The following is a 57,671-nucleotide window of genomic DNA, read 5'->3' on the forward strand; positions in this document are numbered from 1 at the left end:
GTGCGGAGTGCCGCCGCACCACCTCATCGGCCTCGACCTCGACACCAAGAACGGCGCCGACGGCCTCACCGCCCTCCAGTTCCTGGCTCAGCAGCACCACTTCCCGGTGCCGCCCACGATCAGCGTCCTCACCCCCAGCGGCGGCCGCCACCTCTGGCTGACCGGCCCACCGGCGCCGCCCGTCCCCAACTCCGTCGGCCGCCTCGCCCCGGGCATCGACGTCCGTGGCGCCGGCGGCTATCTGGTCGGCCCCGGCTCGCTGACCACACGTGGCCGCTACGTCCTCGCCCCCGGCGCCCCGAGCCGGCCCGCCCCCGTGCCCCGCGCGCTGCTCGCCCTCCTCACACCCCCACCCCCCTCCGCACTTCGCGGTGTGCGGCCCGACGCACCATCCCACCCCGCCGCCGCCCTCATACGCTTCGTCCGCACCTCACCCACGGGGCAGCGGAACGCCCGCCTCTTCTGGGCGGCCTGCCGCGCCCACGAGGACGGCCTGGTCCACGAACTCGCCGCCCGGCTCATCGAGGCCGCCCGCCACACCGGCCTCTCCGAACGGGAGGCCCGCGCCACGATCGCCTCGGCGGCCAGACGCTGATCCGGACGCGCCCCACAGCGAAATGCCCGAGCAACGGCACATGGAGGGGCTGGCGGTGCTGCCGCCACCCCGAGAATCACTCACCGAACAACTCCCACCGCGCACGAGGAACGCGGTGCCAGTTTCCTTCGGTCGCGTAGCGCACATCACATTCCGCTCCGGGCCAGCCCAATCCCCTGCTGACGATCTTTCCTATAACGCGGGGCGAAATGATCGATCAATTGAATTCCCCGACAGCGAGGAGCGAAATAACCATTAAAATGACGGGTCGTGAGGACGCGCGGGAAGTCACCGGGAGCTCGGTCTCCCGAACACGCCCTAGAGGAATTGGATTTACCGCACCGCCCCCGGACACAACATCAGTAGCACCGGCCCCAATCACCCGCCGAAACCGTCCACCAGAAATCCTGCCCGCCACGCCCCGTTCGCTCTATGCCACGGCAAATCCGCCACACAGCCTCGGCGTTCCCGGACCTGGCCGGTCACTCAGTCGAGAGGGCGAGCTCCGGCCGGTCCCACATCACCCGCGGCGGGTTCGCCGGCACGGTCCCGGTACGCCGGGCGCCCACACTGCGGTAGAAGCCCTCGGCCGGCGGATGCGCGACGATCCGTACGGTGGACAGCCCGGCATCCCGCGCCTCACCCCGCAGATGTCCGAACAGCCGACGCCCGATGCCCAGGCCCTGCGCATCGTCCGCCACGAACATCAGGTCCAGCTCGGGCGGATCGACGATCAGCGAGTAGAACCCGAGCAGCCGGTCGTCGTCGGCCGCGTCGACAGCCACGAAGACCCGGTGCGCCGCAATGTAGTCGGCGCCCACCCGATACCCCGCGACCATCGCGGCATACCGGCCTCCGTAGGCAGCCGACTTCCGCACGAGCCGGGTGAGCCGCCCGGCATCCCGCGCGACCGCCCGCCGGATCAACACCACCGGCGGGTCCGCCGCACCCCCAGCGCAGCCGCGCCTTATGCCCGCCCTCCGCGACGCCATGCCCACCGTCTCCCATCCGGAACGCCGAAAGGAGCATCCGGCCGAAACACCGGGTGCCCCTCTCATGCGCTTTATGACTTGTGCCGAGGCTGTGGAATGTGGACCCACGGTGGCATTGCTGCCACGACAGTCTTCAAGACTGGGGAGCCTCCCGACTGGAGAACCGAGTCTACCTGGGGCAGAGCGACGGGAGGGGGTTCCGGGGGGCCGGTCCTGGGCGGCGGTTGGCCACGCTGCACGACACGGAGTGGCGGCACACGAGGGGCCGCACGTCGGCGTGCGGGCCCCTCGTGCAACAACGCTCTGCGCTATGCCGTTGAACGGGATCTGCTGACCGGAAATCCGCTCTCGCGAATAACGACCGCGGGGACCGGCACTCCGGTGTGATGTCGCCTGGCCCGCGCATCCTGGCCGCAACTTGGCCACACATGCCGGCCGGTGGTGAGACCCAGGGGCGCGAGGTGAGGCAGCAACCGCGGCCGGAGCGGGCCCGGATGATTCCGGAACCCACTCCGACCTGCAGCTACCTGTGCGGAGGCTGTGGGATTTGAACCCACGGTGGCGTCGCCGCCACGACAGTTTTCAAGAGCGTCGCCACTGCCACCGATTCACCCGGTCTGACCTGCGAGGGTATCGGACAGGGGCGCTCGGCGTTCAGCTCTGGCCCGTGTATGGCCCATGGCCCATGGATCACGGGGCTTGCGGCAGGCTCGATCAACCGGTGCGTTCGATCTCTCGGCCATGCTCCAGGTAGACCATTCGCCCCTCGATCCGAGCCTTGGAGGTTCAGTGGTGGCCAGAGACGGCAGGGAGCCCGCTGGCGGGCGGCCATGCACCTGGGAGCGATCATCCAGGATGGCACCCCAGGCCGCTCTTCGAGGCGGCTCCACTGGCTCTCACTCGGGGTCAGCGGCGCGTTCCTGCTCGGCTTCCCGCACAGCATCCGGACTGAGACAAATTGCCCGGTGTGCGGGGCGCACGGGATCGCTGGGGAGCGGTTCAATGCCGCGGATTCGCACGGCCACGATGTCGACGGGGACACGGGAATGCCGGCCCCGTATGGTCTCCAGCCGCCACCGATGACAAGGGGCCACATCCTTCGCCGGGAGGTCTTCGACGGCCAGGTAGACCCACCGGTCGTAGTTGGTGGCGCAGTGCCTGACCGCGGCCCCGCAATCACGACAGGTCGGCGGCTCATAGGAGGAGACGTCGTCCGGATCACGTTCGACTCTGGGAGGGGCGGTGGCGCCCTCCTCATGGGCAAGTTGGTTGGCGTAAGCGTTCCAACAGGGATCGCAGAGCACGGCCATGAGACTGACGCGGCCGCGTTCCCTCACGGTAGGGCCGCCCGTGTGGCAGCTCTGGCATATCTGGCTGGTGCCCTCAATCGCCCCCATGTGGTGGAGAGTGAGCGCAGACGTTCAAGGACGATAGGGCGCAATTGAGTCGCATCGGAGCGCGCACAGCAACCAGGCGCGGACCCATGGGCCGGGCCGAGGTCATATTCGAGTACGCCCCACCCTGCCCATGCGATCACCACCGGACACCCGAGCTTCACTCCCCAGAGTGGAGCGCGCGCTTGCTCCAATAGGGTCGGTAACTGTGCAGCCTCTGGCGTTCTTCGACCTAGACAACACCCTCATCGCCCGGCAGACCGCCGTGTCGGAATGGCTGGACGATTTCAGCGCTGAGCTCGGGTTGGATGCAGCAGCGCGTCATCGGATGGCCGAGACGCTGAGCGCCCGAGCCTTTCCCGAAGACTTCGCCCGATTGCGCTGTGAGCTAGGGCTCGCAGTATCCACGGGCGACCTGTGGCGCGCGTACGTCGACGGCATCACGCGTCGGGCAGTCTGTCGCCCTGAGGTGCTCGAAGGGCTTATACAGATGCGTGCCAGCGGCTGGGCGCTGGCCAACGTCTCGTCCGGCGTCTGAGCCGGGGCGCCAGCGCGGGCCGCAGGGCCGCCGCCATGCGAACGGTGTAACGGCTGATCCGCACCGGCCTGCCGTCGGCGTCGATGCGCTCCTGCTGGGCCAACTTGCGTACCCTCGCACCTCGCTGACGCTGGGTCAGGCCCAGTTCTGCGGCCTCGCGGATGAGCATGTAGCGGCTGTCAGGAACAACCCGCCGAAGAGCAGAGGCCGTTGGTGTCGACCGACGATCAAGGCCAGGTCGGCGACAGTAACCGCCCAGGGCTCACCGCGGCGGCCGGTTGCCACGGCGACACCTCGCCGACATCCGGCCAGCGCGAAGCCGTGGCCTTCCAGGCCCCGACCACGGCCGCCACCGCGTCCGCGAACCGGCTCGCTGATGCGGCGGGCGGGACCGGACCCGGGCCGGTTCCGACCAGCAACACCGTGAAGTACACGCGAACGTGCTCGGTCCGTACATGCGATGCCCCACAGCCCGAACAACGGGCCCACCGCGGCCGGCACCCTCATGACACCGTCAGCACCCCGCAGCACGCGATGCCCCGCCCAGCCCCACGGCGCGAGCACACCCCCGCTCTCCGGACACTCGACCCGCCCGCCAACAACCTGGCCTCGGCCCGGGCCGCGTCCGCCTTCCCGCCCCTGACCTGCGGATTCACGGCAGCGCGGTCAGAGGCGTTTTCGACTTTCGACCGCGGGCAACACATCGCTGCGCACCACTCGGCGTTGTTGCGGGCGGCGGCCGACTATGACCTGCTTCGGTGTCGTCACGAGTGCGGATCATGGCCTGTCCCGGGCCGGTGGTCGAACGCTTTTCCCGTTGCTTGCATGATGGCCGCCCCGCCCGAGGGCCCGCCGGCCGGTTCCGGGCAGACATGTGGGTGTCCCTGCGTCCCCGCTGTGCCGTCAGATTCCCACCGGCGCCCCTCCCGCCCCGGCCGCGAGCAATTCACCCATCGTGTCGGCGAAGGACTGGACGACCTGCTCGGCGTGCGGCGTGGCGGGATGGCGCGAGCGCAGAAAGACTCCCTCGTGCGTGCGCGAGACCCAAAACTGCGCGTCGTCGGCCGTGGTCACGCTGCTGACATGGTGCGCGTTGCACGCGAGGTGGCTCTCCGAGCCGGGGAACCGGCGGTAGTCGATGTACGAGACCATGAATACGTCGTCCCTGGTCCGCCGGACATCGCCGCCCAGCGCGGTGAGGACCTGTGCGACCGGCCGCTCGGCCAGCCTCAGCGCCTCCCGGAAGGCCGCCCGCGTCCGGGGTGAGCCCTCGGCGACCCCAGCTGCCCCGCCGATGTCCACGGTGAGTGGTGCCACCGTGGTGAACCAGCCGACTGCGTTCTCCCACCGCTCCTCGTACCGGGTGTGGAGCGGTGTGCACAGCCTGACCACCTCCCCGCCGCCGAGTCGGCGCGCGGCAAGTCCCACGGCGGTCAGCGCCCCGGAGAAGACGTTACCGCCGGCCGCACGGCAGCGGCGCTCGAACTCCGCGGCGCCCTCGGCGTCCAGCAGCCGGCGGCAGTCGGTGCCCTGGGGCGCCCGCTCCCCGGCCGGCACTCCCAGGTCGAGTGGGAAGGACGGGGTCGTGCCGCCGCACGCGGCGAAGAACTCCCCCCACCGCGCGATCACCGGATCGGACCGGTCCGGCGCCGGCCCGGCGGCCCGCTCCTGCTCGACCGCGCAGTACTCGACGAAGCTGCCTGTCTCGGGCAGGAGGTCCGGTGCCGGGATTTCCCCGGCGGCGTGGACGGCGTAGCTCTCGCGGATCTCGTGCACGGCGATGGCCAGCGAGTAGCCGTCCATGTTGCAGTGGTCGAACCCGCAGAACACGGTGGCCCCGCCAGGCCGCAGGATCGCGGAGAAGAAGTAGGTCGGCCAGCCCAGCGGCCGGCAGGTCTCGTCCAGCCGCCGGGCGAGCCGCCCGCGTACCTCCTTTGGTCCGACGTACTCCTCGGCGTCCCCGACCACCAGTTCGACCTTCTCGGCGGGAAGCACGAAGCGTTCGGCACCCGGCGGTCCCTCGGGGGCCGCCCGGAAGCCGCTGCGCAGCGTCTCGTGCCGGCGGACCCATTCCTCGAAGGTCGCCCGCAGGGCGCCGGTGTCGATCGGTCCGCCGGTGATGTCGAAGGCGCACGCCAGCCAGTGCCGCGGGCTCCCCGGGGCGCGGTCGGCGGTCCGCAGGTGGAACCGCTGGTTGAACGAGGGCGGGATGGTCGAGGCGACCGCGGTGTCCGCCACGGCCAGGGTGGCGGGGGACGGCACGAACTCCACCACCCGGCCGGGTTGCGGCAGGTAGCGGTCCATCGTGGTGACGCGCACGACTCACGCCGTCTCGGGCGTCGGCAGCGGCGCACCGATCCGGTACTCGCCGGTCCGCGCGACCTCGCGCAGCACGTGCCCCAGATGATCGAAGAAGCGGGGCACATTGGCCTGGGCCACCTCGGTGTCCGGGTACCGGGTCTTGAGGTAGGTCCTGTCCCACAGGCGGTTGACCCAGATCGGTACTTCACCACTGCTGCCAGGACCGACCAGGGCGTTGCAGTTCGCGGCCGCCCAGTCCCGGGAGCCGGGCGCGTGCCGGAGGTCCATGTAGGACACCATGGGCAGCACCGCCGTGGCATCGGACTGCACCGGCAGTCCCGGGAGCAGCTCCGCCACCCGCAGCGGGGAGACCCCCGCCAGGCCGTGGGCCGCCACGAAGGCCTGCTGTGCGCGACCGACGACCTCGCCGAACCTGCCGAAGCCGGCCTGGCCGTCCGCCACCGGGAACTCGATCGGCACCAGATTGACGAACCAGCCCTGCGTCTGCTGCCAGCGTGGTTCATCCCTGGTGTGCACGACACTCAGCCCGCGGTACGACGGGTGGCCGCCCAGCTCGTACCCGCTGATGGCGACGGCCGCGAGCAGGCCGGCAGAGAACCCGGCGCCATGCCCCTTGCAGGCTGCTGAGAAGGCGTCGGCCTCCCGTGCTGAGAGCAGGTCCATGCCGATCGACCGGCTGTCGTACGTGCCGCCCGGCTCCGTACCGAGGTCCAGCGGGAAGCTCGGTGGCGGCCCGTCGAGAAAGAACTGCAGCCAACGGCCGACCTCGGGCGCTTGGGCGTCGATCCGCGCAGCCTGCTCGCGGTCGAGGGCGCAGAAGTCGACATAGCTTCCCACCTCGGGCAGTTCGGCCTCGGTCCCGGCCAGCTCCGCCTCGTACAGCGCACGCAGTTCGCTGAAGACCAGCAGGGTGGAGAAGCCGTCCGTGTGGGCGTGGTCGACGGCGAAGTAGACGCTCGACTGTCTGCTCTCGCCGTTCCGGACCACGGCGCCGGCCACGAACGGAGGCCAGCGCAGCGGATCCGTACCGGTGTCGAAACGCTGCATCAGACGCTCGCGTATCGCGAGGGAAGACGCCTGTCCGGCCAGGGCCACCGGTTCCAGCGACAGTTCGTCGGCGGGCAGCGCGTGCCGCCGCAGCATCCCGGCCCCCTCGTCCACCGTGAACCAGGTGAGGAAGGTGGGGTGGCGCCGGATCCACTTCTCCAGTGCCGCTGCCATGGCGGCGGTGTCCAGCCTCCCGGGCACGTCGAAGACGACACCCAGCCACGGCGACTGACTTCTGCCCGCCGCCTGGTTCGCCAGCCGCCGCCGGATGTGGTTCTCCTGCACGTAGGAGGGCGGCGCCGGATGGACCGGAGCTGCCGCCGCGGCCGCCAGCGCACTGGCGGAGACCTGGAATTCAACCAGCTCGCCGGATTCCGGGGCGTACTGGGTAATCGGCGTCATGAGCATGATGTGATTCCTTTCCGCACTGCCATCCGGGCGGCCTGGTTCACCGGCCGGACAGCATGTGCCGCGGGGCAGGGCACAGCAATCCCGCGCGTTCGGGTTTTGGGCCCAGAGACGTCAGATGAAAGCCGTCAAGGAAGCGGCAAGGTGTGGATCACTGGTCGGGATTCATGTGGGCGTCCCGTGAAGCGGCGGCGCTACGTGCGCTTCGTCGGGGCGCGTCCGGCGTCCGGCACCACGTCAGTGTGGCTGCCCGCGGCCCGTACATCGGCGCCGGGCAGCCGGTACTGCCTGACTGGATCCAGGCCGGGCGGTTCCCGTCGTTCCTGAAAGGGCGTCGAAGTCGTGCATGGTGAGGTTCACGAGCAAATCGGACGTTACTGAGAGGTTGGCCGGGATTGCAAGGTGCTTGATATGTGAGGTGTGCGCCGATCGCCGCCCATTAAATGGGCATAATTCCGGGCAAAGAGGGTGCTACCGTCGGTCGCATGAGACGAGAAACACCGTGAGGAAGCGATGGCCCGCGAACTGGTGACTTCTCCATCACCACCCGCGTCCGCCGCGCCAGGGCGTGGGCGCAGTGGCCGAGTCAGAGCCAGGAGGCCGTCCGCGTGCCGTGTGCGCACCATGTGGCGCCCGCTGGAGGTGGGGCTGCGGGTGGCCGTCCGGCGCCGGACGTCCTCGAAGTCCCTTCGGTTGACCAGGGGGGCGTGAACGGGCTGGTCGGGCGACGTCCTCAATCCCGGCGACGTGGACGGTCATCCCCGGGACACTGGCCGCCATGGATGAGGTCAAGGTCGTCGTCGCCCATTCCGAGCGCGCGACCCTGCGCGTCGGCGACGTGTTCCTGAAGGTGGACGCCGATCAGGCGCGCATCGACGTCGAGGTCGAGGCGATGGCCCTGGCGCCGGTCCCGACTCCGGAGGTCCTGTGGCGCAAGCCGCCCGTGCTTGCGATCGCCGCCGTCCCGGCGACGGCACTCGGCCGTCTCGGTGAGCCGTCGACCGCGTCGTCGGCGGCGTGGGCCGCGGCGGGTGCCGCCATCCGGCAGTTGCACGAGGCGCCGTTGCCGCCCTGGCCCGGCCGGCGCCGCCGGGGTCCCGACGAGTTGGCGGCGGAACTCAACGGCGAGTGCGAGTTGCTCGTGACGAACGGCGTCCTGCCCGTCGGACCTGGTCACCCGCAACCGCCAGGTCGCCGAGGCCGCGCTCCGGCCGTGGACTCCGGTGTTCACGCACGGCGACCTGCAGATCGATCACGTCTTTGTCGACGGCGACGAGGTCACCGGCATCATCGACTGGTCCGAGGCGGGCCGGGGTGATGCCCTGTTCGACCTCGCCACCTTGACACTCGGACACGAGGAGCACCTGGGCGACGTCGTCGCCGGTTATGGCACCGACGTCGACCTCGACGTGATCCGCGCGTGGTGGTCGTTGCGAAGCCTGCTGGGGGTTCGCTGGCTGGTCGAGCACGGCTTCGACCCGTCCGCGCCGGGCTGTGAGGTCGACTGAGATCCCGGATGTGAGGCTGCGCGGGCCCGCTGATATGAGTGCGTCTGACGCATCGAGCAGGCCATCTCCCAACGTCGCCAGCGCGGGCCCGCGCCGCCTGCGTGGAACTCGTCAACGCCGGCCAGGACAACGACGAAGCCTCCCTCGGGATCCGACTCCTGACCGACCTACGCGACGTTGTGTTCCGCGGCGCCGACCGCATGCCCACGGCCGCCATCCTCGAATGCCTGCTGGGCATGGACGACGCGCCCTGGGGCGATCTGGACGACAAGCCGATCAACTCCCGCACCCTTGCGAAGTTGCTGGGGCAATACGTCACTCCGGCGAACAAGCCGATCAAGCCACGCGGCATCCGCACTGGCTCCGGCACTCCCAAGGGCTACTACGCAGACGATCTCCAGGACGCATGGACGCGGTACTGCCCTCCTCCCCCGGAAAGTCCGCAACAGCCGCAACATCCGCCACACCGCAGGTCAGCGGGAGTGAAAGTGTGGCGGATCCCCTTCCCGGCAGCCGCAACACGGTCCCGGAAGCCGCCACGCACCTGCTCAAGGCCGTCGGCTGACCAGCCCGAACTCACCGGTGCTGCCGCACGCTCGCGCGGCGGCACCTATCCGCAACACAACCGCCATCCGCCACAAACCCAAGCCGCTGACCAGCAATGTTGCGGCGTGGCGGATGTTGCGGATCCCCAGAGAGCCCAGCCCAAGGAGTCGCAACATGGCACGCCACCAGATGCTCAAACTGCCTAAAGTCCTCGAAGAGATCGACATAAGCCGCGCTGCCTTCTACCGCATGCGCGCCCGCGGCAAGGCACCCAAACTCATCAAGCTCCCGAACGGCCAAATTCGCATCCGGCGAGCCGATCTCGATGCCTGGTGGGCCGACTGCGAACAGTCTGCCGCCTGATCAGTCCAACACCGATGGGGCCTGCCGCACCGGCAGGCCCCATCTCCATGCCCCGGGGAGAACCGTGCTCACCTACGACGTGGAGTTCTGATCCATCCGCTCGCGGAAGAACCGCCCAAAACCCTTCGAGCTGCGCTGGCGCGTCGGCTCGCGCCCGCACTCGAAGAGCTACAAGACGTTCACCCAAGCCGACGGCCGCCGAGCCCAGTTGCTCACGGCGCTCCAGAATCGCGAGCAGTTCGACGTCGAAACCGGGCTGCCAGCGAGCGAACTTGACGCCCTCAACTGCCCTACGTGGTACGAACACGCCTGCACATATGCGCTAATGAAGTGGCCCAACATCGCCGCTCACCACCGGCAGAACATTGCCGAGTGGCGTTCCAGGCCGCCAGGAACACCCGAGGGGAGCTGATCCGCGACGAGAAGGGGGACCCGGTTGCCCGGAAGGATGCAGAAGAACCACCGGAAGAGATCGCGAGGGCACTGGCCTGGATCGCCAAGCACTCGATCAAGGTGACCGATCTGAACGACTCGGACACCCTGCGGCGAGCGCTCACGGCCTTGTCAATGAAGTTGTACGGCAAGAAGGCGGCTGAGAACACGGTCAGGCGCAAGCGAAGCTCCTTCAGCAACGCTCTGCGATACGCCGTTGAACGAGAACTCTTGGCCAGCAACCCGCTCTCCCGCGTCGACTGGGATCCGCCGGCGACCGACGACGAAGTGGACTTCCGCTACGTGCCGAATCCGGCGCCAGCGCGGGCACTGCTGGAGGCAGTGCGGGTCCAAGGCCAGCGCGGTGGGCACCTCCACGGGTTCTTCGGTTGCATGTACTACGCCGCTATGCGTCCGTCGGAGGTTGCGCAGCTCAACAAACGGGACTGCAAGCTGCCTGCGTCAGGCTGGGGCGAACTCGTTCTGAGCCAGAGTCGTCCGGAAGTGGGCGCAGGGTGGACGGACGACGGCAAGTCGTACGAGATCCGCGGGCTCAAGCGGAGGGCCCGCAAGACCACCCGGCCGGTCCCGATCCCGCCCGTCCTCGTGGCGCTGCTCCGCCAGCACATGGAGACGTACAGCCCCGCATCCGACGGCCGCCTGTTCACCGCGGCTCGGGGAGGTCGTGTGAGGTCCACCGAATACGCCGACATCTGGCAGCAGGCCCGCAAGAAGGCGCTTTCCGCCGAGGAGGTAGCAACTCCGCTTGCAGACGTGCCGTACTCCCTGCGGCACGCTGGCGTATCGCTCTGGATCAAAGCCGGAGTTGACCCGGCGGAAGTCGCGAGGCGGGCAGGCCACAGCATCGCAGTTCTGTGGAAGTTTTACGCGAAGATCCTTCGCGGTCAGGAGCAACGCTCGAACGAGCTCATCGACTCGGCCCTGGAAGCCGATTCTCAGGACCAGGAGTAGCGAATCCTGGCCCGCAGCTGGCCCGTACGCCCTGGTCAACAGCGGTACATAGGCGAATCGAGGTGAGACAACCCGAACGCAGAAGGGGCGCCCGATCCCCCCGGGCACCCCTTCTGACCAGCTACTTCGCTGACCTGTGCGGAGGCTGTGGGATTTGAACCCACGGTGGCATTGCTGCCACGACAGTTTTCAAGACTGTTCCCTTAGGCCGCTCGGGCAAGCCTCCCCGCGACACCGCCGGGCGGTGTCGCGGGAACAGCCTAGCGTCACTTGTCGCCCGTGCGCTGCCCCAGGGTGACCTCGGCGGTGTGCTCCTGGCCGCCGCGCTCGTAGGTGAGGGTGACGCGGTCGCCGGGCTTGTGCTGCCAGATCACGCTGATCAGGGTCGGACCGCTGTCGATCACCGTGTCGTCGAGCTTGGTGATGGTGTCGCCGGGCCGGAGGCCGGCCTTGTCGGCGGGGCCGCCCGGGGTCACCGAGTCCGTGCCGTTGTTTCCGGTCCGGGCGATGGTCGCGCCCTCGCCGGTGTCCCGCATGCCGACCTGGACGCCTATCTGCGGATAGATCGGCCGGCCGGTCCTGATCAGGTCCTGCGCCACCCGCTTCGCCTGGTCGATGGGGATCGCGAAGCCCAGCCCGATGCTGCCGGACTGCTGGGGCTCGCCGCCCAGGCCGTTGCTGCCGGCCGACTGGATGGCGGAGTTGATGCCGATCACATTGCCGCCGGCGTCCATCAGCGGGCCGCCGGAGTTCCCGGGGTTTATCGACGCGTCCGTCTGCAGGGCGCTCATGTAGGAGGCGCTGGTGCCGCCGCCGTCGCTGGAGGCCACCGGGCGGTCCTTGGCGCTGATGATGCCGGTGGTGACGGTGCCGGAGAGACCGAAGGGGGCGCCGATCGCGATGGTGGCGTCGCCGACCTGGACGTCGGCGGACCGGCCGAGCGGCAGCGGCTTGAGCACGGCGTCCGAGGCGTTCTTCAGCTTGATGACCGCGACGTCGTAGCCCTCGGCGCGGCCGACGGCCTCGGCGTCGTACTTCTTGCCGTTGGAGAACGTCACGGTGAGCTTGCCGCCGCCGTCGGCCGCGCCGGCGACGACGTGGTTGTTGGTGAGGATGTGGCCCTGCTTGTCGTAGACGAAGCCGGTGCCGGTGCCGCCCTCGCCGGTGATCCCCTGTGCCTCGATCGTCACCACACTGGGCAGCGCCTTCTGCGCTATCCCGGAGACGGAGGTGGGCTTGCGGTTCAGGGCCTCCGGGTTGCCGGGCGCGGTGACCGTCGTCGAGGCAGTGCCGTCGCGGCCCGCGGCCCAGTAGCCGATGCCGCCGCCGACCCCGCCCGCGACCAGCGCGGCCGCCAGGACGGCCGCGATCAGGCCGCCGTTGCGCTTCTTGGGGGCGGGACCGCCGGGCACGCCCCAGGGGTCACCGCCGCCCCCGTAGGGCGGCTGGCCCCAGCCGCCACCCGGGTGCGGCCCGCCCGGCTGCTGCGGGTGCGCGGCCATGGTCGCCGTACGGTCCTGATCGCCCGGGATGCCGCCACCCGGGGCAGCGGGACCGTGCGGGCCCGCTGCGGCGGTCGGTGTGAAGTCGGGCGGCGGGGGCGCCGCGGGGGGAGTGGTCGGCATGTGCACGGTGTCCGGAGTCTGCGCGCCGGAGGCGGACGCGGGGGCGCTGTCCGACGCCAGCGGCTCCGTCGGCGGCTTGGCCTCCGACGGGCCGACGGCTCCCTCGTTCTCGGTGCTCACAGCTCTCTCCTCAGCTTCACGACCGTGTCGGCCCGCGGTTCGGGCCTTGCTCTTTCCGGTGCTGCCGGTCTTTCCGGTGCTGCCAGTCTCTCCGGGGCGACCCGTCCGTTCCGGCCCGTCCCGGTCTCCCGGGTCCGCCGGCCCTTCAGGGTCTGCGTCTGCGTTCTTCAGGGTCTGGGGCCTGTTTCAGGGTCTGGAGTTTCCCGGATCCGCCGCTCCTTATCCGCCGCTCCTTCTGTCCACGGGAAGGACGAACCCGTAACTCCAAGATCCGGAACTCCAGGATCCGGTACTCCGGCAATTCCGGAACTCCAGGATTCAGGATCCGGGCGATACGGGCCAGTCTCAGCCTCTTAGCCTTGCCCACCGCGCGTCAGAGCGCCGTAAGCCGAGGCTGTGACCGTTCCCCTCATCCTTTATCTCGGACATATCAGGCGCATCCCCTGTGCATCCCCTGAGCTGCGCACGAGGCCCCGCGCGGGCCGCCCGGCGACGGCGGATGGCACGATAACGCGGTGACCTATGCACGCCCCGCCCAGGACACCCGTTCGGGTCCGCGCCCCATTTCCGTGGTAGCCCATCGAGGCGCCTCCGAGGACGCCCCGGAGCACACTCTGGCCGCCTACAAGAAGGCCATCGAGGACGGCGCGGACGCCCTGGAGTGCGATGTCCGGCTGACCGCCGACGGCCATCTGGTCTGCGTGCACGACTGGCGGGTGAACCGCACCTCCAACGGGCGCGGCGCCGTCTCCGCCCTGGAGCTGGCCGACCTCGCCACCCTCGACTTCGGCTCCTGGAAGGTAGGCGTGGACGACCGGGAGGCCCCGGACCTGCAGTACGACGACCCCGAGCGGACGTCCGTGCTCACCCTGGAGCGGCTGCTGGAGCTGGTCGCCGACGCGGACCGCCGGGTAGAGCTGGCCGTCGAGACCAAACACCCGACCCGATGGGCCGGACAGGTGGAGGAGCGACTGGTCGAGCTGCTCGGACGGTTCGGGCACACAAAATCGGCCATGGGCGCCGACCGGACGCCGCCGGTCCGGGTCATGAGCTTCTCGGCCCGTTCGCTGCACCGTGTACGGGCGGCCGCACCGCACATCCCCGGGGTCTTCCTGATGCAGTTCCTCACCCCACGGCACCGCGACGGCCGGCTGCCACCCGGCGTCGGCATCGCGGGCCCCGGCATCCGGATCCTGCGTGCGCACCCGGAATACGTCGCCAAGGCGCACGCCGCGGGCCACCACGTCCACGTATGGACGGTGAATGACGCGGCCGATGTCGAGCTGTGCCGGGATCTGGGCGTGGACGCCATCATCACCAATCGCCCCAAACAGGTACGAAAACAGCTCGGCCTTGGCTAAGGCCGAGCACAGGGTGTGCACCGGCGCATTCGGCCCGTATTCGATCGTGTCGAGTGCGTCACTGCGATGTCATTGGCCGGTTTCCGGTCCAGTCCAATGGGGCATCCATCCCCTGGCGTGGGGCAAAGGAGGTCTCGGGGGTGGCGTTGGTGGTGGCACAAGAGGTGCCGACGTCGTCGATCATGGCCGTACCCCATGGTCCGACGGGTGTGGGCATGGCCAGACGGCGCATGCGTGCAGAGCTGTTGGCAAGTGGAGTTCAGGACACAGTCGTCGATGACGCGGTCCTCATTCTTTCCGAACTGCTGAGCAATTCCTGTCGACATGCGCGTCCGATTCACGAGAACGACTCACCGCATTCCGTACGGGGCCCCGCGCGGGACACCCCGCCCGAATCCGTCCGTGCCTCCTGGCGCATCGACACCCAGGGCCGGCTGATGGTCTCGGTCACGGACGGCGGCGGTCCGACCCGCCCTCTTCCGGCCACTCCCTCCGTCACGGCACACGGCGGCCGCGGGCTGGCGATCATCCGGTCGCTCGCCAAGGATTGGGGCGTCCGCGACACCGCCGCGGGTGAGGTCACGGTCTGGGCGGTGCTCTCTCTTCAGGGCGCGTTCGCTACGCGCGTGGACCTGGCCACAGAACTGGCCGGCGACCTGACGGACGGTCTGACGGGCGAATTGCCGGGCGAGCTGCCGTCGTCGCTCGGCGCGGAACGGCTCCCCGGTCTGCCGCCCGGACTGGCCTTCGCGGACTTCGACGATCCGGCGTAGCAGGCGCCCGGCGGACCTCGACACTCCGGCACAGGGAGTCGTCGGACTCCTCACTTGCCCGGCAACGCCCCGCAACCGGCGCCCGTCACCGCCGACGGCGCGCGGGACCACCCCGAGCGACCCGGCGTCTCCGCGCCGGGCGGCCGTACACCGATCCCAGGGCACGCATCCTCTAGGCTCGCGCCACAACGCGACAGTTCGCCCAGGATCGACCAGGAGACTCCGCCGCCATGGCAAAGAAGCGCCGTCCCCAGCCCCGTGCCGCAGCACCGCAGACGAGCGGGGAGGTGCCGGTCGTCGGCGCCCGTGAGCCCTGCCCCTGCGGCTCCGGCCGCCGCTACAAGGCATGTCACGGCCGGAGCGCGGCGCACGCCGCCACCGAGCTGGTCCAGCGGCCCTTCGAGGGCCTGGCCGGCGAATGCGACTGGGTGGCGCTGCGTGAGCTGGTGCCCGCCGCCACCGCCGAGTTGACACTGAAGGGCGGGCTGCCCGAGGGCGTCCCGTCCGTAACGCTGGCGACGGTGCTCCCGATGGCCTGGCCCGCGCTGCGCCGCGACAACGGCGCGGTCCTGCTCGGCCTGCAGAACGACACCTCCTCCGGCGACATCAGCCGCGACCTCGCGGACACCCTCCAGCGCGCGCTGGCCACGAAGCCGGGAAACCCGGTCGCCGCCGGACGGGCCCCCTCCGACGGCCCGCGGCTGCAGGATCTGCTGGACCCGGACGCACCGTTCGAGCCGACCGTCCACACCGGCTTCGAGTTCTGGGTGGAGAACGCCGAGAACGCCACCGGCGAGGTCGCCGCCTCCCTGGAGCGGGCCAACGCCGCGGCCGTCCCGACCGCCAGGATCCCCGGCCTGGAGGGCGCGTACTGGTGCGAGGCCCCCGAGAAGAACCATCTGCGCTGGGTGACCTCGCACCCCGAGGAGAAGCTGCTGGACGCGCTCGCCCGGCTGCACGCGGCCGGCACCTCCTCGCTGGGTGAAGGCACCCGGCTGGTGGGATCGTTCCGTGCCCACGGGCTGATCGTGCCGGTCTGGGATCTGCCGTCGACGATGAGCGCCGAGGACGTCGCGGGCCCGGCCGCCGCGTTCGCCGAACGGCTCACCGAGGCGCTCGCGTCACACGCCCCGCTGACCACCGACGAGCGCCGGGCACGCGGCGGGCTCACCAACCGACAGATCACCCTGAGCTGATGGTGACGGCCCCGGAAATCCCACGCGCGACACCCCGGCAGCCCCAGGCGTGACACCGGTCACAACGGCCCATACCTGCCGGTAAATAGGCGTCCGGAAATCCACGATCGGATTTGCGAACCGCCGATCTCTTGTTACGGTTCTAAAAGTCCGGTCGCTGGTGCATCCCCCGTCGCCAGCGACCGGACGTTTCCATGTCCGCCTCCGGACGCCCCGCCCCGCGGCTCCCTGCCCCGCGCCCCGGATCGTCACCGGCCCGAACCAGCGCTCTTCGGCGCCGAGTTACCGCCGGAACGGAGCAGCAGGCGCTCCCCCACCGCGTCGGAGAACTCCGCCACCGCGTGGTACGGTAGCCGGTCCTTGCGCACCGTCGCCCCGGTCGGCGTCTCGCACACCCCCGGCCGGGCCGCCGCCGGTACCGCGCAGTGCACCTGCACGGTCCTGCCGTCCGGCCGCAGGAGTGTCAGTACGGCGCGCAGCGGCTCGCCCGTCGGGTTGCGGTAATACGTCCGTGCCCAGGTCAGGCCGCGTTCGGCGAGCACACAGGTCTGTGCCTCGATGCCTTGGCGAGAGGTGGTTTCGGGGCCGCAGCGGGTGGTCCGGGTGTCTTCGGAGAGCAGCGGAAGGTCCAGACCGTCGAGGAGGCCGGCGGCCTTCCCGTCGTTCGTGGCGCCGTCGGCCGCCCTGTCGGCCCCGGGCTTGACGGGCTTGTCGGCCTTGCTCTGGCCTGCGGATTTTCCGGCCTGAGTGTCCGACGCCGAGAGGCCGGCCGGGCCGGCCGTCGCGGCGGCCAGGGGCACGCCGATGGCCAGCGCCACGGTGCCGGCCAGCGCGATCAGGCGGGGATTGGGCGCACGCTGCATGGGGATTCACCTGCGATCGAAGTGCCGTCGACGACGGCTTGACGGTCCGCCGAACCTATCGGTCGGCGGGCGTCTCCCCGGGGGCCCGCACACCCATTTCCCGTAGTCATCCGGGCCGCTCACACCCGTACGGGTGAACTGGCCGCACGTTCTTCCCGGCCGCGCGGAGCACGGTGCGGCGGCCCGTCTCCGCTCTTACCTCAACCACCGTCACGAACGACGGGTTTTGGCCACGCCGCGAGCGTCTGCGGGCCGGAAGTTCGTCCGGTCCGAAGCCGCCCGGCGGCGCTCAGTACGCGAGTCGGCTGCCGCCGTCCGGTGTGCTGGTGCTCGCCCTGACCAGCGCGTCGACGATGGTGGCGACCTTCGGCAGCCAGGGAGCGGCCGACGGTGGGCGTCCCCCCCGCGCATGGAGGTCCCCCCGCTCGAACGAAGCGGAGAGTGGGGGGGAAGTTGAGAGCTTGGGGGAGGCCGGCGGCCGCTCCCAGCGCACCTTGCCGGCGCCGATCTGGGACGGCGGAAGCACCAGATAGCCGCCCTCGCCGTGGAACCGCAGCGAACTGGGCACCCACTCCTGCGCGTTCAGCAGCTCGCCCAACTCCGCGAGGTCGTACGGCGATACGAGCAGCGACCAGCGGGTGGGCGTGGCCACCACCGGGCCGAGGCGGATGCCGAAGTGGTCCAAGGCCCCCAGGGCGCGGGCGCCGGCGACCGCCGGCAGGCTCACGGCGCAGGGCGCGCGGCCGCCGGTGGCCAGCAGCACCGGGGCGTCGGGGCGGTTCGTCCACCACCAACGCACCATCCGGGCATCGGTGGTGGCCGCCAGCAGCCCGGGGTCGAAGGGGTGCGCGCCGGGCACGGCGCAGTCGGGGTCGGGGCAGCCGCAGGGGCGGGTGGCCCGCTCGCCGAGGCCGAGCCGACCGCCGACGTGCTGCCGGCCGCCGGACCGCGGTCCCACACCGGGGAGTACGGGCCACTGCCACTCGGTGGCGCAGTGGAGCGCCGCACCGAGCGGCGCCGACCTTCCGCCGCGCCGGAACAGGAGCTTGCGTCGCCTTCCGAGGATCTCGCGCATGAGCGCTCGTTCCTTTCCGTTAACGCCGAGGGCTATGTCCATCGCACTACATGCCGGTTACCGCTTCATGCTGCTTCATCTGCTGTGTGGCGCTTCATGCGACGCGGTCACCCGACCCAAGCCGGTCACCCGTCGCTCACTCACCCATGGATCACACATCGCTTACGCCACATGGATCACTGGTCACCGCTGTTACAAGGCAGCGCATCACGCCGTACGCCGAGCGTGGAACGTGGCGGAGGGTGGCGCGCGCATGGCGCTTGCGCTTCCGTCGTGCGACCCCGCCACGGGGAGGTGCGTCGCGGTCGTCGTCGTATGAGACGCCGGTGCCCGCCGGAGAGTTCCGGTGCGGTCCCAACTGGCCCCGCACCTTTCCGAGTACGTACCCGCCACTGTGGAGATGACGCGCTGTCGATCGCCGACAGTCGACCTCAAATGAACGTTCGGGGGGCTATTTTCAGGCCAATATACAGACCTCGTTGACACCGCAAACCCCATCGGGACAATGCTGGACATCGTGTCGTCGGTGCGTGTACATGTGGAGGCATTGATAGCGGAGCAGCATGACATGGGGGTTTGCGATGCTATTGAGGAAAGTGAGCGGCCACACGTACCGCACAACACCACTCAACAAAATGCCGCGCTCTCTCACGGAATGCGGCCTGACCTGGGGTTATGACGGGCACGACGTAAGCCGTCGGCCATGAACGCCCCCCACGTCCCGAAAGTGGCCGGAATCGAACCTTCCCTTCCGGCCCCCGCGCACACTGCCGACCCGCTCGCCCCGGAGGCCCCCGCGGACACCCCCACGGACACCTCGTCCGACGCCGCTCCGGGCACTGCGAGCACCTCTCCGGACGCCGCCCATGGCGTCGTCCCCCCGGATGTCTCCCCCGTCGACCAGCTCGTCGCCGTCCAGGACCGGCTGGCCGGATGGATCTCCGACCTCAGCACGCTGCACGATCTCACCGAACACCTCGCGCGCACCCGGACGTTGGAGGACGCCCTCCACGAGATGCTCCGGGCCGGTGCGTATCTGGTCGGCGCGCAGCGCGGCCTGGTCGTCCTCGAACCGGCCGACGGACAGGGCCCGGACACCACCATCGGCCTCGGCCTCCGCCGGTCCGACATCGGTCATATCGAGACCATCCCGCGCAGCGCGCTGTCGTACGCGCGGATACTGGACGGCCTGCCCGAGCCGGGCGCCGACGACACCCACGGGAACGCCGACGCGGCGGCCGGGGCCGACGCCCGTACCGAGATCGCCGAGCCGGACATCCCCGGTGAGAAGCGCCTCGATCCCCGCCTGCGCGAGGTCGCCGCCCGCCTCGGCTACGCCGCCAGCTACGCCGTCCCCCTGACCGCCGGCCCGATCGGCGGAATCGGCGCCGCGGTCTGGCTCTACGACGAGCCCGCGGAGCCCACCGAGCGCCAGCGGCACCTCATCGGCCTCTACCGGGCGCATGGCGCGGAGCACCTTGCCCTCCTCGTCGAGCTCCACCGCAGCCGGGAGGCCGCGGCGACGCTCCGTGAGGAGCTGCTGCCGAGCCGGCTGCCGCGGATCCCCGGCGTACGGCTGGCGGTGGCGCACAGCGCCGGGCCGCGCGGCGGCGGCGACTGGTACGACGCGCTGCCGCTGCCCGACGGCGCGCTGGGCCTCGCGGTCGGGTCGGTCACCGGGTCCGGGCCGAGCGCGGTGGCGGCCATGGGACGGCTGCGCGCCTCGCTGCGTGCGTATGCCGTCATGGAGGGTGAGGATCCGGTCGCGGTCCTCTCCGACCTGGAGCTGCTGCTGCGGCTGACCGAGCCGGCCCGCAGCGCGACCGCGCTGTTCGCCTTCACCGAGCCGCCGCCCGGCGCACCGGGAGGGCTGCCCGCGCCGTCCATGCCGGCCGGCCCCGACGATCCGTTCCCGCGCAAGCTGGTGCTCGCCGGGGCGGGGCACTGCCCACCGCTGATCCTCGGCGATCTGCGGACCGAGTTCGTGGAGACGTCACTGTCCGCACCCCTGGGCATGCTCGCCTGCTGGGAAGCGCCGAGTGTCGAAGTCTCACCGGCTCCCGGTGAGACCTTGCTGCTTTACAGCGACGGGCTGCTGCACCGCACCGGTGAGCCCATGGACCGTGCCTTCGCCCGGCTGCACTCCGCCGCCGCGGGCGTACCCAAGGCGGCCCGGCACGATCCGGAGGCGATCATCGATCACATTCTGCGGACCGTGCTGCCGCAGGGCCTGGACGATCCCACGTCGGAGGAGGACGTGGTGCTGCTCGCGGCCCACTTCGACGAGTAGCGAACGCCGGGTGGGCCCTGCGCGGCGGTGCCGTGCGGGGCCCTCGTCCGTGAGGTCACCGACGCACACCCTGGACCGCCATGAATCCGCACTTACGATGGAACGCGGTTCCCGCGCGGCACCGTTTCACGTGAAACGGTGCACAGCGGATCACTCTTAAAAGGAGGCATGGTGACCGACGCGCTCACACCGGAGACCCCGGCCGAGGACGAGCAGCCGATCAAGCAGCGCAAGAACGGCCTTTACCCGGGCGTATCGGACGAGCTCGCGGAGAACATGAAGAGCGGCTGGGCCGATACCGAGCTGCGTGATCTCCAGCCGATCGAGCAGGCCCCCAACGCCGCTCAGCGCCGTACCGCGCTGTCCCGGCGGTTCCCCGGTGAGCGCCTGGTGATCCCGGCGGGCAATCTCAAGACCCGCTCCAACGACACCGAGTACCCGTTCCGTGCGTCGACGGAGTATGTCTACCTCACCGGCGACCAGACCGACGACAGCGTCCTCGTCCTGGAGCCGCGCACCGGCGGTGACGAGGGCCATGACGCGACGATCTACCGGCTGCCGCGCTCCAACCGCGAGAACGGTGAGTTCTGGCTGAACGGCATGGGCGAGCTGTGGGTCGGCCGCCGCCACAGCCTCGCCGAGTCCGAGGCACTGCTCGGCGTTCCCTGCAAGGACGTCCGCGATCTCGCCGCGGCGCTGACCGAGGCCACCGGACCGGTCCGCGTCGTCCGCGGCCATGACGCCGGCATCGAGGCCGCGCTGACCGACAAGGTCACCGCCGAGCGCGATGAGGAGCTGCGGGTCTACCTCTCCGAGGCGCGACTGATCAAGGACGAGTTCGAGATCGGCGAGCTGCAGAAGGCCGTCGACTCCACCGTCCGCGGCTTCGAGGACGTCGTAAAGGTCCTGGACAAGGCCGAGGCGACCAGCGAGCGCTACATCGAGGGAACATTCTTCCTGCGCGCCCGCGTCGAGGGCAATGACGTCGGCTACGGCTCCATCTGCGCCGCCGGCCCGCACGCCACCACCCTCCACTGGGTCCGCAACGACGGCCCGGTCCGCTCCGGCGAGCTGCTGCTCCTGGACGCCGGCGTGGAGACCCACACCCTCTACACCGCGGACGTCACCCGCACCCTGCCGGTCAACGGCCGCTTCACCGACTTCCAGCGCAGGATCTACGACGCGGTGTACGAGGCCCAGGAGGCCGGTATCGCGGCGGTCAGGCCGGGCGCGAAGTACCGCGACTTCCATGACGCCGCCCAGCGGGTGCTCGCCGCGAAGCTCGTCGCATGGGGCCTGGTCGAGGGCCCGGTCGAGCGGGTGCTGGACCTCGGACTGCAGCGCCGATGGACCCTGCACGGCACCGGCCACATGCTCGGCCTGGACGTCCACGACTGCGCGGTGGCCCGCACCGAGTCGTATGTCGCGGGCACCCTGGAGCCCGGCATGGTGCTCACCGTCGAGCCAGGTCTGTACTTCCAGGCGGACGATCTGACGGTGCCCGAGGAGTACCGGGGCATCGGTGTCCGCATCGAGGACGACATCCTCGTCACGGAGGACGGCAACCGGAATCTGTCGGCCGCGCTGCCCCGTACCTCCACCGCGGTGGAGGAGTGGATGGCGGGCCTGCCGGCCAAGTAGGGCAGCCCGCTCAGGACTCACATCACGCGGGGCCGGACGACACCGTCCGGCCTCGCGTGGTGCTGTCACGCCCCACCGCCCGCCTTCGTGTACGCGCCCGCGCGGGCCGCCCCCCATACCGCGGTGGCCGCGGACTCGGCGAGAGCCGCGTCGACGGGGCGGCGGGCGATCAGATCCGACGGTGGAGCGTCGCGAGGTGATCCCCGAGCGCGGGCGATCCTCCCCCTGCTGAGCGTGGCGAGGCCGCCGTCCCCCAACTCCTCGAAGACGACGGCCAGTACGGCCTGCCGGGTCCTGGCCGTACGCCCTCCCGGCCGGTCCCCTCACGGTCATGACGCCTTGTCATCACGCGGCTCCGTATTGCATGGCGGGTTCACGCCAAGTATTGTCCGAGACTGATTGACGCGAGCATGTTCGCGTTAATCCTGGTGCGCGCCGGTCTCGTGGGACAGGGGACACCGCGGGGGAGGTTCTCTCACCCCGAGACCGCGCCGCACGCCATCGCGAAGAGCGATTTTCGGCCGGTCTTCGGACGCTGATGAGCGCCGGAGGTGGACATCGGGGTCGTCGTGTGGCGGGCCCGCTCCATGGCGTGCCCCCCGCCTAGGGCGGGCCCTAAGCCCAGGCAGCAAGAAGTGTTCCATCACATGCGTGCCAATCGATCCCGCATGACCGGGCATCAACTATTCCCGTATGACTGGGCATCAACTATTGCTGTACGAAAGCAGCTTGGTTCCCACAGGGCGGGCTCACGACGCCATCGGCAGCGCCGCCCCCTCGCGCCATTTGAGGATCTTGTCGAAGCTGACCACCGCGCCCCGGCGGCCGGGGCGGTTGCGGTAGCGGACGTGGTCGGTGAGGGCCTCGATCAGAAAAAGCCCCCGGCCGTCCTCGGCGTCTGCGGGGGCTTGCGCGGGGGTGGGGACGGGGGCGCGCTCCGTCGATGGATGGGGAGGGGCGGGGGTTCGGGGTCGGTGGAAGCCGGGGCCCGAGTCGGTCACTTCGATGCGGCAGGTGTCGCCGTCGATGAAGGCCGTGACGCGGTAGTCCTCCGTGGCGGTGTCTCCGGCGTGTTCGACGGCGTTCGCGCAGGCTTCGGAGAGGGCCACCGACAGGTCGTAGCAGATGTCCGGGTCGACGCCGGCCGTCTCCATCGTGCCCAGCAGCAGCCGACGGGCGAGCGGCACGCTCGCAGCATCGCGGCGCAGATGGAGGGACCACCAGATGCTCATCGCTCCAGCCTCCTGGCCACGGCTCGACATACCGATACCTATTGCCGCGCGCCGAGGTCCGTAAGCATGTCCGGGACGTGACACCGCTCATTCGGCCGATGCGGGCGCAGAGCGCATGGGTGTAGGCAGCGCCCTCGGCATGCGCCCCCTGTGCGCCCCGTCCGCCTCCGTACGGCCCCGGGGCGCGGTCCTGAGTGGCGCCCTGCCGTAGGCGGCGTTGCGGGGCAGTGGCATGATGGCGCCGCCATGAATGCCCCGCACGCCCCCACCTCGCGCGCCGCCGCCGATCTCCGGCTGCTGAGGGCCGCGGTGTTCACCGCGGTCTGTGTCGCGTTGTCCGCGGCCGGGCACATGGCGGCCTCCACCACCGCCGTCCCGCTGTGGACGCTGGGCGTCGCATGCGCCGTGGTGTTCGCGGTCGCCGCCCCACTGGCCGGGCGGGAACGCTCGCTGCCCGGGATCGCGGCCGGGCTGGCCCTGGGGCAGCTCGCACTGCACTCGCTGTTCGCCTTGGGGCAGCATCCGATGGCCGCCGCCGCGAGCGGGGGCGGCGACGTGCTCTCCGACCGGGCGGCGATCGCCATGGCCCGGCAGATGACCTGCGGGCTCGGCGCCGGGCGGCTGGACGGTGACATGGCGCGCCGGATCCTGGGGTCCGGCGGGTTCGCGCCGGCCCACCACATGGCGGGCGGTGCCGTCGGCGATCCGATGACGGCGAGCTGTTTCGCGCCGTCGCTGCCGATGCTGCTGTGCCATGTGCTCGCGGCGCTCGCCGTCGGGTGGCTGCTGCGGCGCGGCGAGGCGGCGTTGTGGCGGCTGGTCAGGCTGTCGGCTCCGGCCGCGCGTGAGGTCGCGGCCGAGGCGCTGGTCGGCGCGTTGCGCGGGGCGCTCACGCTCGTACGCGCCCTGCTCACCGGGCTCGGCCCGGCGCACGACGACGCGCCGCACTCCACCGTTTCGTACGGGGATGACAAACCCGGCCCGCAGGATCTCGCGCTCCACCACAGTGTCGTCAGGCGAGGGCCGCCCGCCCTGGCCCTCGCGGCCTGACGTCACGCGAAGCACGCCCCACGTGGGGACACCTCCCGTGCCCTTGAGGCGTGGGGGAGGGTACGGGCTCTCGCGCCGTCGCCGCATGCGCGTCAGATCACCGTTACCCCTTCACTTGTGGAGTGTTCCGCTATGTCGGATATGAGCAGTTCGATGGGCTCGATGGCGTCGATGGCGTCGGCAACAGATGTCTCTATGAGGTCGTCGGCGGACGTGCCGATGAGGTCGTCGAGTTCGTCGACGAGCGCGTCAAGCGCTATGGACGGGACGAAGAGGAGTGCTGCGCGGCGGGTCGCCCGTCGGCTGCCCGTCGTCGGCGGGATCGCCGCCGGCAGCGTGCTGCTGCTCGCCGCCCCGGCGTTCGCGCACGTCAGCGTGCAGCCCGGCGAGGCCGAGAAGGGCGGCTACGCGACCGTCAACTTCAAGGTGCCCAACGAGCGCGACAACGCCTCGACGGTGAAGCTCGAGGTCACCCTGCCGACCGACCATCCGCTGGCGTCCGTGATGCCGGAGCCGGTGCCGGGCTGGAAGGTGGAGGTCACCAAGGCCAAGCTCGACAAGCCGATCGAGATGCACGGCGAGAAGATCAACGAGGCGCCCTCGAAGATCACTTGGACCGCGGACGGCAAGGGCGTCGCGCCCGGACAGTTCCAGCAGTTCCCGGTCTCCGTCGGGCAGCTTCCCGAGGACGCCGACCAGCTCGTCTTCAAGGCACTCCAGACGTACTCCAACAAGGAGGTCGTGCGCTGGATCGAGCCGACGAAGGAGGGCGGCCCGGAGCCGGAGAACCCCGCGCCGGTGCTCAAGCTCACCGCGGCGAGCGGGGACGGACACCACGGCGCGGCCGGCAGCGCGGACGCGAAGAGCGCCGCGAAGGAGGGCACGGCGGACGGCCAGGAGGCGGCGGGCAGTGACAGCACGGCACGCGTGCTGGCCGTCGTCGGCATCGTCGTAGGCATCATCGGAGTCGGATTCGGCGTGTTCGCCGGCCGGCGCCGCAGCGCCTGATCACCGACCGGGCCGGCGCCCCGCCGCGCCGGCCCGGCAGCCCCTGTCCCGGACCACCGGGATATCTGGACCAACGGGATATTTCTGTAATGCACAGTGCAACGCGCAGGGCCATGCCCAGAAGAACCGCGCTCATGTCGGCCTTCGCGGCGGCCGCGGCCCTCACCCTCGGCGCCTGCGGCCCCGACGACGGCAAGCCCGTCGCCGAGGTCTCCGGCGGCACCACCGCCAAGAAGATCGTCACGCTCGACAACGCCATGGAGAAGCCGGACCTCGTCCTGACCGACACCGAGGGCAAGAAGTACGACCTGCTGGAGAAGACCAAGGGCCATCCGACCCTGATCTACTTCGGCTACACCAACTGCCCGGACGTCTGCCCGCTGTCGATGGCCAATATCGCGGTCGCGGTCAAGCAGCTGCCGAAGGCCGAACAGGACGACCTGCGGGTGGTGTTCGTCACCTCCGACCCCGAGCGCGACACCCCGGCGGCGCTCAAGAAGTGGCTCGGCGGCATCAACGCGGACTTCATCGGCCTGACCGGCGAGTTCGACACCATCCAGGCCGGCGCGCGCAGCGTGAACGTCGGCATCGAGAAACCCGTCAAGAAGAAGAACGGCGAGGTCGTCTCGACGCACGGCGCCCAGGTGCTGATGACGTCCCCCAAGGACGACCGCATCCACTGGATGGGCATGCAGGAGGCCACCTCCGACGACTACGCCAAGGCACTTCCGAAGATCATCAAGGGGCAGAACCCGTGAACCGCCGCACCACCCTCGCCACCGCGCTCGCCCTCACCGCCGCTCTCGGACTCGCGGGCTGCGGCGGGGACACCGGGCCCCGGCTCAAGGTCGTCGACGCGTATATGCCGCAGCCGGTCACCCAGAACATGGCCGGCGCGTTCTTCGTCATCGAGAACACCGGCGACACCGCCGACAAGCTCACCTCGGTCACCAGTGACCTCTCCAAGGACGTCACCATCCACAAGACCGTCGGCAACAAGATGGAGCAGGTGCCGTCCCTGGACGTGCCCGCCAACGGGGAGCTCACGCTCGACCGCGGCGGCAACCACCTGATGTTCATGGGCCTCAAGAACAAGCCCGCCGAGGGCGACAAGGTCACCATCGAGCTGCACTTCGCCACCTCGGAACCGGTCAGGGTGGACGTCCCGGTGAAGGCCGCCACCTTTGAACCGAAGAAACCGGATGAACCCAAGAAACCGGAGCGGCACAAGCACTAGCCGGCCCGGAAGAAGCGAAGAAGCCGGAGAGAAGACCCGGCAAGGAAGCGGAAGACGTGAGGGGAGCATCGACCATGGCCATCACCGGCTCCGTGCCACGGCGGTCCGCCGCGCTGCGCCTGCTGGTCGTCGCGGCGGCGCTGCTCGGCGCACTGCTCGGCGGCGCCGCGCCGGCCGCCGCGCATGCCGCGCTGACCGGCAGCACCCCCGCGCAGGGGTCGGTGGTGGACCATGCTCCCGAGCAGGTCTCGCTCACCTTCTCCGAGGGCGTGGCCATGGGCGATGACTCGATCCGCGTCCTGGATCCGCGGGGCAAGCGGGTGGACCGCGGCAAGCTGCGCAATCTGTGCAGCGGCAGCACCGTCAAGTACGGCACGGGGCTGCCGCCGGGGCTCGCCGACGGCACCTACACCGTCGCCTGGCAGGCGGTCTCCGCCGACAGCCACCCGGTCTCCGGCGCCTTCACCTTCTCCATCGGCGCGCCCTCCAAGACCACCGCCGCGGTGCCGGAGCAGGAGGTCGGCGGCGGGACGGTGGGCGCGCTCTACGGCATCGCGCGGTATCTGGCCTACGCCGGATTCGTGCTGCTGGCGGGAGGCGCCGCCTTCGTGATCGCCTGCCGCCCGGCCGCGTCCGGCGTACGGTCCGTCCAGCGGCTGGTCGTGCAGGGCTGGGTGGTGCTGACCGCCGCCACCATCGCGATGCTGCTGCTGCGTGCCCCGTATACCGGGTCCGGTGAGATCGCCGACGTCCTCGACCTCGGTGGTCTCAAGGACGTCCTGCATACCAAGCCAGGGGCGGCGCTGGTCTCCCGGTTGCTGCTGCTGGCCGCGGCGGCGATGTTTGTGGCGGTGCTCTTCGGGGCGTATGCGCAGGCGCAGGAGAGGCGGCGGGAGGCTGCCACCGATGACTCCTCCGACGCCTCCGCCTCCGACGCCTCCACCGACGGTTCCACCGATGCCTCCGCCTCCGCCGACGAGGAGGCCAAGCGTCGCCGGGAACTCACCTTCGGGCTCTCCCTCGGCGGGGTGATCGTCGCCGCCGGTCTCGCCGCGACCTGGGCGATGGCCGAACACGCCTCGACCGGGCTGCAGACCGCCGTCGCCATGCCCGTCGACGTCCTGCATCTGCTCGCCGTCGCCGCCTGGCTCGGCGGGCTGACCGCCCTGCTGGTGTCCTTGTACTGGGGCCCGCCCGTGGAGCGGAGCGCCGTACGCCGCTTCTCGCGGATCGCGTTCTGCTCGGTGCTGGTGCTGGTGGCCACCGGGATCTACCAGTCCTGGCGGCAGGTCGGCAGCTGGGGCGCGCTGACCGACACCTCCTACGGGCGGCTGCTGCTGCTCAAGGGGGGCCTGGTCGTGGTGCTCGTCGGCATCGGCTGGATGTCGCGGCGGTGGACGGCCCGGCTCGCGGAGGTCCGTACGACGGCCGGGCCCTCGGACGCGGAGGCCGGGCCGGAGCGGGGACGGGAGCGGGCGTCGGAACAGGGGCGGGAAGGGGAGCCTGCGCCCGGGCGGGAAGCGGAGCCGGCGCGGGAACGGGAGCCCGTGCGGGAACGGGAGCTCGAACCCGTGGCCACCGCCGACGGGGGCGCCACCGCCACCCGCGACAGCGCCCCCGCAACCGGCACCGACCCCACTCCCGACAGCAGCCCCACTCCCGGCACCGACCCCGCCCCCGACCCCGCCCGCGCCGCTCAACTGGCCCGCCAGCAGGCCGCGTTGAAGTCCGCCCGTACCAAGCGGATCCGCGACGCCGACCCCGAGCGGCTGGGGCTGCGGCGGTCCGTGGTGGCCGAGGCGGCGGTCGCCGTCGTGCTGCTCGCGGTGACCACCGTGCTGACCGCCACCGAACCGGCCCGTACGGAAGCGGCGGTCAAGGCCACGGCCGGGCAGTCCGCCGACCCCAACCAGCCGCAGGTGCTGACCATCCCCTTCGACACCGGCGGCCCGCGCGGCAAGGGCACCGCCCGGCTCGACCTCGACCCCGGGCGCAGCGGCACCGCCAACGAGCTGCGGCTGCGTATCTCCGACCCGTCGGGCAAGGCCATGGACGTGCCGGAGGTTAAGGTCTCCTTCACCCTCAAGGCACAGGAGATCGGGCCACTGCCGGTCGTCCCGAAGCACGGCGGTACCGGCCACTGGAGCGCGCACGGCGTGCGGCTGCCGGTCCCCGGGCAGTGGCAGGTCTCGCTGCTCGTACGGACCTCCGACATCGACCAGATCACCGAGACCAAGAACGTGAAGATCGGCTGATGAGCAAGCAGAGAACGAGCAAGCAGACGGCGGCCAAGGAAGCGGCGGGCAAGCAGACCCCGAAGCCGGTCCCCGCCCAGGCCGCCTCTCAGGCCGCCGCCCCCAACGGCTCCTCGGACGGCCCCGTGGACGGTTCCGCAGGCGGCTCCCCCACCCTGGAGCTCTCCCGTCGCCGGCTGCTCGGCACCGTCGGTGCGGCGGGCGCCGCCGGGCTGGTCGCCGGCGGGGCCGGGGGCGCCGTCGCGGTGTCCGCCGGGCAGTCCGACGCGCCCACCGCGCTCACCACCATCGGCTCGACCGAGGTCCCGTTCCGCGAGGAGCGCGCCAGGCACCAGGCGGGCATCACCACGCCACTGCAGGCCAACGGGCATCTCGTCGCCTTCGACCTGGCCCCGGGGGCGGACCGCAAGACCGCCGCCGCGCTGCTGCGCCGCTGGTCGCGGACGGCCGAGGAGCTGATGGCGGGGCGAACGCCGGACGCCGACACCGGGGTCGCCCTCGACGCCGGACCGTCCTCGCTGACCGTCACCTTCGGCCTCGGCCACAGCTTCTTCGACCGTACGGGCCTGGCAAAGCGGCGCCCCGTACAGCTCGACCCGCTGCCCGACTTCTCCGCCGACGCGCTGGACGGCGAGCGCAGCAACGGCGACCTGTGGATCCAGATCGGCTCCGATGACGCGCTGGTCGCCTTCCACGCGCTGCGCGCGCTCCAGAAGGACGCGGCCGGCAGCGCGCGGCTGCGCTGGCAGATGAACGGTTTCAACCGCACGCCGGGCGCCACCGCGCACCCGATGACCACCCGCAATCTCATGGGGCAGATCGACGGCACCAACAACCCCAAGCCCTCCGACAAGGACTTCGACGAGCGGATCTTCGTCGGGCGGGACGCCGGGCAGGAGTGGATGCGCGGCGGCTCGTATGCCGTCTTCCGCCGGATCCGGATGCTGCTGGACGACTGGGAGAAGCGCTCGCCGGCCGAACAGGAGAAGGTCATCGGGCGCCGGAAGAGCGATGGAGCGCCGCTGACCGGCGGTTCGGAGAACACCCCGATGCGGCTGGACGCGAACGGTCCCGACGGGCTGCCGGTGATCCCGGCGAACGCACATGCCCGGATCGCGGCGCCGGAGTCCAACCAGGGCGCGGCGATGCTGCGGCGTCCGTTCTCCTTCCACGACGGGTTCCGCGACGACGGCGCCCCGGACGCCGGCCTGCTCTTCGTCTGCTGGCAGGCCGATCCGCTGCGCGCCTTCACCCAGGTCCAGCGGAAGCTGGACCGCGGTGACGCGCTGTCCCGGTTCCTGCGGCACGAGGCGAGCGGGCTGTACGCGGTGCCGCCGGCCCCGGCGGCCGGCGACTACGTGGGCCAGGCCCTGCTGGAACGCTGAGGAATCCGCCCGCTGGGCCCCGGGCGGGCTCGGTATCGTGACAGGACAGGGAGAAGATCGGCGGGGCGCCCCCGCAGTTACGCGAGGAGTCACCGGCATGTCGGCCAGCCGCTATACCTATCTCGGCCCCATGGGCACCTTCACCGAGGCCGCGCTGCGCACCCTTCCGGAGGCGGCCACGCGGGAGCTGGTGCCGATGGTGTCGGTGCCGGCCGCCCTGGACGCGGTACGGGCCGGGGAGGCCGCCGCCGCGCTGGTGCCGATCGAGAACTCCGTCGAGGGCGGGGTGACCACCACCCTCGACGAACTGGCCTCCGGCGAGCCGCTGATGATCTACCGCGAGGTGCTCCTGCCGATCGCCTTCGCGCTCCTCGTACGGCCCGGTACGACCCTGCACGACGTGAAGACGGTGACCGGCCACCCGGTCGCCCAGCCGCAGGTCCGCAAGTGGCTGGCGGCCCAACTCCCGGAAGCCGTATGGGAGTCGGCGGCCTCCAACGCCGACGGTGCGCGGCTGGTGCAGGAGGGGCGCTACGACGGCGCGTTCGCGGGCGAGTTCGCGGCGGCGGCGTACGGTCTGGAGCCGCTGGTCACCGACATCCATGACGCCCCGAACGCGGCCACCCGCTTCGTGCTGGTGGGCCGCCCGGCCCGGCCCGCGGCGCCCACCGGAGCGGACAAGACGTCGGTGGTGCTGTGGCTGCGCGAGGACCACCCCGGCGCCCTGCTGGAGCTGCTGCAGGAGTACGCGGTCCGCGGCGTCAACATGATGCGGATCGAGTCCCGGCCGACCGGCGAGGGCATCGGCCGCTACTGCTTCTCGGTCGACTGCGAGGGGCATATCACCGACCGCCGCGTCAGCGAGGTGCTGATGGGGCTGAAGCGGGTCTGCCGCGTGGTGCGGTTCCTCGGTTCGTATCCGCGGGCGGACGAGGTGACGGCGACGGTCCGGCCGGAGATGACCGACTCGGCGTTCACGGAGGCGGCGGACTGGCTGGCGCGCTGCCAGGACGGGCGCAGCTGAGGGGCGGAGCTGAGGGAGCGGACCCCTGGCCGGTCCGGGCGGTGCCCACCCCGTGACCCGTGACCCGTGAGTCGTGACCTGTGGCTTTGGTGCGCTGTGCGTTTTCCACAAAGTTATCCACAGGCTTGGATCTCGACCTGTGGGTAAGTCGACACAAGAGCCGGACGGAGTCGATAAATCCCTCTACCGACCGCACAGTGCTCCACAGCGTCGCACCCTGGTCCGCGTCAGCGTAATTTACGCGATCAATCCTTTAGAGCGAGGCAATCCCACACGAAAGAGTGCGGGAGGGCGGTTTGAACAAGGAATCCATAGCGGAACATTCCGGAAGCGGAATGATCTCCTCCTACTTCCACAGATCTCACGCACAGCCTGTGGATAAGAGTGCCCGACCCTCAACCCCTGTGGACAACTCAGGGTGTGAACCGGGAACGGGCCCCCGCCGGTGACCCGGAGTGGCCCCTCGGCCCCACAGCGCGAATACCCGCGGCGGAAATCGGACATCGACTCCGCACCAGGAAAACCGCACCAGTAAATGGGCGGGAATTCCTCAGCGACGAGCACACCCCCGTACGCACCACGACAACGCACACCACGGTCACCTTTCTCGCGGCCGGGCATTCCCACGCCCGGACATTCCGGCCACCTCACCCCTCAGCGCTCCGCCCCCGCCATTCCCCATCCGGAATAAACACCCCAAAACGGACAAAGAGCGTCATGAGGTCGGCACGAGACCGGTATGAGCCCCGCCAGAGATCGAGACGGAGACCGGCACAGAGCGATATCACGTCGAGCACCCGCGCACGGCACCGGTAGCCTGGTGGAGTGATTGACCTTCGCCTGCTCCGTGAGGACCCCGACCGTGTGCGCGCCTCCCAGCGCGCCCGTGGAGAGGACGTCGAGCTCGTCGACGCCCTGCTCTCCGCCGACGAGCGGCGCAGGTCGTCCAGCGTCCGCTTCGACGAGCTGCGCGCCGAACAGAAGGCGCTCGGCAAGCTCATCCCCAAGGCCACCGGCGACGAGAAGACCGAGCTGCTGAAGAAGACCGGCGAGCTCGCCGCCGCCGTCAAGGCCGCCGACGCCGCCCAGGACGAGGCCAGGGAGGAGACCCAGCAGCTGCTGCTGAAGCTCGGCAACCTCGTCCACCCCGACGTACCGGTCGGCGGCGAGGAGGACTTCACCGTCCTCGAAACCCTCGGCACCCCGCGCGACTTCGCCGCCGAGGGCTTCGAGCCCAAGGACCACCTGGAGATCGGCGAGCTGCTCGGCGCCATCGACGTCGAGCGCGGCGCCAAGGTCTCCGGCTCGCGCTTCTACTACCTCACCGGCATCGGCGCGCTCTTGGAGCTCGCCCTCGTCAACGCCGCCATCGCACAGGCCACCGAGGCCGGTTTCACGCCGATGCTGACCCCCGCGCTGGTGCGCCCGCGCGCCATGGAGGGCACCGGCTTCCTCGGCCAGGCGGCCGAGAACGTCTACCACCTGGAGAGGGACGACTACTACCTGGTCGGCACCTCCGAGGTCCCGCTCGCCGCGTACCACATGGACGAGATCGTCGACGCGGCCCGGCTGCCGCTGCGTTACGCCGGTTTCTCACCGTGCTTCCGCCGCGAGGCCGGCACGTACGGCAAGGACACCCGGGGCATCTTCCGGGTCCACCAGTTCGACAAGGTCGAGATGTTCTCGTACGTCGCGCCGGAGGACGCCGAGAACGAGCACCAGCGGCTCCTGGAGTGGGAGAAGCAGTGGCTGACGGGTCTGGAGCTGCCCTTCCAGGTCATCGACGTCGCCACCGGTGACCTCGGCGCCTCGGCCTCCCGCAAGTTCGACTGCGAGGCGTGGATCCCGACCCAGGGCAAGTACCGCGAGCTGACCTCGGCGTCGAACTGCGACGAGTTCCAGGCGCGCCGGCTCTCGGTCCGGATGCGCGAGACCGTCAACGGCAAGCCGAAGGTCCAGCCGCTGGCCACGCTCAACGGCACGCTCTGCGCCGTACCGCGCACGATCGTGGCGATCTTCGAGAACCACCAGCAGGCGGACGGCTCGGTGCGCGTCCCCGAGATGCTCCGCCCCTACCTGGGAGGCCGTGAGGTCCTGGAGCCGGTCGCCAAGTGACCTCCGCCGCAGCCTCGCTGCCCTACAAGCTCATCGCGACGGATCTCGACGGGACGCTGCTGCGTCAGGACGAGAGCGTTTCCGAGCGCACCCGGGCGGCGCTCACCGCGGCCGCCGAGGCGGGCGCGGCGCATATCGTCGTCACCGGACGGTCGGTGCCCTGGACCCGGCACATCCTGGACGCCCTGGACTACCGGGGCCTGGCGGTGTGCGGGCAGGGCGCGCAGGTCTACCACGCGGGCGAGCACCGGCTGCTGACGTCGGTGACGCTGGACCGGCAGCTGGCCGGTCTCGCGCTGTCCAAGATCGAGGCGGAGACCGGCCCGCTGTATCTGGCGGCGAGCCGGGACGGCCTGGAGGGCGAGGTACTGGTCGGCCCCGGCTACCGGGTGCAGGACGGCCCGCTGCCGTCGGTCGCGATCGACGACCCGGGCGAGCTGTGGACGGCCCCGCTCAACAAGCTCTACCTCCAGCACCCCGCCCTCGACGACGACACCCTGGCACGGGCCGCGCGCGAGGCCGCCGGGGATCTGGTGGGCGTGACGATGGCCGGCGAGGGCATAGTCGAACTGCTGCCGCTGGGCCTGTCGAAGGCCACCGGACTGTCCCTGGCCGCCCGCCGCCTGGGCCTCACGGCCAAGGACGCCCTCGCCTTCGGCGATATGCCCAACGACGTCCCGATGTTCGCCTGGTCGGCACACGGCGTGGCCATGGCCAACGCCCACGACGAGCTGACGGCGGTCGCGGACGAGATCACCACCTCCAATGAGGAGGACGGCATCGCGCGGGTGGTGGAGCGGGTGTTCGGGGTTTAGGGCCTTTTGTGTCGGTGTGCCCGCGGTGCTGTGTCCTGGCGGCTGCGACCTGTCGGACGGTGACCGACGGGAACAACGCCCCGGCCCCGCCGCGTTGTGGACCCGCAGGGGGCCCTCGCACCCCTTAAGGGGCGCCCCCTAAGGGGCACCCGCGCCCCCATCCCCTTCCTCCCTCCGCTCCCCGATCGCCACCGCCGGGGTCAGTGGCCAGGCGGCCAGGCCGAGGACCAGGGCGATGGCATGGCCGATGTCGGTGAAGGTCGCGCCGGTCAGCAGCGGGACGCCGAAGAACACCAGCAGTCCGGCGAGATAGCCGTAGCGCCAGAGCCGCCGCAGCCGGTACGTCAGCACGCCGGCGGCGGCCGCCAGCCCGTAGGAGACGCCGATGTCCACGACATGGGTCATCGAACGCGGCAGCCGGTGTCCCTCGATGGCCAGCAGGACGAGTTCCTGACTGATGAGAGTGGCGGCGACATGCGCAACCGCGACGGTCAGCAGCCAGCGCCACGTGCCCAGCCACCGCTCGACGTTGGCGTGCAGCAGCTCGAACATCACCACATAGAGCAGAAACGACGCGGGCCGCTCGATCCAGAAGCCGCTGATCAGCAGCGAGGGCAGCGGATGCTCGTTCAGCTCGTGGATGTTGCTGCTGGTGCGGTGGAGGAGGGTGTGCTCCAGGCCCTCGGAGGCCGAGGCGATGACGAGGCTGGTGATGCCGATGATCAGCAGCCAGATGTGAGTGCCGGGAGTGGACCGGATCCAGGCCCGTACCCAGGCCGTCGCCCGGCGGAGGGGGTCTCGGGTGCCGTCGGCTCCACCGTCGGTTTTCACTGTTCGAGGCTAACCCGGGCGGGACGGCATACGGCGCAGCCGCCCGCCCCGGTGCCGCAATGGCGTACCTGGCGGGTCGGCACCCGGAAACCGTACGGCCGTACGCGGATTCCGGGTTGCCGCCCTGGGCCCTGTCACGATCTTCGCGGTGAACCCATACCCAAGTCAATCCTCTGGCTTCCTTTCAGATCCCTTAGCAATAGCTTGGGTTGGGGGTAGTCTGGGTCCGTGACCCTCGATGATCTCCGTGCTTTCGTTGCCGTCTGCGAGGCGGGCAATCTCAGCGCCGTCGCCCGGGACCTGGGCTGTACGCAGTCGGCCGTCAGCCAGCGCGTCAAAAGGCTCGAACGCGAGGCGGGCATCGGCCTGTTGGAGCGCCGGGCGCGCGGCGTCGCGCCGACCCAGGCCGGCCGGATCCTGCACCGCGCGGCCGCCGACGGACTCGGCGGGCTGGATCTGGCACTGCGCACGCTCGCCGATATGCGGGAGGGCGACGGCGGCACGGTGCGGGTGACCACGGGCGCCACGACCGTACGGCACTTCATGTCCGACGCGGTGGTCGACTTCCGTGCCCGGCATCCGCAGGTCCATCTGGAGTTCCAGACCGAGAGTTCCAGCCGTCGCTGTTTCGGGGCCGTCGCGGACGGCACCTCCGAGCTGGCCTGGATCACCATCGGCCCGCCGGTGCGCGGTATCGAACAGCATCCGGTGATCGATCTGCCGTGGGTACTGGCCGTACGCGCCGACGATCCGCTCGCCGCACGGGAGCGGATCGAGCCCGATGAGCTGGCCGGCATCCGGCACATACGGCTGCCGGAGAACTCCACGTCCCGGATGCGGCTCGACGGCCATCTGAACCGCCGGGAGACCGGGGCCGTTCCGCCGCCGAGCACCACCAGCGTGGCCGACTGGGACACCGCCCTACTGCTGGCCGAACTGGGCGTCGGCCATGCGGTGGTACCGGAACTGCCGGGCCGCCGGGCCGCCGCCACCCCCGCACTGCGTCTGGTGCCGATTCCCTCACTGCCCGCGCTGGCGACGGGCTGGGCGGTACGCCAATGGGAGGCGCTGAGCCCGGCGGCCGTGGAGTTCGCGGAGACGGTGAAGGGCCGCCTGTGCGGCGACGGCCGGACGGCGCGCGGCGTCAGACGCGGATGAGCGGCCCGCTCAGCTCCGCGAGCAGTACCGTTTCCGTGCGCTTGACCACCTCATCGTCGGCGGACTGCGTCCCTCGCTCTCGGTCGTCCGGAGCCTCGCCTCGACCTGGGCCGGCCGCGCGACCGCCGCCGTTCGGGCCGCTTGCCACGGTGTCAGGGTCAAGGGCGGCGGTCACGGAGGGTGGACGGGTTCACGAGTGGCGCGCGGCCCCGGGATGGCCCATGGTGGGACGGTGGTATCTCACGGAGGGTGGGCTATGGCCCACGGACCGTGCATACGGGCGCTGGACACCGGTCACGGAACGTCGCGCTTGTTCACCAATCGTCGATCACCCCTCGCAGGTCGTCGCCCGTCGGCCACTGAGCGGCAGTATCGCGTCAAGTCCTGTCCACGAATCGTCAATGAAGCGTCAGAGGGTGCCGAGCTGTCCGGTTTTCCGGGAATAGCGTCAGAGTCGAGCCCTGGCGTACGCGTTACCCACTGGTCCGGGGCCGACGTTTTGTCCAAGGAGCAATGCCGTGTCCCACAACGTCTTGTTCACGGAAGATCCCGAACCTTCTGATCGCGTCCCGGCCGGACCTCTCTTCGTCCCCGTCCGGTCGGGTCCCGCGGGCTGCACAGCCCGCCTGTTCCGCACCCCCCTCGGCGGCCGTACGGTCGTCGGCTTCACCTCGCAGCAGCGGCTGGCCGAGACACTCGGCGGCAGCCAGCTCTGGGTCACGCTCTCCGAGCCCGCGCTGCGCGCGCTGGCCGAGCCGCTGGGGGCGACGATCGTCACCGTCGATCCACGGTTCGCCCCCGACCTCTCCCGGCTTCACCACGTACGGGCCGCATGAGGAGGGGCGGACACATGAGCCATCACACGCTTCCTCAGACCGATGATTCCGCGGCACCCAGGACATCCAGGGGGTCCGGGGCGTCCGCGGGGGGTGCGGGGTCCACTGCGCCGCCTGTGCCGTCCGCGTCGCCCGCGCCGCCTTCGTCGCCCGCGTCATCCGCGTCGTACGAGGCTGTCGCCCCGCCGGTGACCCCGGGGCCGCGGAAGGCCGAGTCGTCCGGCGCCCCCGTCAGGCGGCCTGCCGCCCCCGCCGAGGCCCCTTCGGAGGCCCCGCCGGGCACCGCCCCCTCGGACGCCCCGGGCGCGCCTCCGGAGGACGAGTCGCTCGCCCTCTGGCCCGGGTCCACGGTTCCCCTCCCCCACGCCGACCTCGCCGTCGGCGGCGTCCCCCTGTCCGAGCTCGCCGACCGCTTCGGCACCCCCGCCTACGTGCTGGACGAGCATGAGGTGCGCCGGCGCTGCCGCGCCTATCTGCGGGCCTTCCCGGACACCGAAGTGCTCTACGCGGCCAAGGCGTTCCTGTGCCGCGCCATGGCGCACTGGGTCCGGGAGGAGGGCCTCGGCCTGGACGTCTGCTCGGCCGGCGAGCTGGAGCTCGCCGTGACCACCGGCTTTCCGCCCGAGCGGATCGTGCTGCACGGCAACGCCAAGAGCCCGGACGACCTGGCGGCCGCGCTGCGGCTCGGTGTCGGGCGGATCGTCATCGACAGCACCTCGGAGATCGCCCGGCTGGCCGCCGCGGTCCCGCCGGGGGGCCGCCAGAAGGTGCTGATCCGGGTCGTGCCGGGGATCTCCGCGGGCGGCCACGCCAAGATCCGTACCGGGACCGACGACCAGAAGTTCGGGCTGTCGGTCGCGGACGGTTCCGCGCAGCACGCCATCGCCCGGATCCTGGGCCAGCCGCGCCTCGAACCGGTGGGCCTGCACTGCCACCTGGGCTCGCAGATCACCACCGTCAAGCCGTATCTGTCGGCGGTACGGCGGCTGATCGGACTGCTGGCGCGGGTGCACGACCAGCACGGCATCACACTGCCCGAACTGGACCTCGGCGGCGGCCACGGCATCGCCTACCGTCCGGGCGAGCCCGCGCTCGACATCGCCTGCCTCGCCGCCAAGGTCCGCGCCGAACTGGCCCGTGGCTGCGCGGCGGCCGGACTGCCGGTGCCACGGCTCGTCATCGAACCCGGCCGTGCCATCGCCGGTCCGGCCGGTGTCGTCCTCTACCGGGTGCTGGCGGTCAAGCAGACCGGGGCGCACCGGTTCGTGGCGGTGGACGGCGGGATGAGCGACAACCCACGGCCGGCGCTGTACGGGGTGCGCTACGCGCCCCGGCTGGTCGGCCGCCGTTCGGCCGCCGCGCCGGAGGCGGTCACCGTCGTCGGCCGGCACTGCGAGGCGGGCGATGTGCTCGCGTCGGACGTCCGGCTCCCGGGCGACATCCGGCCCGGTGATCTGCTCGCCGTCCCCGTGGCGGGCGCGTACCACCTCTCGATGGCCTCCGGTTACAACCTCGTCGGCCGGCCTCCGGTCGTCGCCGTGGTCGACGGCAGGGCCCGGCTTCTGGTGCGCCGCGAATCGTTCGCCGACATTCAGGAGCGGGATATCGGGTTGTGAGGACGGGCCCGCGCTGACACCCTGGCGCGGGCTCTCCACCCCCTCCCCGCCTTCCTGACCAGCGCAAGTTCACCTCTGCCCCACTTCCGTGTACGCTCAAGCAAAGTTGTAGGATGACTGGGCAACCGGGTGTCTCCCACACAGGCCCCATTCAGGCATCACATCCGGACATCACGCCGATGACGAGCGGACACGAAAGGCGGACGGTCATGGCACTGCAGGCAGCGGGGCGGCAGTCCCTCGTGGACACCGTCGTCGAAGCCCTGCGGTCCCAGCTGGCCGCCGGTGAGTGGCAGGTCGGCGACCGCATCCCGACCGAGCACACCCTCGCGGAACAGCTCCAGGTCGGCCGTAACACCGTCCGCGAGGCGGTCCGGGTGCTGGCACACGCCGGAATGCTGCGCTCACGGCAGGGCGAGGGCACGTTCGTGGTCTCCACCGCCGATCCGGGCGACATCATGCGCGGCGTCCAACGGGCCGGAATCCGCGATGTCCTGGAGCTGCGGATCGCGCTGGAGGCGGAGGCCGCCCGGCTGGCCGCGCTGCGTCACGAGCCCGCCGACCTGGAGCGGATGCGGGCGGCCCTGGACGCCCAGGCCGAGCTGGCGGACGCCGACGGGCAGCCCGACACCGGCAGCCTTGAGCTCTACGCCGATCACGACATCGCCTTCCACAAGGCCGTCGTCGAGGCCGCGCACAACACCGCGCTGACGGCGACGTACGGCTGGTTCAGCAGCTCCGTACGGGAGGCGCTGGTCAGCGCGCTCGTCGACCAGGCGATGCCGAAGGTCGTACACGGCGATCACCGCCGGGTCATGGACGCGATCGCGGCAGGCGACCCGGAGGCCGCGGAGCGGGCCACCCGCGAGCTCCTCGACAAGCCGAAGCAGGCCGTCGAGGCCCTGCTCGCCACCCGCTAGCCAAGCCCGGCCCTTCTTTCTCCGTTCCCTCGCGCGGAGCCCGCGGCCCACGGCTCGCCGCGCCCCGACCCCCTTCACACACGCACGATTGACGAGGTACGTACGCATGCCGGAAACCAGGCCCGATGCCCCCCTGATCGACTTGATCGACGCCGAAGAGGATCTGGTCGCGGCACCGCCGGTCGCCGCGGCCCGCCGTCGGCTACGGGCCCACCCGGTCCTCGTGCTGGCCGGAATCGTCCTCGCCGCGCTCAACATGCGGGCGGCGCTGGCCGGTGTCTCGCCGCTGCTCAGTGAGATCGGCGGGCACTTCCACCTGGCCGCGACCGCCAGCAGCCTGGTGACAACCATCCCGCTGGCCTTCATGGGCCTCGGCTCGATCATCGCGCCCAAACTGGCCCGCCGTTGGGGCACCGAGACGGTGCTGTGCGCCGCGCTGGTCCTGCTGTGCGGCGGCATCGTGCTGCGGATCGCCCCGCCCGTCGTCGCGCTGTTCGTGGGCTGCGCGGTGGTCGGTACGTCCATAGCCCTGCTGAACGTGCTGATGCCGGGCCTGATCAAGCGGGACTTCCCGGAGCGGGCCGCCGGTATGACGGCGCTGTACTCGACGGCGATGATCCTCGGTGCGACCGTCTCGGCCGCCTCCGCCGTGCCACTGGAGAACGCCCTCGGCGGCTGGCAGGGCTCGCTGGTCTCCTGGTCGCTGCTGGCCGCCGTCGCCGCGGTGGTCTGGTTCCCGCAGGCGGTGATCGCCCGGCGTGGCACCTCGCACGGTGCGGCCGCCGCGTCACCCGTACGCACCAACGAGGACGGCCCGAAGCTGAGCCGTTCCCCGCTGGCCTGGCAGGTGACGCTCTTCATGGGCTCGCAGTCGCTGATCGCGTACGTGACCATCACGTGGCTGCCGACGATCTTCACCGACAACGGTATGGGCAAGGGCGCGGCCGGCCTGGTCTTCGCCTTCAGCACGCTGGTGCAGATGGTGGGGTCGTTCGCGGTGCCGATGCTCGCGGGACGGATGCGCCGGCAGCGGCTGCTGGGCGTGGCCGTCTCCGGGCTGATGGCCTGCGGTGTCGTCGGACTGCTGGTGGCGCCCGTGGCGGGTGCCTGGCTGTGGGCCGCGCTCCTCGGTATCGGGCAGGGCGGTGCGCTGGGCCTGGCGCTGACGATGATGGTGCTCCGCTCCGGCGACGCGCACACCGCCGCCCGTCTCTCCGGCATGGCGCAGACCTGGGGCTACCTCTTGGCGGCGGCCGGCCCGCTCGCCCTCGGCGCGGTCCACCAGGCCACCGGCGGCTGGACCCTCCCGATCGCCCTCCTGCTCGCCGTCTGCGGCGGCCTGGCCCTGCTGGCCCTGGGCGCGGGCCGCGATCGGCGCATCGGGGGCGGGGCGTAGGGACTTTTACCGGCTGTTGGGGGGTTGGGCGCTTGGGACGTTCTGGCGGTGCTCTGGGTGGGGGCGCCGGAGCGCGGTCCCGGCAGAGGCCGTCAGCAGCCTCTCGCGGAGGCGGGTGGCAGGTAGATACGCAGCCTCTCCCGGAGGCCGATGGCAGGTCGATGGCGGCCTCTCCCGGAGGCCCCCGGCAGCGGGACGGATGCCCAGGTGCCATCCCGCAACCCGGCGGACTGGCCTACCGTGCCCTCATGAGCGATGTTCAGCGCACCGTTCGCCGACGCGGCCCACGGCTCCCCCGTACCGGCTGGCTCATCCTTGTTGCCGTTCTGTGCATCCTCGTCATAGTCGCCGTACTGGTCCTGCCGCGGTTGCTGCGCGGCGAGCCGGAACGCGAGGAGAAGCTGACGGTCCCGGAGGGGCTGCGGGCCACCCAGATCTACGCCGCTGCCGACAAGGCCCTTCATGTGGCCCCCGGCACCACCGCGAAGGCCGCGAAGACCGCGCGGCTCGCACTGCCGAAAGAGGCAAAGGGCAATCCGGAGGGCTACCTCTTCCCGGCGACCTATCCGATCGACGACGACGCCACCCCGGCATCCCTGCTCTCCTACATGGTCCGTACCGCCAACCAGCGGCTCGCCGACGACGGCATCACCTCGTACCGGACCGTCGTGATCGCCAGCATCGTCCAGGCCGAGGCCGACCGGCCGGGCGATATGGGCAAGGTCGCCCGGGTCATCGCCAACCGGCTCGCGCAGAACATGCCGTTGCAGATGGACTCGACGATCAACTACGCGCTGGACCGCAACACCCTCAACACCAGCCACTCCGACACCAAGACCGACAGCCCGTACAACACCTACCGGCACCAGGGCCTGCCACCCACCCCGATCGACAACCCCGGGGCGGAGGCTTTGAAGGCGGCGGGCTCGCCGCCCAAGGGGGACTGGCTCTACTTCGTCACCGTCAAACCGGGCGACACCCGCTTCACCGCCGACTATCAGAAACACCTGAAGAACGTCCAGGAGTTCAACGACCATCAGAAGAGCGCCGGCGGGAGCGCCCCGACCGCCTGAGAGAACCTGGCAACGGAGCGAGCTGCCGCCCCGGGCGGGCGGACGGGGCGAGGCGGGCGGCCGCTGACCGCCCTCTCCCCGTCCCCTCCTCCTGCTCCTATTCCTCTCCCGCCAGGGTCAGGGACTTCAGTCGGCGCCCGGCGTACCAGGTTGCCGCGACCGTGACGGCCGCCAACAGGGATATCGCGAACGGCAGTTGGACTTCCGAGGTGATCGCGCCCTCCGCGCCCGTCTTCTGGCCCACCGCCAGCGCCCACTGCTGGACGCTGAGGGTCTTCGCACCGGGGACGAGGTTCCCGAAGAGGGCCTCCCAGACCAGGGCGTAGACCAGGCCGAAGACGACGGCGTGCCGGGTGACCGTGCCGAAGAAGAGGAACAGCGCGCTGTAGGCGATCGACGCGACGGTCGCCGCCAGGGCGTATGCCACCGCTATCTGCTGGCTGTTGCCGTTCAGGACGAAGCCGGCGACGAGCACGGGGACGGCGGAGAAGACCACCGTCACCCCGATCGCGACCAGGAGTTTGGTGAAGATGATCGTCGGCCGTGGCACCGGCTTGGCCAGCAGATAGACCACCGAGCCGTCGTCTATCTCCGGGCCGATCGCGCCCGTTCCGGCGATGACGCCGATCAGCGGCACCATCGTGCCGAGCGCGAAACCGCCCAGGATGCCGTTGGCGGTGGTGTCGTCGGCCCCGGCCAGGGACCGGACGGCGACGGCGATGACCACCAGAAGGGCGGGCAGCGCGAAGAGGATCACGGCGCGGCGCCGGCCGAGCAGCGCGCGGTACGTGAGCCGGGCGACAGTCGGGTTGAACAGCGAGGCCCTCGGCGGGGTCATGGCCGTCGGCGGGGCCGGTGGGGAGGTCGTGGACATGCGTCGGGGCTCCTTTCGGCCTCAGGCCGCTACCAGGTACGAGAAGACGGATTCCAGCGACTCGTCGGAGGGCGAGACCGTCAGAAGGCGGATGCCGTGGTCACGGGCGACCCTCGGCAGGAGTTCGGTGAAGCGGGCGAAGTCGACGGCCTGGACGCGCAGGGTGCCTTCGGCGAGGTCGACCTCGATACCGGCCGTCGAGGGGTCGGCGATCAGCGCTCCGGCCAGCGCCCGGTCGTTGTCGGACCGGACGAGATAGCGGTGCGGGCGGTCGGTCATCAGTCGGCGGATCTTGCGGAAGTCACCCGACGCGGCATGCCGGCCGGCCACCACCACCTCGATATGCGAGGCAAGTTGCTCGACCTCTTCGAGGATGTGCGAGGAGAAGAGGACCGTACGGCCCTCGTCGCCCATCCGCCGCAGCAGCTCCATCAGCTGCATCCGCTGACGCGGGTCCATGCCGTTGAACGGCTCGTCCAGCAGCAGCACCGACGGATCATGGACCAGCGCGGAGGCCATCTTCACGCGCTGCCGCATGCCCTTGCTGTACGTCGAGATCTTGCGGTCCTGGGCGTATTCCATCTCGACGGTGGCCAGCGCCCTGGCCGCCTCGGCCCGGCCGAGTCCGTGCAACTCGGCGTTGGCGGCGACGAATTGGCGGCCGGTGAGGAAGTCGTACATCGCCTCGCGCTCCGGGACGATGCCGATGTGGCGGTAGATGCCGGCGTTGCGCCAAATGGTGGTGCCGTCGAGCGTGACAGTGCCGTTGGAGGGTGCGAGAAAGCCGCCCATCATGTTGATGAGGGTGGATTTTCCGGCGCCGTTGGGGCCGAGCAGGCCGGTGACGCCGGGACCGATGGTCATGGTGATGTCGTTGACGGCGACGACATTTCCGAACCAGCGGGAGACGTGGTCGATGTGGAGGGAAGTCACAGCCCGGCCTTCCTGTAGCGGCGCATCAGCAGGCCGTAGCAGCCGGCGATGACGATCAGCGTGACGAGGAGGTAGACGAGACCGGCGGCGGTCGACGGCTCCAGGCCGTTGGGAAAGGAGCTGCTTCCGCCGAGGAACTTCGTCTGCACGCCGTCGATGAGCGTGATGGGGGAGAACAGCCCGAGCCAGCCGACGGCGGATTCGCTGCCCTGGACGGAGGCGATGCCCTGGATGGCGCTCACCGCGGCGTACGGAATGGTGAGCACGGCGATGACGGCGGCGACACCGAAGCCGCGGCGCGGTGTGAGCGCGGCTATGACCAGGCCGATCCCGGCGAACAGCAGCGAGAGCAACGCGACGGACACCAGCCCCTGGCCCAGCCCCTTGGTCTGGTCGACGAAGTCCAGTTTCGCCAGCAGCGCTCCCGCGTAGAGGATCACCAGGGGAGCGGCGGTCAGGATGAACAGGGCGCTCGCCATGGCGGCGTATTTCGCCGCGACATAGTCGCTCCGCTCGATGGGCCGGGAGAAATACAGCGGGACGGTTTTGAAGCGCAGATCGCGGGAGACGGACTGCGGGGCCTGGGCGGCGAGGTACAGGCCGATGACGGCCTGGAGGTAGACGGCGTAGCGGGTGTAGTCGACGAGGAGGCTGTCGGCCTTGGTGAAGACGGTCACCGCGACCAGGATCCCGGCGGGCAGGCACATCACCCCGAACAGCAGCATCGGCAGTACCTTGCTCTTGGCCGAACGGCCGAGTCCGTAGGCACCGCGCAGGCTCTGCGAGAAGAGCGACCGGCGGGCGTAGGCGCGGCCCAGGCGAGGGCCGTCGTAGTGCCGGTAGCCGATGTTGTGGATGTAGGCCCCACCCGACGGGGCGGTCTGGGGCGAGGCCGATGCCGCGGCTCCGGACGGGGCACCGGATACGGACGTCATGGGCTCAGGCGACATCGGGGGCGCCTCCTTCCTGGCTGGCGTGCGGGGCGCTCGGAGCGCTCTGGGCGGTGGCGCCTCCCGGGCGGGCCGGGAGGCGCGCGGCGGTCTCGGCGGCCGCGTCCGCGTCTGGGTCCGCGTCTGCGTCCGCGTCACGGAAGACCTCGGCGATGTGGTGACGGCGCTGTTCCATCCGGACCAGGCCGAGGCCGAGGCCGGCGACGGTGTCCCGCACCAGGTCGTAGGTCTCCTCGCCGGCTGCCTCGACATACAGCACGTGACCGTGCGAGGCGAGACGCCCGGAGCCGACGGTGCCGGTGGTGCCGCCGGTGCCGGTGGTCACCGCGGCGCCGGCGCCGGCCAGCGCGGCACGCAGCGCGGCGGTGCCGTCCGGATGGCTGTCGGTGTCCGTGACCTCCACCGCCAGCGATGCCGTGACCTGCGTGAACTCGTCCGTCGAAGAGGAGCGCAGCAGCTTGCCGCCGTCGATGACGACGACGTGGTCGCAGGTGCGCTCCAGCTCGCCGAGCAGGTGGGAGGTCACCAGGACGGAGATCCCGAAGTCGGTGTGGACGCGGCGGATCAGGCCGAGCATCTCATCCCGCCCGACCGGGTCCAGGCCGTTGGTCGGCTCGTCCAGGAACACCAGCTGCGGGTCGTGGACCAGCGCCTGGGCCAGCTTGACGCGCTGCTTCATGCCCGTCGAGTAACCGCCGATGGGGCGGTAGCGCTCCTCGTACAGACCGACATGGCGCAGGGTGTCGGCGGTGCGCTCGCGGGCGGCGGTCGGCGGCAGGCCGGACATCCGGGCCATGTGCACGACGAACTCGGTGGCCGAGACGTCCGGCGGCAGGCAGTCGTGCTCGGGCATGTAGCCGACCCGCTCACGGATGGTGCCGCCGTCCTTGGTCACGTCCAGGCCGAGGACATGCGCGGTCCCTTCGGTGGCCGGGGCCAGGCCGAGGAGGATCTTGATCAGGGTGGACTTGCCGGCGCCGTTGGCGCCCACCAGGCCGGTCACGCCGGGGGCGATGTCAACGGAGAGCCGGTCCAAGGCGGTCACCCGCGGGAACCGCTTGCTCAGGCGTTCGGTCACGATCACTGTCACGTCTTCGACGGTAGGGGCGGCCGCCACACCGGTCGTCAACCCTGAGGTGGGATCCGTCCTACCTCTCCGGGACTACAGCCCCTTAGGGGTGGCCTGCCCTCGGAGGATCAGGACTCAGGGTCGGGCCGGATCGGGTCGGGCCGGATCGGGTCGAGCCGGATCGGGCCGGGCGCAGGAACGCGGTGGTTTCACCTCGCCTCCTGCACACCCCTTGACGCAGCCGCCAGTCATTGTCACATTCATCAATGTCAAGTTACGGGCGAGTACCGCGATGAACTGCTCATGGACGGACGGTTGGCGATGGCCTCAGTAACCTCAGCGACCTCAGCAGAAGCCGGAGGACCCACCGCCGGGCTGGCGGGATTCCGCGAGGTCCAGCGGCTCGCCTATGCCTGCGCGGAGGCGGTGGCCGCCCAGCTCAAGCCCGGCGTCACCGAGCGCGCGGCGGCACGGATGCAGCGCGAGTGGCTGCGTGAGCGCGGTGTGCGGGACTGGTTCCATCTGCCGTTCGCCTGGTTCGGCGACCGTACGGCCTTCGTCAATTTCCGCATCCCGCTGCAGTTCTTCCCCACCCACCGCGAGCTGGAGCCGGGGATGGCCTTCATCCTCGACATGGCGCCGGTCTACAAGGGCTTCACGGCCGATATCGGCTACTCGGGCTGCCTCGGGCTCAACCCCGTGCACGACCGACTGCTCGCCGATCTCGAAGCGCATCGCGAGCTGATCCTGCGCGAGGTGCGGGAGCGCCGACCGCTGCGGGAGATCTACGAGGACGTCGACCGGCTGATGGTGCGGCAGGGGTACGCCAACCGCCACCGCGCCTATCCCTTCGGCGTCATCGCCCACAAGGTCGACCGGGTCCGGGAGCGCCGCTGGTCCCCCGCCCTCTTCGGGTTCGGCACCCAGTCCCTCAAGGGGCTCGCCTCCGACGCGCTGCACGGTCACCGTGAGGGCTGGTCCCCGCTGTGGAGCCCGTACACCTTCTCCGACCATCCCCCGCAGCCGGGCCTGTGGGCGGTCGAACCGCACCTCGGATTCCGGGGCACGGGCGCGAAGTTCGAGGAGATCCTGGTCGTCACGGACTCCAGGGACCCTCAGGAGAGCGCCTTTTGGCTGGACGACGATCTGCCGCATGTGCGGCGCTGGCAGGAGGAGGCCGCGTGAACGAGCGACGTGGACTGGGACGTGGACGGGGCAAGGGGCAGGGTCCGTCATCCGCGTCCGGCCAGGCGGCCGGGGCCGGGCTCCGAGGGGCGCGGGAGCGCTGGGTACGCACCGGCGGCGTCGAGCTGTGCGTCGCCGAGCTGGGGGATCCGACGCAGCCGACGGTGATCCTGGTGCACGGCTATCCGGACAGCAAGGAAGTGTGGTCCGAGGTCGCCCGCGGACTGGCCGGCCGTTTCCATGTGGTGCTCTACGACGTCCGGGGCTGCGGCCGCTCCACCGCCCCGAAGCCGCTGCGCGGCGGCTTCACGCTGGAGAAACTGACGGACGACTTCCGGGCCGTCGCGGACGCCGTCAGCCCCGACCGCCCGGTCCATGTGGTGGGCCATGACTGGGGCTCCGTGCAGGCGTGGGAGTTCGCCACGGTCCGGCGTACGGAAGGCCGGATCGCCTCCTTCACCTCCATATCCGGCCCGTCCCTGGACCACTTCGGCCACTGGGTCAAGAAGCGGCTGGCGCGCCCCACCCCCCGGCGCACCGCCCAGCTCCTCAACCAGAGCGCCAAGTCCTGGTACGTCTACCTGCTGCACACCCCCGTGCTGCCCGAACTGGCCTGGAAAGGCCCGCTCGGCAAGCGCTGGCCGGCCATCCTGCAGCGGGTGGAAAAGACGCCGGGCGGCTATCCGACCGCGTCGCTGCCGGCCGACGCCGCGCACGGCGCCTGGCTCTACCGCGACAACGTCCGCGCCCGGCTGCGCCACCCCCGGGCCGACGCCTACGCGCACTGCCCGGTCCAGCTCATCACCCCGACCGGCGATATGTTCCTCTCCCAGCGGCTCTACGACGACCTGGAGCAGTGGGCGCCCCAGCTGGTACGCCGCACCCTGCCGGCCAAACACTGGGTGCCACGCACCCGGCCCGACCAACTGGTCTCCTGGATCGCGGAGTTCGTCACCGCCAAGGAGGAGGGCGATCCGGCGAAGGAGATCGCGGCCTCCGGCCCGTATGCCGACCGCTTCGGCGGCCAGCTGGTACTGGTGACCGGCGCGGCCAGCGGCATCGGCCGGGCGACGGCGTTCGCCTTCGCGGAGGCCGGCGCGCGTATCGTCGCCGTCGACCGCGACGCCGAGGGCGCCGCGCGGACCGCCGACATGGCGCGGCTGATCGGAGCCCCGCACGCCTGGGGCGAGGCCGTCGACGTCTCGGACGAGGAGGCAATGGAGAAGCTCGCCGACAAGGTCGACGCCGAATACGGCACCGTCGACGTGCTGGTGAACAACGCCGGTATCGGGCTCTCCGGCTCCTTCATGGAGACCGGCGCCGAGGACTGGAAGAAGGTCCTGGACGTCAATCTGTGGGGCGTCATCCACGGCTGCCGGGTCTTCGGCAAGCGGATGGCGGACCGCGGACAGGGCGGCCATATCGTCAACACCGCCTCGGCCGCCGCCTTTTCGCCGTCCCGGTTCCTGCCCGCCTACAGCACCTCCAAAGCGGCCGTGCTGATGCTCAGCGAGTGTCTGCGCGCCGAGCTGGCAGGCCAGGGCATCGGTGTCTCGGCCATCTGCCCCGGTTTCGTCAACACCAGCATCACCAGCACCGCGCGGTTCGCCGGTGTCTCCCCCGAAGAGGAGAAACGCCGCCAGAGCAAGGCCACGCGCCTGTACGGGAGGCGCAACTATCCGCCGGAGAAGGTCGCGGACGCCATCCTGCGTGCGGTGGTCCGCAACCAGGCGGTGGTGCCCGTCACCCCCGAGGCACGCGGCGCCCATCTCCTGTCCCGCTTCACCCCACGGGCGACGCGCGCCCTCGCCCGCCTCAAGCCGCCGCAGTAGCGCCGGACGCCCACCCGGCCCACGTGGCGGGGCGGGCCGGGTTGAGAGGCATCCGGTGCGGCGTGCCCCGCCGAGAATCGGAGAACCGCGCACGTCAGGAGCCGCGCATGAGTGAGCATCGCGAGCAAAACATGGAAGGGTACGCGCCGAGCGGGTGCGCGGCCGAGCGAGCGTGGGGTTCCCCCCGGCCGAAGTCCCCCAGCTACCGCTGGGCCGTGCCCCCAGGAGGAATGTCGGCATGAGCACGCCACGCCCACAGGAGCAGCACCCGATCACTCCCCGCCGGGTCTCGTTCGACTGGCGCAAGACGCCGCTGCACTGGATACCCGACGAACCCACCGCCACCCACGTCATCAACGTGCTGCACCTGCTGCTCCCGGCTGGCGAGCGATGGTTCGTCAAGGTCTTCAAGGAGGCCCTCCCCCTGGTCCGCGACGAGGAGCTGCTCAAGGACGTCAAGGGCTTCATGGGCCAGGAGGCCACCCACAGCGTCCAGCACTCCTACGTCCTGGAACACCTGGCCCACCAGGGCCTGGACACCGCCCCCTACACCCGGCACATCGACTTCCTCTTCGACTATCTGCTGGGTGAGAAGCCGCCGTTGGGCCTCCCCGTCCCCGAGCAGGAGTGGCTGCGCTTCCGGCTCTCCCTGATCGCCGCCATCGAGCAGTTCACCGCCGTACTCGGCAACTGGGTGCTGGACGCCGACAGCCTGGACCGCGCCGGACCCGACCCGGTCATGCTCGATCTGCTGCGCTGGCACGGAGCGGAAGAGGTCGAGCACCGCGCGGTCGCCTTCGACATGTACCAGCACACCGGCGGCCAGGAGCCCGCCCGCTACCTCCGCCGCATTCTGGGCATGTCCGTGACGGCCCCGGTCCTCCTCTACCTCTGGGCCCGGGGAGCGGCCTACCTCCTCCGGCACGACCCGCAGCTCGCCACCCGCTCCCGTTACACGCTGCGCGAGCACAACCGCGCCGTCCACAAGGGGCTGCTGCCCACCTGGCGGGAGCTGGGAGCGGCGATACCGCGGTATCTGCGGCGGTCGTACCATCCCTCGCAGGAAGGGTCGCTGCGCACGGCCGTCGCCTACCTGGCGTCCTCCCCGGCCGCACGCGCCGCGGCGCGCGTGGCGGGCCGCGCGGCCCTCTCCTAGCGCGCGGCCCTCTCGTAAGGAGCACCACAGTGACCGAGCAGCCGCCGACGGCCGAGTACCGCATCGAGGACCTGGCCCACCTCAGCGGCGCCACGGTGCGCACGATCCGCGCCTACCAGGACCGCGGGCTGCTGCCCCGGCCGGAACGCCGCGGCCGGGCCAATGTCTACGACGACGCCCACCTGGCCCGGCTGCGCCAGATCGCCGCGCTGCTCGACCGCGGCTACACCCTCGCCAGCATCAAGGAACTCCTGGAGGCCTGGGACGCGGGACTCGACCTCGGCGGGGTCCTCGGCCTGGTCGCCGAGATCGACGGGCCGTGGACCGACGAGCAGGCATCCCGGATCAGCCGCGCCGATCTGGACAGCGCCTTCGGCGGCACCCCCGATGAGGCGGCGGTGGCCGAGGCCGTCGACCTGGGCGTCCTGGAACGCGTCCGGGGCCGGGACGACGAGTTCCTGGTCCCCAGCCCCCAGGAACTCGCGGTCGCCGCCGAACTGCACTCCGCGGGCGTTCCGTTGGCGGCGATAGCGGGGCATCTGCGCGAGCTGCGTGGCCAGGTCGAACATATCGCCTCCCGATTCCTGGACTTCACCTCCGAACACATCTTCCGGCCGTACCTGGACCACTCACCGACGGAAGCCGAGGCGGAAGAGGCCGCCGTCCTCGTCCGACGGCTGCGCCCCCTCGCCCAGCAGACCGTCGACGCCGAACTCGCCCGCGCCATGCGCACCCTGGCCACCCGCTACCTCCGACACCACCTCATCGAAGCGCGGCCTCCGGTCTCCCGGGGGACCGCTGGAGTGATGCCGACGGCGGACGGTACCGAGCGAGCGGGCGACGCGGCAGACGCAGGGCGAACCGTCCCCGCGGACGCCTCGGCCCCGCCCTCGGCCACCGTGCCGGTCGCGGCCCCCCGTCCCGCGACCGGCACGGAGCCGCTGGCTCTGCCCGCCGAAACCGTGCAGGCCGTGCGGGCCCTGGTGGGCCCGGAGAACACGGCCGCCTTCATCGCCGCCGCCGCACACCGCGAGGTCCACGCACGCACCATGGACACCTTGGCCGTGGCCGCCGCCCGCGAAACCGCAGCGGCGGACGATCGGCACACCGGCCACGACGTGCCCGACACCACCGACGTGCCCCGACACCTCTGACGCCCGGAGCATTCGCCGCCATCCGGAACGAGGGACTGCGACCGATGTCCCGGCACGCCGTCCATCTCTCTCCCGACCGGGAAACCGCTCCCCAGGTGGGCGCGCGGCGTGGCAGGGCCGTCGTCCTGACGGTCGACGCGGGAGCGATGCAGCGGAACGGCCATGTGTTCCGGGTCAGCGCCAACGGGGTCTGGCTCACCAGCCATGTACCGCCGGAATTCCTCCGCTTTCCCGGCTGAGCGGTCGCCCGTGCCCGGCCAAGCGGTCGGCCCTTCCCAGCTGAGCCGTCGGCCCGTGCCCGGCCAGGCGGTCAAGCCTTCCGACCCGGCGGCCAGCCGTGACCCGGCTGGACGAGCGGCCGTAAATCTGCAGGTCAGAGCCCTTCGGCCCACCCCGAACGGTAAGCACCCGGCCCTCGACCCCAGCCCCGTCAGAGCCCAGGAGCCCCCCACACCGGGAACCACCGCGACAGATCGTTCTCGATCGTCAGATCGTTCCCGAGCATCGCCCGAACCTGGAGTTCGATCGGGTTGTCGCGCTTCTCACCACCACCAGGCTGCGGCGCGAAGGGATAGAACGTGCCGCGCTTGTAGAGATAGACCAGCGCCAGCGGCCGCTCCCGCTCATCGCGGAATCCGATCAGTGAGCACAGCAGCTGGGGCCCGAAACCCGCCTCCGCCAAGGACGTATTGACCGCGTGCAGGTCGTTGACCAGGCCCGCCACATCCTCCGGGGCATGCCTCACGAGCAGCCAGGTATAGCCGTACCCGTCCTGGCTGAATTCCACCGGGCCGTCCAGCAGTGCCCGTGCCTCCTCCTGGATCCGCGAGAACGCGCCCCCCTCAACGCTCGCGAAGCACACCGACCCCAGGCCGGTGGGTACAAATCCGGCCGCGACCTGCAGGGTGACGGCGGCGGACGGCAACGCGAAGAGCTGGTCGAGATCGGGGCGTACCGGCTTGCTGCGGCCGAGGATGGCGTCCAGAAATCCCATGCGCGATGCACTCCTTGATCGATTCGATCACTTGGCCCGTTGATCCGTCGCCGCACGCCTCCCGGCAGATCGGGGACACCGCCCCGCCCCGTACGCCCCCGCCCGGAGCCGTACGGCCCCGCCCGGATGCCGTACGGAATCTCCTGCGCGACTCGAATCCTCACGACCGCCCCAACTGTGCGGCGATCCGGCCCAGCTGATCCAGCCGCTGCTCCAGCGTCGGGTGCGAGGACAGCAGCCGGCTGAAGTGCTCCTTGCTGAACGCCGGGGCGAAGAAGAACGCGTTGAACGGCTCCACCTTGCGCAGATCGCGGGTCGGGATCCGCGCCATCTGTCCGGTGATCTTCGTCAGCGCGGACGCCAGCGACGACGGGCGGCCGGTCAGTATCGCGGCGGCACGATCGGCGGACAGTTCCCGGTAACGGGACAGCAACCGGGTCAGCAGGAAGCTGATGGCGTAGACGACGGCGCTGACCGCGGTGACGATCAGCACGGCGATGGCCGCGTTCTGGTCCCTGCTGTTGCGTCCGACACCGCTCCACAGGGCGACCCGGGTAATGATCCCGGCGAGCACGCCGAGGAACGACGCGATCGTCATCACCACGACATCGCGGTGCGCGACATGCGAGAGCTCATGGGCGAGCACGCCCTCCAGCTCCTCCGGCTCCAGCCGGCGCAGCAGTCCCGTCGTGGCGCAGACCATGGAGTTCTTCTGATTGCGGCCGGTCGCGAAGGCGTTCGGCAGGTCCGAATCGGCGATCGCCACCCGCGGCTTGGGCATATCCGCCAGCGCGCACAGCCGGTCGACGGCACCATGCAGCTCGGGCGCCTGCTCCGGCGTCACCTCGCGCGCTCCCATGCTGAATGCCGCGATCCGGTCGCTGAACCAGAACTGCGCGATGAACATGCCGCCCGCGAGGAGCATGATCACCACCCAGGCACCCTTGAGCAGCACCACCAGCACGCCGACGACCACGACGTACAGCAACCCGATGAAGAACATCGTCATGACCATGCGGGAGGTCAGCCCGCGGTCGGGGGCGAATCGGGTCTGTGCCATGGCTCCTCCACAACGCGCCGCGCTTTCGCTTCGTGCAGTGCGCCGGACGCCGCGCACGCCACCTCGGACCACGCACCGCGCCCTGCACACTGCGCCACTGCCTCAATTGTCACTCTTATCGGCTATAGGCGGGATAAAGCCCAGGTCGGCGGGGTGCTGTGGCGGGTAGCACGGCGGGATGCTGCGGCGAGGTGGCGTGGCGGGTGCTTGGCGGGGGAACAGCCTGCGGACGGGGAACGGGAACGGAGACGGGAACAGGGACGGGGAACAGGACGGGGACGGGAACAGGGACGGGGCCAGCGGACACCCGGGGCGGCCGGGATGGTCCAGCCGCCTACAGGGGCACTTACCCCGCGACGCTCCCCTTCCTGCGAGGCGCCCCTGTGGCACCCCCGCCTGGCGCTCCCCCTGTCACATCCGTCCCACCCCACGGAATCCGCCGCCGCAGCACCGGCACCTACGAGCCACGGCCCGCTGGTACAGCCCACTACAACGACCCACTCCTACGGCCCCCACTAGGCGCCCAGCTGCGCCAGCCCCTCCGTGGCGATCCGCTCGAAGACCGCGACATCGGCCTCGAAGACCGAATCCGCGATCGGCCAGTGGATGACGAGCTCGTCGATGCCCAGCTCGGCGTGGGCGCCCGCGAAGTCCACAAAGGCGTCGAAGGAGTCCAGCGGACGGTCCGGGGTGAAGCCGCTCAGCATGACTTTCCGCAGCTCACGGCTGTCCCGGCCGAGGTCGGCGCAGGACTTCTCCAGCCGCTCGGTCTGCCCGCGGACCGCCTCCAGCGAATCGGCCGACGTACCGCCCCCGTTCGAGACCTTGGGGTCTCCGGTCGTCACCCAGGCCTGGCCGTACCGGGCCGCCAGCTTCACACCGCGCGGCCCGGTGGCCGCCACCGCGAACGGCAGCCGCGGCCGCTGCACACAGCCGGGGATATTGCGCACCTCGTGCGCGGAGTAGTACTCGCCCTCATGGGTGACGACGTCCTGGGTGAGCAGCTTGTCCAGCAGCGGTACGAACTCGCCGAAGCGCGCGGCCCGTTCCCGCGGCGACCACGGGTCCTGGCCGAGCGCGGTGGCGTCGAAGCCGGGGGAGCCGGCGCCGATGCCGAGGGTCGTCCGGCCGCCGCTGATGTCGTCGAGTGAGAGCAGTTCCTTGGCGAGGGTGACCGGGTGCCGGAAGTTCGGCGACGTGAACTTGTGGACGGAGGCGGCGGATTCACGGGTCTGTCGTACGTGTCATTCCTCGATCTGCTGCCAGACGGAGGTGAGTGCTGTGACGGGGTCGGGGTCGGCCGGTGCCGCGGGCCACCAGTCGCCGTCGTCCTGGAGATAGGGGTACCAGCGGGCGTCGGGGCCCAGGCGTAGTTGGACGCCGTGGTCGGTGAGGGTGAGGCGGTTGCGCCAGGCCCGGAGAGGGACGGGGGCGGCGGTCATCTCGGCGAGGGCCCCGGCCAGGGCGGTACGGGCTGCCCTCATCGCCGCCGGCTCGGGAGTGTGGGGCTGCTCGGCGACGGTGACGCCGGTGGGGCCGCCGTGGCGCCAGGCGCGGGTGAGGCGGGCGAACGCGGTCGTTTTGGCGCCGGTGTTCTGGATCAGGTGGTGGAACCACTCGGGCCCGGGGTTGCTCGCGGCGATCCGTACGGCGTCCTGGTGCTGGGTCAGGTGCAGGCTGGCGGTGTCGCCCGCGAGAATCCGCGCGGCGCGTGCGGCGGCGTCGGTCATGAGGTGCTCCAGGTCGGTGGAGACCAGGCCGGTGCCGGAGGGCGGGGCGACGGGCAGTGCGGCGGTGTGGGGGGCCGGTTCGGAGAGTTCGGGGAGCGGCGGGGTGTGGTCGGCCAGGGCGGCCCAGGCGGCGTAGGCACCGGCGGCCGGGATACCCGTCGGGGCCGGTGGGGTGGAGGTCGTCTGGGTTGCCGTACGGCGGGCGCGCAGCTGGGCGAAGACCTCCTCGCGACCGAGGCCCCGTAGTGCGAAGAGCACGAACGGGTCGGTGTCGATGGTGGCGGCGATGGCGTAGCAGAGCGCGGCGGCGTGCTTGCAGGGGTATCCCCAGTCGGGGCAGGAGCAGTCCGGGTCGAGTTCGGCGGGCTGTGGCAGCAGGGGGACGCGTGCCTGGCGGGCGTCGTCGACGAGTTCGGCGGGCATCTCGCCGTCGAGGAGCGCGGCGAGATGCCCGGCTCGGGCCGCGATGGTGTCGAGGAGGGTGTCCCACTGGGTGTCGGTGAGGACGGGCAGGTGGACAGAGGAGCGGTACGGGCGCGGTCGGCTGCCCTGGACAGCGGCCTTGACCTGGCCCGGAGTCACGGTGGCAGGGCCGACCATGCCCTTGCGGGCGTAGGTGCGTCCGCGCGACAGGCGCCCGGCGTCCAGGGTGGAGTCCTCCAGGGCCGTCACCCACGCCTGGCCCCACCAGGTCGCGGCGAAGGCGCGCTTCCTGCGGGCGGGGGCGCGGCGCGGGCCGGGCAGTGAAGGGCTCATGACTGCCTCCCCAGGGTGACGAGTTCGGCGAGGTCGGCGTCGGACAGTTCGGTCAGGGCGGCCTCGCCGGAGCCGACGACCGCGTCGGCGAGCACGCGCTTGGATTCAAGGAGTTTCGCCACCTTGTCCTCTACGGTGCCCTCCGCGATGAGTTTGTGGACCTGAACGGGTTTGTCCTGGCCGATGCGGTACGCGCGGTCGGTGGCCTGATCCTCGACGGCCGGGTTCCACCAGCGGTCGTAGTGCACGACATGGGTGGCGCGGGTGAGGTTGAGTCCGGTGCCGGCCGCCTTCAACGACAGCAGGAACACCGGCACTTCACCGCGCTGGAAGCGTTCCACCATCTCCTCGCGGCGCGCGACGGGGATGCCGCCGTGCAGGAAGAGGGTGGGGATGCCGCGCTCGGCGAGATGTTTCTCCAGGAGGGCCGCCATCTGCTTGTACTGGGTGAAGACCAGCACAGACTCGCCCTCGGCGGTGATGGTGTCGATCAGTTCGTCGAGCAGGTCGAGCTTGCCGGAGCGGCCGCGCAGGGGTGTGGACTGGCGCAGGTACTGGGCCGGGTGGTTGCAGATCTGCTTCAGCGCGGTGAGCAGCTTGAGCACCAGGCCGCGGCGGGCGATGCCCTCGGATTCCGCGATCTTTGCCATGGTCTCGCGGACCACTGCCTCGTACAGGCTGGTCTGTTCGGCGGTCAGCGAGACGACGCGGTCGGTCTCGGTCTTGGCGGGCAGTTCGGGCGCGATGCCCGGGTCGGACTTCTTGCGGCGCAGCAGGAAGGGGCGGACGAGACGGGACAGGCGTTCGGCGACGTCGGGGTCCTCGCCCGTCTCGATGGGGCGGGCGTGCCGGTCGCGGAAGGCGGTGAGCGGTCCGAGCAGTCCGGGGGTGGTCCAGTCCAGGAGCGCCCACAGTTCGGAGAGGTTGTTCTCCACGGGGGTGCCGGTGAGGGAGACGCGCGCGCGTGCGGGCAGGGCGCGCAGTTCGCGGGCGGTGACGGCGTAGGGGTTCTTGACGTGCTGGGCCTCATCGGCGGCGAGAAGCGACCAGGCGGTCTCGGCGAGGACTTCGCGGTCGCGGCGCAGCACCCCGTAGGTGACCAGGACGATCTCGTCGCCGGCCAGGTCTTCGAGGTGGCGGTCGCCGCCGTGGTAGCGGCGTACGGGGGTGGAGGGCGCGAACCTGGCGGCCTCGCGCTGCCAGTTGCCGAGCAGGGAGGCGGGGCAGACGACGAGGGTGGGGCCCGCGGTGGCGGGGGTGGTCTGGCGGTGCAGGTGCAGGGCGAGCAGGGTGATGGTCTTGCCCAGGCCCATGTCGTCGGCGAGGCAGCCGCCGAGGCCGAGTTCACACATCTCGGCCAGCCAGGAAAGGCCCCGCTTCTGGTAGTCGCGCAAGGTGGCCTTGAGCGCGGCTGGCTGCGGGGCAGGGGTACGGGATTCGGGATCGCGGATACGGGCGACGAGGTCGCCGAGCGCGCCGACCGCCGCGCAGGGGACCGGCTCGCCGTCTCTTTCCACCTCGCCGGTCAGCGCGGCGCCCAGCGCCTCCATGGGGGTGAGCGGTTCCATCCGGCGGCGCCTGGCGCGGGCCACCAGTTTCGGGTCGGCGACCACCCACTGGTCGCGCAGCCTCACGAGGGGGCGGCGGGTCTCGGCGAGGGCGTCCATCTCGGTCTCGGTGAGCGGCTCGCCGCCGAGCGAGAGCTGCCAGCGGAAGTCGAGGAGGGCGTCGGCGTCGAGGAGGCCGCCCGCGCTGGAGCCGGGGGCGGTGCGCTGCCCGATCTCCGCGGTCGCGGTGAGTGCCTTGACCAGCTCGCGCGGCCAGTGCACGTCGATACCGGCCGCGCGCAGCGCGTCGGTGGCGTCCCCCAGCAGATCGAAGGCTTCGTCGTCGGTCAGCCGGAGCTCGTCGGGAGCGGCGTCCTTCAGCACCCTCTGGAGCGGGGACCAGACTCGGGCGCCGCGGC

At 70.8% G+C, this 57,671-nt stretch carries 44 protein-coding genes, 1 tRNA gene and 4 pseudogenes (2 of these 49 cut by a window edge); 31 read left to right on the forward strand and 18 right to left on the reverse strand.

The features are described 5' to 3' along the window. A protein-coding gene (locus K9S39_RS21935) for a bifunctional DNA primase/polymerase (RefSeq protein WP_248865064.1) crosses the window boundary here: on the forward strand, window positions 1-595 show its 3' portion. Its footprint begins 254 nt before the window's first position; 595 of the gene's 849 nt are visible here — the last part of the coding sequence; the start codon falls outside the window, past its left edge; the stop codon is at window positions 593-595. A 482-nt stretch (window positions 596-1,077) separates the two neighbouring features. Here the strand turns inward: K9S39_RS21935 and K9S39_RS21940 are convergent, their stop codons facing one another. Then, window positions 1,078-1,587, reverse strand: a complete 510-nt coding sequence (locus K9S39_RS21940) for a GNAT family N-acetyltransferase (protein ID WP_248865065.1) — start codon at window positions 1,585-1,587, stop codon at window positions 1,078-1,080. A 1,602-nt stretch (window positions 1,588-3,189) separates the two neighbouring features. On the opposite strand from K9S39_RS21940, the gene K9S39_RS21945 reads away from it, so the two are divergent. Continuing rightward, complete coding sequence (locus K9S39_RS21945; RefSeq protein ID WP_248865066.1) at window positions 3,190-3,519, forward strand: HAD family hydrolase; 330 nt, start codon at window positions 3,190-3,192, stop codon at window positions 3,517-3,519. Between the two features lie 903 nt (window positions 3,520-4,422). Here K9S39_RS21945 and K9S39_RS21950 read toward each other — a convergent pair. After that, window positions 4,423-5,838: a condensation domain-containing protein gene (locus K9S39_RS21950; RefSeq protein WP_248865067.1), complete on the reverse strand. Its 1,416-nt coding sequence runs from the start codon at window positions 5,836-5,838 to the stop codon at window positions 4,423-4,425. A 3-nt stretch (window positions 5,839-5,841) separates the two neighbouring features. After that, window positions 5,842-7,296, reverse strand: a complete 1,455-nt coding sequence (locus K9S39_RS21955) for a condensation domain-containing protein (RefSeq protein WP_248865068.1) — start codon at window positions 7,294-7,296, stop codon at window positions 5,842-5,844. 778 nt (window positions 7,297-8,074) lie between these two features. On the opposite strand from K9S39_RS21955, the pseudogene K9S39_RS21960 reads away from it, so the two are divergent. The 4 genes and pseudogenes from K9S39_RS21960 (at window position 8,075) to K9S39_RS21975 (ending at window position 11,117) form a co-directional block, all read left to right on the forward strand. After that, window positions 8,075-8,804, forward strand: a pseudogene (locus tag K9S39_RS21960) (aminoglycoside phosphotransferase family protein). A gap of 77 nt (window positions 8,805-8,881) precedes the next feature. Continuing rightward, window positions 8,882-9,369 (forward strand): annotated as a pseudogene (locus tag K9S39_RS21965) (DUF3631 domain-containing protein); the annotation flags it as partial. A 155-nt stretch (window positions 9,370-9,524) separates the two neighbouring features. Next, on the forward strand, window positions 9,525-9,713 hold the full coding sequence (locus K9S39_RS21970; protein ID WP_248865069.1) for a helix-turn-helix transcriptional regulator: 189 nt from the start codon (window positions 9,525-9,527) through the stop codon (window positions 9,711-9,713). A gap of 372 nt (window positions 9,714-10,085) precedes the next feature. Continuing rightward, on the forward strand, window positions 10,086-11,117 hold the full coding sequence (locus tag K9S39_RS21975) for a tyrosine-type recombinase/integrase (protein WP_248865070.1): 1,032 nt from the start codon (window positions 10,086-10,088) through the stop codon (window positions 11,115-11,117). Between the two features lie 139 nt (window positions 11,118-11,256). On the opposite strand, the gene K9S39_RS21980 is transcribed toward K9S39_RS21975, so the two are convergent. Both K9S39_RS21980 and K9S39_RS21985 read right to left on the reverse strand, forming a co-directional pair. Then, window positions 11,257-11,343, reverse strand: a tRNA-Ser gene (locus tag K9S39_RS21980). Window positions 11,344-11,383: 40 nt separating this feature from the next. Beyond that, window positions 11,384-12,862, reverse strand: coding sequence for a S1C family serine protease (locus K9S39_RS21985; protein ID WP_248865071.1), 1,479 nt, complete (start codon window positions 12,860-12,862; stop codon window positions 11,384-11,386). 515 nt (window positions 12,863-13,377) lie between these two features. Between K9S39_RS21985 and K9S39_RS21990 the strand changes: the two genes are divergently transcribed. The 3 genes from K9S39_RS21990 (at window position 13,378) to K9S39_RS22000 (ending at window position 16,192) form a co-directional block, all read left to right on the forward strand. Continuing rightward, window positions 13,378-14,223: a glycerophosphodiester phosphodiesterase gene (locus K9S39_RS21990; protein WP_248865072.1), complete on the forward strand. Its 846-nt coding sequence runs from the start codon at window positions 13,378-13,380 to the stop codon at window positions 14,221-14,223. Window positions 14,224-14,276: 53 nt separating this feature from the next. Then, on the forward strand, window positions 14,277-14,996 hold the full coding sequence (locus K9S39_RS21995) for an ATP-binding protein (protein WP_406707989.1): 720 nt from the start codon (window positions 14,277-14,279) through the stop codon (window positions 14,994-14,996). Between the two features lie 230 nt (window positions 14,997-15,226). Further along, entirely contained in the window at window positions 15,227-16,192 is a 966-nt protein-coding gene (locus K9S39_RS22000) for a DUF5926 family protein (RefSeq protein ID WP_248865074.1), read from the forward strand. A 248-nt stretch (window positions 16,193-16,440) separates the two neighbouring features. Here K9S39_RS22000 and K9S39_RS22005 read toward each other — a convergent pair whose 3' ends face one another. Further along, window positions 16,441-17,055 (reverse strand): hypothetical protein, encoded by a 615-nt coding sequence (locus K9S39_RS22005; protein ID WP_248865075.1) that lies wholly within the window; start codon window positions 17,053-17,055, stop codon window positions 16,441-16,443. Window positions 17,056-17,344: 289 nt separating this feature from the next. Then, a complete protein-coding gene (locus K9S39_RS22010) occupies window positions 17,345-18,130 on the reverse strand; it encodes a bifunctional DNA primase/polymerase (RefSeq protein WP_248865076.1) in 786 nt (261 codons plus the stop codon). Between the two features lie 703 nt (window positions 18,131-18,833). On the opposite strand from K9S39_RS22010, the gene K9S39_RS22015 reads away from it, so the two are divergent. Both K9S39_RS22015 and K9S39_RS22020 read left to right on the forward strand, forming a co-directional pair. Beyond that, window positions 18,834-20,420, forward strand: a complete 1,587-nt coding sequence (locus tag K9S39_RS22015) for a PP2C family protein-serine/threonine phosphatase (RefSeq protein ID WP_248865077.1) — start codon at window positions 18,834-18,836, stop codon at window positions 20,418-20,420. Window positions 20,421-20,591: 171 nt separating this feature from the next. Then, on the forward strand, window positions 20,592-22,061 hold the full coding sequence (locus K9S39_RS22020) for an aminopeptidase P family protein (protein ID WP_248868896.1): 1,470 nt from the start codon (window positions 20,592-20,594) through the stop codon (window positions 22,059-22,061). Window positions 22,062-22,810: 749 nt separating this feature from the next. Here the strand turns inward: K9S39_RS22020 and K9S39_RS22025 are convergent. Then, window positions 22,811-23,293 carry an ATP-binding protein gene (locus K9S39_RS22025; protein WP_248865078.1) on the reverse strand — a complete coding sequence of 161 codons (483 nt, stop codon included), beginning with the start codon at window positions 23,291-23,293 and terminating at the stop codon, window positions 22,811-22,813. A 246-nt stretch (window positions 23,294-23,539) separates the two neighbouring features. Between K9S39_RS22025 and K9S39_RS22030 the strand changes: the two genes are divergently transcribed. The 9 genes from K9S39_RS22030 to K9S39_RS22070 all read left to right on the forward strand — a co-directional run bounded on the left by K9S39_RS22030 (window position 23,540) and on the right by K9S39_RS22070 (window position 34,182). Then, window positions 23,540-24,343 (forward strand): hypothetical protein, encoded by an 804-nt coding sequence (locus K9S39_RS22030; RefSeq protein ID WP_248865079.1) that lies wholly within the window; start codon window positions 23,540-23,542, stop codon window positions 24,341-24,343. A gap of 258 nt (window positions 24,344-24,601) precedes the next feature. After that, the gene (locus K9S39_RS22035) at window positions 24,602-25,351 is read left to right on the forward strand and encodes a YcnI family copper-binding membrane protein (RefSeq protein WP_248865080.1); all 750 of its coding nucleotides are present in this window, start codon (window positions 24,602-24,604) and stop codon (window positions 25,349-25,351) included. A 113-nt stretch (window positions 25,352-25,464) separates the two neighbouring features. Beyond that, a complete protein-coding gene (locus K9S39_RS22040) occupies window positions 25,465-26,109 on the forward strand; it encodes an SCO family protein (protein WP_248868897.1) in 645 nt (214 codons plus the stop codon). Beyond that, entirely contained in the window at window positions 26,106-26,588 is a 483-nt protein-coding gene (locus K9S39_RS22045; RefSeq protein ID WP_248865081.1) for a copper chaperone PCu(A)C, read from the forward strand. The genes K9S39_RS22040 and K9S39_RS22045 overlap by 4 nt, the downstream gene beginning before the upstream one ends. Window positions 26,589-26,662: 74 nt before the next feature. Further along, on the forward strand, window positions 26,663-28,843 hold the full coding sequence (locus K9S39_RS22050; protein ID WP_248868898.1) for a copper resistance CopC/CopD family protein: 2,181 nt from the start codon (window positions 26,663-26,665) through the stop codon (window positions 28,841-28,843). Beyond that, a complete protein-coding gene (gene efeB / locus K9S39_RS22055; RefSeq protein ID WP_248865082.1) occupies window positions 28,843-30,228 on the forward strand; it encodes an iron uptake transporter deferrochelatase/peroxidase subunit in 1,386 nt (461 codons plus the stop codon). Before K9S39_RS22050 ends, efeB begins: the two co-directional genes overlap by 1 nt. Before the next feature lie 97 nt (window positions 30,229-30,325). Next, the gene (pheA, locus tag K9S39_RS22060) at window positions 30,326-31,252 is read left to right on the forward strand and encodes a prephenate dehydratase (RefSeq protein ID WP_248865083.1); all 927 of its coding nucleotides are present in this window, start codon (window positions 30,326-30,328) and stop codon (window positions 31,250-31,252) included. A gap of 825 nt (window positions 31,253-32,077) precedes the next feature. Beyond that, entirely contained in the window at window positions 32,078-33,367 is a 1,290-nt protein-coding gene (gene serS / locus K9S39_RS22065; RefSeq protein WP_248865084.1) for a serine--tRNA ligase, read from the forward strand. Beyond that, window positions 33,364-34,182, forward strand: coding sequence for an HAD family hydrolase (locus K9S39_RS22070; RefSeq protein WP_248865085.1), 819 nt, complete (start codon window positions 33,364-33,366; stop codon window positions 34,180-34,182). Before serS ends, K9S39_RS22070 begins: the two co-directional genes overlap by 4 nt. 138 nt (window positions 34,183-34,320) lie before the next feature. Here K9S39_RS22070 and K9S39_RS22075 read toward each other — a convergent pair whose 3' ends face one another. Continuing rightward, on the reverse strand, window positions 34,321-35,013 hold the full coding sequence (locus K9S39_RS22075) for a rhomboid-like protein (RefSeq protein ID WP_406707990.1): 693 nt from the start codon (window positions 35,011-35,013) through the stop codon (window positions 34,321-34,323). Window positions 35,014-35,241: 228 nt separating this feature from the next. Here K9S39_RS22075 and K9S39_RS22080 point away from each other — a divergent pair, with 228 nt between their 5' ends. From K9S39_RS22080 to mltG, 6 genes are all read left to right on the forward strand, one after another. Next, complete coding sequence (locus tag K9S39_RS22080) at window positions 35,242-36,171, forward strand: LysR family transcriptional regulator (RefSeq protein WP_248865086.1); 930 nt, start codon at window positions 35,242-35,244, stop codon at window positions 36,169-36,171. Window positions 36,172-36,689: 518 nt separating this feature from the next. Next, window positions 36,690-37,007 (forward strand): SAV_915 family protein, encoded by a 318-nt coding sequence (locus tag K9S39_RS22085; protein ID WP_248865087.1) that lies wholly within the window; start codon window positions 36,690-36,692, stop codon window positions 37,005-37,007. A gap of 188 nt (window positions 37,008-37,195) precedes the next feature. Further along, a complete protein-coding gene (lysA, locus tag K9S39_RS22090) occupies window positions 37,196-38,623 on the forward strand; it encodes a diaminopimelate decarboxylase (protein WP_248865088.1) in 1,428 nt (475 codons plus the stop codon). A 209-nt stretch (window positions 38,624-38,832) separates the two neighbouring features. Next, window positions 38,833-39,543: a FadR/GntR family transcriptional regulator gene (locus tag K9S39_RS22095; RefSeq protein WP_248865089.1), complete on the forward strand. Its 711-nt coding sequence runs from the start codon at window positions 38,833-38,835 to the stop codon at window positions 39,541-39,543. Between the two features lie 106 nt (window positions 39,544-39,649). Beyond that, window positions 39,650-40,939 carry a CynX/NimT family MFS transporter gene (locus K9S39_RS22100; RefSeq protein ID WP_248865090.1) on the forward strand — a complete coding sequence of 430 codons (1,290 nt, stop codon included), beginning with the start codon at window positions 39,650-39,652 and terminating at the stop codon, window positions 40,937-40,939. A gap of 248 nt (window positions 40,940-41,187) precedes the next feature. Further along, complete coding sequence (gene mltG / locus K9S39_RS22105; RefSeq protein WP_248865091.1) at window positions 41,188-42,012, forward strand: endolytic transglycosylase MltG; 825 nt, start codon at window positions 41,188-41,190, stop codon at window positions 42,010-42,012. 97 nt (window positions 42,013-42,109) lie between these two features. Here the strand turns inward: mltG and K9S39_RS22110 are convergent, their stop codons facing one another. The 4 genes from K9S39_RS22110 to K9S39_RS22125 form a co-directional block, all read right to left on the reverse strand. After that, window positions 42,110-42,829 (reverse strand): ABC transporter permease, encoded by a 720-nt coding sequence (locus K9S39_RS22110; RefSeq protein WP_248868900.1) that lies wholly within the window; start codon window positions 42,827-42,829, stop codon window positions 42,110-42,112. A gap of 78 nt (window positions 42,830-42,907) precedes the next feature. Then, window positions 42,908-43,819, reverse strand: a complete 912-nt coding sequence (locus K9S39_RS22115; RefSeq protein WP_248865092.1) for an ABC transporter ATP-binding protein — start codon at window positions 43,817-43,819, stop codon at window positions 42,908-42,910. Next, on the reverse strand, window positions 43,816-44,769 hold the full coding sequence (locus K9S39_RS22120; protein ID WP_248865093.1) for an ABC transporter permease subunit: 954 nt from the start codon (window positions 44,767-44,769) through the stop codon (window positions 43,816-43,818). The genes K9S39_RS22115 and K9S39_RS22120 overlap by 4 nt, the downstream gene beginning before the upstream one ends. Beyond that, window positions 44,759-45,853, reverse strand: a complete 1,095-nt coding sequence (locus K9S39_RS22125; protein WP_406708151.1) for an ABC transporter ATP-binding protein — start codon at window positions 45,851-45,853, stop codon at window positions 44,759-44,761. The genes K9S39_RS22120 and K9S39_RS22125 overlap by 11 nt, the downstream gene beginning before the upstream one ends. A gap of 306 nt (window positions 45,854-46,159) precedes the next feature. On the opposite strand from K9S39_RS22125, the gene K9S39_RS22130 reads away from it, so the two are divergent. The 5 genes and pseudogenes from K9S39_RS22130 to K9S39_RS22150 all read left to right on the forward strand — a co-directional run. After that, window positions 46,160-47,023 carry a M24 family metallopeptidase gene (locus tag K9S39_RS22130; protein WP_248868902.1) on the forward strand — a complete coding sequence of 288 codons (864 nt, stop codon included), beginning with the start codon at window positions 46,160-46,162 and terminating at the stop codon, window positions 47,021-47,023. Next, the gene (locus tag K9S39_RS22135) at window positions 47,020-48,855 is read left to right on the forward strand and encodes an SDR family oxidoreductase (protein WP_283112630.1); all 1,836 of its coding nucleotides are present in this window, start codon (window positions 47,020-47,022) and stop codon (window positions 48,853-48,855) included. The genes K9S39_RS22130 and K9S39_RS22135 overlap by 4 nt, the downstream gene beginning before the upstream one ends. Before the next feature lie 238 nt (window positions 48,856-49,093). Next, entirely contained in the window at window positions 49,094-50,011 is a 918-nt protein-coding gene (locus K9S39_RS22140) for a metal-dependent hydrolase (protein WP_248865094.1), read from the forward strand. Window positions 50,012-50,040: 29 nt separating this feature from the next. Further along, window positions 50,041-51,165: a MerR family transcriptional regulator gene (locus K9S39_RS22145; protein WP_248865095.1), complete on the forward strand. Its 1,125-nt coding sequence runs from the start codon at window positions 50,041-50,043 to the stop codon at window positions 51,163-51,165. Window positions 51,166-51,179: 14 nt separating this feature from the next. Then, window positions 51,180-51,404 (forward strand): annotated as a pseudogene (locus tag K9S39_RS22150) (RNA 2'-phosphotransferase); the annotation flags it as partial. A 191-nt stretch (window positions 51,405-51,595) separates the two neighbouring features. On the opposite strand, the gene pspAB reads toward K9S39_RS22150, so the two are convergent. The 5 genes and pseudogenes from pspAB to K9S39_RS22175 form a co-directional block, all read right to left on the reverse strand. After that, window positions 51,596-52,159 (reverse strand): PspA-associated protein PspAB, encoded by a 564-nt coding sequence (pspAB, locus tag K9S39_RS22155; RefSeq protein ID WP_248865096.1) that lies wholly within the window; start codon window positions 52,157-52,159, stop codon window positions 51,596-51,598. Window positions 52,160-52,319: 160 nt separating this feature from the next. Continuing rightward, window positions 52,320-53,219 (reverse strand): zinc metalloprotease HtpX, encoded by a 900-nt coding sequence (gene htpX, locus K9S39_RS22160; RefSeq protein ID WP_248865097.1) that lies wholly within the window; start codon window positions 53,217-53,219, stop codon window positions 52,320-52,322. Between the two features lie 515 nt (window positions 53,220-53,734). Further along, window positions 53,735-54,418, reverse strand: a pseudogene (locus K9S39_RS22165) (LLM class flavin-dependent oxidoreductase); the annotation flags it as partial. Between the two features lie 45 nt (window positions 54,419-54,463). Continuing rightward, window positions 54,464-55,705: an SWIM zinc finger family protein gene (locus tag K9S39_RS42150; protein WP_283112631.1), complete on the reverse strand. Its 1,242-nt coding sequence runs from the start codon at window positions 55,703-55,705 to the stop codon at window positions 54,464-54,466. Beyond that, window positions 55,702-57,671, reverse strand: the 3' portion of a protein-coding gene (locus K9S39_RS22175; protein ID WP_406707991.1) for a DEAD/DEAH box helicase. Its footprint extends 904 nt past the window's final position; 1,970 of the gene's 2,874 nt are visible here — the last part of the coding sequence; its start codon lies off the right edge, out of view — the gene reads right to left on this strand; the stop codon is at window positions 55,702-55,704. The genes K9S39_RS42150 and K9S39_RS22175 overlap by 4 nt, the downstream gene beginning before the upstream one ends.

Source organism: Streptomyces halobius (assembly GCF_023277745.1).
Classification (GTDB): Bacteria; Actinomycetota; Actinomycetes; order Streptomycetales; family Streptomycetaceae; genus Streptomyces; species Streptomyces halobius.

Bases quoted from the DNA above. Each gene is read 5' to 3' on its own strand.
- K9S39_RS21970 (WP_248865069.1), top strand. From the start codon at position 9,525: ATGGCACGCCACCAGATGCTCAAACTGCCTAAAGTCCTCGAAGAGATC.
- K9S39_RS22030 (WP_248865079.1), top strand. From the start codon at position 23,540: ATGAATGCCCCGCACGCCCCCACCTCGCGCGCCGCCGCCGATCTCCGG.
- K9S39_RS22100 (WP_248865090.1), top strand. From the start codon at position 39,650: ATGCCGGAAACCAGGCCCGATGCCCCCCTGATCGACTTGATCGACGCC.
- K9S39_RS22140 (WP_248865094.1), top strand. From the start codon at position 49,094: ATGAGCACGCCACGCCCACAGGAGCAGCACCCGATCACTCCCCGCCGG.
- K9S39_RS22025 (WP_248865078.1), bottom strand. From the start codon at position 23,293: ATGAGCATCTGGTGGTCCCTCCATCTGCGCCGCGATGCTGCGAGCGTG.
- pspAB (WP_248865096.1), bottom strand. From the start codon at position 52,159: ATGGGATTTCTGGACGCCATCCTCGGCCGCAGCAAGCCGGTACGCCCC.
- K9S39_RS22040 (WP_248868897.1), top strand. From the start codon at position 25,465: ATGCCCAGAAGAACCGCGCTCATGTCGGCCTTCGCGGCGGCCGCGGCC.
- K9S39_RS22035 (WP_248865080.1), top strand. From the start codon at position 24,602: ATGGACGGGACGAAGAGGAGTGCTGCGCGGCGGGTCGCCCGTCGGCTG.
- K9S39_RS22130 (WP_248868902.1), top strand. From the start codon at position 46,160: ATGGCCTCAGTAACCTCAGCGACCTCAGCAGAAGCCGGAGGACCCACC.
- K9S39_RS42150 (WP_283112631.1), bottom strand. From the start codon at position 55,705: ATGAGCCCTTCACTGCCCGGCCCGCGCCGCGCCCCCGCCCGCAGGAAG.
- mltG (WP_248865091.1), top strand. From the start codon at position 41,188: ATGAGCGATGTTCAGCGCACCGTTCGCCGACGCGGCCCACGGCTCCCC.
- K9S39_RS22095 (WP_248865089.1), top strand. From the start codon at position 38,833: ATGGCACTGCAGGCAGCGGGGCGGCAGTCCCTCGTGGACACCGTCGTC.
- K9S39_RS22010 (WP_248865076.1), bottom strand. From the start codon at position 18,130: ATGCGCGAGATCCTCGGAAGGCGACGCAAGCTCCTGTTCCGGCGCGGC.
- K9S39_RS22000 (WP_248865074.1), top strand. From the start codon at position 15,227: ATGGCAAAGAAGCGCCGTCCCCAGCCCCGTGCCGCAGCACCGCAGACG.
- K9S39_RS22005 (WP_248865075.1), bottom strand. From the start codon at position 17,055: ATGCAGCGTGCGCCCAATCCCCGCCTGATCGCGCTGGCCGGCACCGTG.
- K9S39_RS22015 (WP_248865077.1), top strand. From the start codon at position 18,834: ATGAACGCCCCCCACGTCCCGAAAGTGGCCGGAATCGAACCTTCCCTT.
- efeB (WP_248865082.1), top strand. From the start codon at position 28,843: ATGAGCAAGCAGAGAACGAGCAAGCAGACGGCGGCCAAGGAAGCGGCG.
- K9S39_RS22050 (WP_248868898.1), top strand. From the start codon at position 26,663: ATGGCCATCACCGGCTCCGTGCCACGGCGGTCCGCCGCGCTGCGCCTG.
- K9S39_RS22120 (WP_248865093.1), bottom strand. From the start codon at position 44,769: ATGTCGCCTGAGCCCATGACGTCCGTATCCGGTGCCCCGTCCGGAGCC.
- pheA (WP_248865083.1), top strand. From the start codon at position 30,326: ATGTCGGCCAGCCGCTATACCTATCTCGGCCCCATGGGCACCTTCACC.
- K9S39_RS21955 (WP_248865068.1), bottom strand. From the start codon at position 7,296: ATGCTCATGACGCCGATTACCCAGTACGCCCCGGAATCCGGCGAGCTG.
- htpX (WP_248865097.1), bottom strand. From the start codon at position 53,219: ATGGCACAGACCCGATTCGCCCCCGACCGCGGGCTGACCTCCCGCATG.
- K9S39_RS21940 (WP_248865065.1), bottom strand. From the start codon at position 1,587: ATGGCGTCGCGGAGGGCGGGCATAAGGCGCGGCTGCGCTGGGGGTGCG.